Below are 54,363 nucleotides of genomic sequence, written 5' to 3' on the forward strand. Positions count from 1 at the left end.
CCGGAAGCAGGAGGCCGGAAGCAGGAGGCCGGAAGCAGGAGGCCGGAAGCAGGAGGCCGGAAGCAGGAGGCCGGAAGCAGGAGGCCGGAAGCAGGAGGCCGGAAGCAGGGCGCCCCTTGCCGACCGGGGTGGCAAGGGGCGCCCGGCAGGTCAGGCCGTGACGATTGTGCCGTCGGGCTTGCGGGTGCAGGTGACCGCGCGGGCGGTGGCCGTGGCGGCGCCGGTGAGGCACTTGCCGAGGACGGCGTGGCCGGCGGCGCTGGGGTGCCACGACTCCTGGCAGGTCTGGAAGTACGAGACGCAGGTGTTCGCGATCCGCTGAATGGCGATCTTGTCCTTGCCGGCGAGGCTGGTCACGAAGACGCCCGAAGCGCCGTCCTGCAGGCGGATCGGGGTGGCCAGGGCGTTGGCGGGGCTGCCGGAGTGCTCGCAGAGCCGCGCGCCGTCGAAGGCGTGCTGCACGTTGAGGTAGACCAGGTCGTCGCCGGGGAACTCGGCGGCGAGGGTGTCCCGGGTCGTGCGCACGATCGTGCCGAGGCTCTGCGAGAAGCCGTGCCCGGGCGCGAGGCTGGCCCGGTGGATCGGGCAGCCGGCGGCGTACCGCTCGGCGCCGAGGTCGCGGAACTTGTCCCGGTCGTCCTGCCGGCCGTCCTCCTCCCAGTAGGTCTGGTCGAGGTCCAGCGGCAGCGGGTTCGTGTAGTCCTGGAAGACCACCCGGTGCTGCCCGTCGGCGTCGATCTGGTCGAGGGTGGCGATGATCTGCCGGGCGGCGGCGATCGTCTCGGCGGTCGCCGCCTGGACCTGCGCCGCGGTCGCCAGGTCGGCGGCCGTGCACGGCTCCTGCTCGACCGGGCCGTTCAGGTAGGCCCAGAACTCCCACCAGCCGGTCCACGCGTCGGCGATGAACCGGTTCGCGCACTTCTCGGCCACGTCGCCGAACGTGAACGAGCTGTTGTTGGAGCCGAGCCCGATCAGCACCAGGTCGATGTCGTGGGTCTGCGCGACGGCCCGGAGCTGGTCGAGCTGCGCGGCGACGGAGCGGCCCTTGTCGCGGGCGCCGGACGGGTTGGCGATGTCGTGCGGCCGGCCGCCGGAGCACGCCAGGTTGAAGCGGGCCTGGATGCCGGGCAGCGTCGCCTGGTTGAGCGACGCGTTGGCGGAGCGGTGGCAGAAGAAGGCGTTGGTGTTGGGCGCCGACCAGCCCGGGAACGGCTGCGCGACACCGTTGACATCGACGACCGGCTGGTAGCTGCCGGCGCCCTCCCCGCTGATGAAGCTGTCGCCGAGGGCGACGGCGGCGGTCGGCAGGGCGGCCGCGGCGGGCAGCGCGGGCACGACCGCCGCGCCGGCGGAGACCAGCACGCCCGCCACGACGAGCGCGGTACGACGGAACACGGACACGGCGGTTTCCTCGATCCCATCGAACGTGAGAAATCCTCTGGGTCGGGATCAGATCACGACGCCCGCATACCCGTCAATGTTTCGATGCGATTTCCCTACAAAACCAGTCGGATAAGTCACGCAGACCGGGTCACCGTGAACATGAAGCAGCCGTAGGCGACGTTGCGGGAGTCGACCCGCACCACCGCCGCATCCGACAACACGTCGGCGATGACGCCTTCCGGGTCCGTGCCGTCGTGGACCCGGGTCGCGGGATGGATCCAGCCGCGCGCGTCATAGGCCCGCAGCACCTGCGACCGGCCGCGCCAGCCCTCCGGATAGCCGGCCCCGGCGGGCCCGTCGCACCGCCGCGCGTGCGCGAAGACGGCGCCGATCTCGCGGTACGGGCTCGCCGGCAGCACCGGCTCGAACCCGAACAGCATCAGCCGCTCCCCGGCCACCGCGTCGCGCAGGCAGCACCGCAGCGGCTCGCCCCCGCCCGCCTCCTGCACCACGACAGGGTTGCCGGAGACGTCGATTCCCTTGCCCCGCACCGATTCCAGGATCGCGGGGTCGATCGCATGCACCGTGAACATGCCCCGATCCTGTCCCACGCAAGGGTTCCGTGGCTGGCGGGAATCGGTCGTCGCGCTCGCCGTGCGGACCCGCACCGGCGGCCTTACCGTTGCAGGAGTGGAACGCGTACCAATGGACGAGAACGCCGCCGCGCGGCAACGCCTGACCGCCCTCATCGACTCCCTCGGCGACGACGGCCTCACCCGGCCGGTGACCCCCAGCTGGACCGTCGCCACCGTGCTCGCCCAGCTCGCGTTCTGGGACCGCTGGGCGCAGACCCTGGTGCGGCGCTGGCGCTCCGGCGAGCTCCCGCCGCCGAGCGTGCCGCCGTGGTACGACGACGCGCTCAACCACACCCTCCTGCCGACGTGGCAGGCGCTCCCCGGCCGCGAGGCGGCACGGATCGCCCGCGCCGCCGCCGAGGAGGCCGACCACGAGATCGAGAAGGCGGAGACCCCGGTCGTCGCCGGCATCCTCGCCTCCGGCCAGTCCAACCTCCTGGACCGCGCCACCCCCCGCAACGACGCCCTGGACCGGATCGAGCGCGCGCTGCGCTGAAACCGGCACAGGCCGGATCGAGAGAGCGCGCGCTGCGCTGAACCCTACGACGGGTACGGCGTGGACCGCAGCAGCCGCGCCAGGTGGGCGGCGTTGGCGGCGAGGGTGCGTGTGGCGGACGCCGTGGTGCCGGGCTTCGGGCCGGCGTCCTTGTAGTCGACCTTGCCCATCGCCTCACCGACCCAGTACGTGGAGGCGGCCGCCGGGACGGTGCAGCCGACGTCGTTGAGGGCCTGCAGGACCTCGGCGGTGACGTGGTGGGCGCCGTCCTCGTTGCCGACGACGGCGACGGCCGCCACCTTGCCCGTCATGGTGCCGGTGGTCAGCTCGGCGTCGAGGCGTTCGAGGACCATCTTGCAGACCGACGCGGGCTGGCCCATCCAGATCGGGGTGGCGACGACCAGGATCTGCGCGTCCAGGAGCTGAGCGCGGATCGCGGGCCAGCCGTCGACGGAGCCCTCGTCGGCGGAGACGCCGAAGTGGACGTCGTGGTCGGCGACGCGGACGACGGTGCCGTCGACGTCGTGGTCGGCCAGGGCGGCGAGGACCTCCCGGCCGAGCAGCTCGGAGCTGGACGGGGACGGGGACCTGCGGAGCGAGCAGCACAGCACCAGGGCGCGCAGCGTCATGGGACCTCCAGACAGCGGAAGGGGGCGCCGCGAAGAAGCGGCGCCCCCGGATATCAGCTACGAGATGGACTACAGACCCGGACGCGGAATGTCTTCCCGCCACTGGCCGGACTCGGCGCCGCGCTCCTCGATGTACTTCTTGAAGCGCTTCGTGTCGGCCTTCACCTGGAGGTCGTCGGCGCCGACGGCGGCACCGGCCTTCTCCACGACACCCTCGGGCTGCCAGTCGAGCTGGACGGTCACGCGGGTGTCCCGGTCGCCGAGGCGGTGGAAGGTGACGACGCCGGCGTGCTTGGTGTCGCCGCCGACGCTCCTCCACGCGATCCGCTCGTCCGGGTGCTGCTCGATGATCTCGGCGTCGAACTCGCGCCGGACGCCGCCGACCTTCGTCACCCAGTGGGTGTGCCGGTCGTCGAGCTGGCGAATCGACTCGACGCCGCTCATGAACTGCGGGAAGGACTCGAACTGTGTCCACTGGTTGTACGCGGTGTGCACGGGCAGGTGGACGTCGATGGTTTCGGTCACGCCACTCATTCGTTCCTCCGAAGAACTCGTGATTGTCGCGTTCGCCCATCTCGTGCCCGCCGACGAGGCGTACAAACTGGATTCAGGCCTGTTGTTGCGTAGGTCGCACCAGCAGCTCGTTGACCGCGACGTGCCGGGGCCGGGTGACGATGTAGGTGATCGTGTCGGCGATGTCCTCGGCCTCGAGGCGCTGCATGTCGGCGAAGCGCTGGTTGATGCCTTCCAGGATCTCGGGGCGGTTGTGGCCGGCGAGCTCCGTGGCGACGGCGCCCGGCTCGACCAGTGACACGCGGACGAAGCGGCCGGTGACCTCCTGGCGGAGTGCCTCGCTGAAGGCGCCGACGGCGTGCTTGGTGGCGTTGTAGACGCCGCTGCCGTTGCGCGCGACCCGCCCCGCGACGGAGCTGACGTTCACCATGTCGGCGACCTGGCGCGGACCGTCGGCCGCCGCGGCGAGCAGGTGCGGGAGCGCGGCGTGGGCGCAGTACATGAGCCCCATGACGTTGACGGAGACCATGCGCTGCCACTCCTCGACGGGCGCGTCGACCACGGGCCCGAGCAGCATCACACCGGCGTTGTTCACGAGGGTGTCCAGGCGGCCGAGCTCGTTCACCGTCTGGTGTACCGCGGCGACGGCGGCCGACTGCTCGGTGACGTCCGCCTCGACGACCAGGGCGGTGCCACCGTCGGCGCGGATGCGCTCCGCGAGGGCGGCGAGCCGGTCGGCCCGGCGGGCGGCGAGCGCGACGGCCGCGCCGCGGGAGGCCAGCGAGAGGGCGGCCGCCTCACCGATCCCGCTGGAGGCACCGGTGACGAGCGCGACGGTTCCTGACAAAGATCCCATAGGACCCGACGCTACGCCTCCGCTATGCCTCCGCTATGCCTCGAGGTCGCGCCGGATCTCCTCGAGCACCTTCTGCGTCTCCGTCGGCGGGCGGGCCTCGACGCACAGCCGCTCCATCGCCTCGGCGTACAGGTCGACGTCGTCGCGCTTGTCGAGGTAGAGGGCGCTGGTGAGCTGCTCGATGTAGACGACGTCGGGCAGGTCCTGGTCGGGGAAGCGCAGGATGGTGAACGCGCCGCCGGCCGCGGCGTGGCCGCCCGCGTTGAACGGGATGACCTGCAGCCGCACGTTGGGCAGCGTGTTGGCCTCCAGGAGCGCGTCGACCTGGCCGCGCATGATGTGGACGCCGCCGATCGGGCGGCGCAGCGCGGCCTCGTCGACGACGACCCACAGCTTGGGCGCGTCGGCACGGGTGAGGACCTGCTGGCGGGCCATCCGCAGCTCGACCCGGCGGTCGATCTCGTCGGACTTGGCGCGGCCGTGGCCGAGCAGGACGACGGCCCGCGCGTACTCCTTGGTCTGCAGCAGGCCCGGCACGAACTGGACCTCGTATGTGCGGATGAGGGCCGCGGCGGCCTCGAGGCCGAGGTAGGACTGGAACCAGTTGGGCAGCACGTCGCCGAAGCGGTGCCACCAGCCCGGGTTGTTGGCGTCGCGGGCGAGGGCGAGCAGCCGGGTGCGCTCCTCCTCGTCGTCGAGCCCGTAGAGGGTGAGCAGGTCGGCGACGTCGCGCTCCTTGAAGCCGACGCGGCCGAGCTCCATCCGGCTGATCTTCGACTCCGACGAGCGGATCTCCCAGCCGGCGTCCTCACGGGTCACGCCCTGCGCCTCACGGAGCCGGCGCAGATGGGCGCCCAGCAGCATCCGGAGGACCGTGGGGCCTCCGGCCGCGCCGCCTTCCGGTGTTCCGGTCGTCACCTACTGCCTCCGAGTCCTGGCCGCTGCCCTGTCACCCACTGTCCCCGTGCGATCCGTCCTGAGCGATCCGTCTGAGCGGTCCGTCCTGGCGAACCGTCCCATGGTGGAGCCGTCCCGTGGGCGAGCCGGAGTAAGCATGCCATGACCCGACAGTAAGCGGGAGTGGGCTCGCGTCGATCGGCGGTATCTCCGTCGAGCCCGTCCCGGCCGTCACATCAGCGGTCCAGCAGGTTGTCGAAGTCGCCGTCGCGGGCGCCGGCGATGAAGGCGGCGATCTCGTCGTAGGTGTAGATGAGCGCGGGCCCCTGGGGGTCGCGCGAGTTGCGCATCGCGAATCCGGTCCCGTCGGGCAGCGGGGCCAGCTCGACGCAGTTGCCGCTGGGGTTGCTGCGGCGGCTCTTCTGCCAGGTGACACCCGGCAGGTCACCGGCCGGCATCCCGTTGTACGTCTGCTCCATGGACATCTCTCTGCAACATGTAGTTGAAAGTTTGCCGAGAATCGGCGTCTGCACGTGCATCGGCTCTTGCGTATGCAGCCGATAACGCGCATGCTAGCGCATGTGCGAATGTGCGGGGACGCTCACAATTTGTGACCAGAACCGGACGTTCGCTCCCAAATGATCGGGTGGCTTCCCCAGCTACGATCTTGGAGGACGCGCGCATGGACCCTCTCGCCTTCCTGGCCGGTGCGGCCGTGGCGGCCGGAGCGTGCGCGGCGTGGGTGTCCCAGCGCCGGGTAGCACAGCTGCGACGGCAGCTCATCGCCGAGCGCCACGCCGCCAGCCATGACCCGCTGACCGGCCTGCCCAACCGCCGGGCCTTCTACTCCCGCGGCGCCGAGCTCGTCGCGGACCCGGACGCGCACCCCCTGGTCGCGGTCGTGCTCGACGTCGACGGGTTCAAGCAGATCAACGACGTCTACGGGCACTCCGCCGGCGACGCGGTCCTGGTCGCCATCGGGCACCGCTTCGCCTCGTGCGCCGGCGAGGGTCCGCGGCGGGGCATCGTGGCCCGGCTCGGTGGCGACGAGTTCGCCGGCCTCATCCCCGAACGCGACGGGGAGCCCGACGAGCAGGCGGCCCGGCTCGCCGACATGCTCGCCGCGCCGATGCGGCTCGGCAGCCAGGTCGTGTCGGTCAGCACGTCGGTCGGGCTGGTCCCGGTCGAGCCCAGCGCACACCTCGCCGATGCGGTGCACCGGGCCGACGCCGCCATGTACCGCGCCAAACGTCACACCCAGCGCCGCCGGACCTCCCTGGTGACGCACCAGCACGTCCTGCACACCTCGCTCCGCTGTGAGCTCCCCACCCACCCCACATCGGCGACCTGACAAGGACCCCCGCGATGGACCTCAAAGAGCTCGTCCGCCAGCGCCGCCGCCACCAGCCCCGTCCGAAGAGCTGGCTGGCCGCCAAACTCCACCGAGCGGAGCAGTGCCGCGACTGCCACCAGCCCTGGCCGTGCGACCAGTACGTCGCCGCCCGCAACTCGGTCCTCGTCTACGCGCTGCGACGCCTCGAGCTCGCCCGGCCCGGGAGTCTGGGGTGACAATCGCGCACATCCCGGCCCGGCCGACCTGGCTGTGCACGGGATGTCGCGAGCCGTGGCCGTGCCAGGCGAAGCGCGACCAGCTCGTCGCGGAGCACGGCGACAGCCCCGCCGCGCTGCGCACGATGATGGCGCTGCGGGTCGCCGACGCCGCCGAGGACCTGCGCCAGCTGGGCGCCGACCAGCTGTGGACGCGCTTCCTGGGCTGGCTGCCCGCACCCGGCCAGGGGCCCGTGATCCGCTGGGTCGCGAACCCGCCGCTCGGCGGGCACCGCAGACCGATGCCGGTCAAGGAGCAGATCGACCCGCGGGGTCCGTCGCGCACGTCGCCAGCAGCGGAAAGTGGTCCGACGCGGACGCAGTCCCGCCGCCGGTCAGCACGCGGCACGTCGTGAAGGCGCCGGCGACCGCCGGCGACGCCAGCACGTAGTCCAGCCGCGACCGCGGGAACTCCTCGCCGCCGAGCGCCGTCGGCACCGTCCAGCCCGGCCCCTCGCCGACCGCCTGGAACACGTCGGCCAGGCCGCGGCGGGCCAGCAGCGCCATCGCCCGCGTGTCCACCCGCCCCCACCCGAACCAGGTGCGGTGCCGCCGCCCCACGTCGCCCGGCGGATCGGACGACGGGGACAGCGAGTTGAAGTCGCCCATCACGACGACCCGCTCCCGCCGCCTGGCGAAGGCCGCGAGCCGCCGGGCCTCGTACAGGCGGATCCGGCCCCAATAGGGGAACAGGTGCGTGCTGACCACGGTCAGCGGTCCGGCCGCCGTCTCCACCTCCACCCACGCCGCCCCGTGATGGAACACACCGGGCACCCTGCCGCGGCGCAGGATCCGCAGGTGCGGCGCGACCAGCAGCCCGACCGGCTGCCCGGTCCCCGGCGGCGCCACGTGCGGGCGCATCCCGGTGCGCTCCGCGAGCGGAGGGTCGCCGCGCAGCTCCTGCACCGCGGCGACGTCGGGCGCCGCGGCATCGATGACCTCGCACACCGCGTCCAGCCGGCCCCCGCTCGCGCCGGTCCGGATGTTGTACGACAGCAGCGTCAACGACATACATTGCCCGGATGGACGTCCACAACGCTCTCCTCAGCTCCCGCGACGAGACCATCCGCACGCTCGTCGACCTGATCCGCGTACCCAGTGTGGGTGGCACGCAAGCGGAAGGGGAGATCGTGCGCCACGTCGCCGGCCTGCTGGCGGCGGAGGGGGTGGAGACCGACCTGTGGCAGATCCCCGTCGCCGACCTCGCCGCCCGCCCCGACTTCCCCGGCATGGAGGTCGAGCGGTCCGAGGCGTGGGGACTCGTCGCCCGGCTGCCCGGCACCGGCGGCGGCCGCACGCTCATGTTCAACGGGCACCTCGACGTGGTGCCGCCCGGTGACCTGGCGACCTGGTCCGACGACCCGTTCTCCGGTCGGGTCGCCGACGGCCACGTGTACGGCCGCGGCGCCTGCGACATGAAAGGCGGCTTCGCCGCCGCCCTCGCGGCCCTGCTCGCCCTGCACCGCAGCGGCACCCGGCTGCCCGGCGACGTCCTGCTCGCGGCGGTCGTCGGCGAGGAGGACGGGGGGCTGGGCACGTACGCGACCCTCGACCGCGGCTGGCGCGCCGACGCGTGCGTCATCACCGAGCCGACCGCGCTGGACGTCCTGGCCGCCAACGGCGGCGCGCTCACCTTCCGGCTGCGGGTGCCGGGCCTCGCCGCGCACGCCTGCGCCCGCACCAGCGGGGTCAGCGCGGTCGAGAAGTTCCAGCTCATCTTCCCCGTGCTGCGGGCCCTGGAGGCGTCCCGGAACCGGTCGGTCGACCCGATGATGCGGCGGTGGGACATCGCGTACCCCCTGGAGATCGGCACCGTGCGGGCCGGCGACTGGGCGTCGACCGTGCCGGACCTGCTGGTCGCCGAGGGGCGCTTCGGGGTCGCGCTCGACGAGCCGGTCGACGAGGCGCGCGCCGCGTTCGAGCGGACCGTCGCGGAGGCGTGCGCCGCCGACCCGTGGCTGAAGGAGCACCCGGTGACGGTCGAGTGGTGGGGCGGGCAGTTCGCGTCCGGCCGCTGCCCCACCGGCACCGACCTGGTCCGGCGGGTGCTCGACGCGCACACCACCACCCACGCCGGCTCCGAGTTCGCCGCCGAGCCGGCCGTGGTCGGCGCGCCGTACGGCTCCGACCTGCGCCTGCTGACGAACATCGGGGGCATCCCGGCGGTGCAGTACGGGCCGGGCGTCGGCTACGGGCACTGCCCCGACGAGAAGGTGTCGATCGCGCAGGTCCACGCGTGCTCGGCCACCCTCGTCAACCTTGCCCTGGCGTTCTGACCATTCGCGCTCATGGCGCTACATTTCGTGTTGATAGCGCTCCCGTACCGGAGAGGCATTGACCAAGAGTTGTAAAGACTGTTAACTGTCAAGCCGGACGGACGCCGCGACGCGGAACGAGGCTGGTCAATGCGGATCTCTCGCACGGTGCTCCCGGCCCTAGCGGCCGGCGCAGCGGTCCTGCTGGTCGCGCCGCTCACCGCGGCCGCCGCGGCGGCGTCACTGACGGCGACGTTCGCGCAGACGTCGGTGTGGGGCAGCGGGTACGGCGCGGAGTTCGCCGTCACCAACCGCGGCGACGCGGCGGCGGGCAGCTGGGTGGTCGAGTTCGACCTGCCGGCCGGCTCGACGGTCAGCAGCTCGTGGGACTCGACCCGCACCAGCACCGGGCAGCACCACCGCTTCGCGAACGCCTCGTGGAACGGCTCCGTCGCCGCCGGCGCGACGGTCCGCTTCGGGTTCAACGTCAGCGGCACGGGGGCGCCGGTCAACTGCACCGTCAACGGCTCGCCGTGTGCGGGCGGTCCGGCACCGTCGCCGTCCTCGCCCGCTTCACCCTCGCCCTCCTCGCCGTCGCCCTCGCCCTCCTCGCCGTCCTCGCCGTCGCCCTCGCCGTCCTCGCCGGGTGGGTCCACTGTGGAAGTTTCCACGGCCGCACAGCTCGAGGCGGCCCTGGCGGGTGCGCGGCCCGGCCAGACGATCCGGCTCGCGCCCGGGGTGTACGACGGGTCGTTCATCGGCACGACACCCGGCACCGCGGCCGCGCCGATCACCGTCACCGGCCCGCGGACCGCCGTCCTGACCAACCCGGCGGGCGCCGGCAGCGGCCCGTCGTGCCCCGTGCCGACGCCCGGCTGGGACCCCGGCTACGGCTTCTGGCTCGCCGGCGCGCCCTACTGGCGGCTGAGCGGGTTCACCGTCGCGAACGCGAAGAAGGGCGTCGTCGTCGACGACTCGCCGCGCGTCACGCTCGACGGCCTGTACGTGCACCACATCGGCGACGAGGGCGTCCACTTCAGACGGTCCTCTTCGGACGGTGTGCTCCGCGGCTCGACGATCGAGTACACCGGCACCGCGCAGCCCGCGTACGGCGAGGGCGTCTACCTCGGCTCCGCGAACTCGAACTGGGCCTGCCACGGCACCAGCGGCGGCGTGGACCGCTCCGACCGGGTGCAGGTGCTCGACAACCACATCGGCCCGTACGTGGCCGCGGAGCACATCGACGTCAAGGAAGGCACCGTCGACGGGGTGATCCGGGGCAACACGTTCGACGGGCGCGGCATCGCGGGGCAGAACTCCGCCGACTCGTGGGTCGACGTGAAGGGCACCGGCTACCTGATCCAGGGCAACACCGGCACGTTCGCGCCGCCCGGCACGTTCGCCAACGGGTACGAGACGCACAACCCGGTCGCCGGCTCCGGCTGCGGCAACGTGTGGCGGGACAACCGGTCCGACCTCGGCGGTGTCGGCCGCTACGCGATCAACGTGACGTCGACGTCGAAATGCGCGGGCAACCTCAACGTGGTCTACTCCTCCAACAGCGTCACGAACGCCACCGGTGGATTGACGAACATCACCGCCACGAGCGGGTGACCGATCGGTCGATGGCATATATCGATGAGCTGAATATAGTGATGGGCATGACTGGCGTACCGTTACGTGAACCGACGTTCCTCGTGCTGACCGCGCTCGCGGCCGAGCCGCAGCACGGCTACAGCGTCCTGGAGGACGTGCGGCGCATCTCCGACGACCGCGTCCGCCTCCAGGCCGGCACGCTCTACGGCATCCTCGACCGGCTGCGGGTCGACGGCCTCATCGAGGTGGATCGCGAGGAGGTCGTCGCGTCCCGGCTGCGCCGCTACTACCGGCTCACCGTCCCCGGCCGCGACCTGCTCAGCGCCGAGACCGACCGGCTGCACCGCAACGCCGCCGCCGCCGACCGGCGCCTCCGCCAGCTCCGCCTGGCCACCGACGCGGCCTGACTCACCCCGGCCTGACCGGACGCGACCGGCGCCGCCGCATGCGGGGCCGTTCGCGGGCGGCGGGGCTCAGGTGGCACTGATCCGCAGGAGCGACTCGCGGAGGCGGGCCAGCTCGTCCGCGCCCAGCAGGGCCGCGAAGTCACCGTCGACCGCCGCCATCGCCGCCGGCGCGTCGGCGAGGAACGCCGTGCCACGGCCGGTCAGCGCCACGATCACCGCCCGCTGGTCGTTCGGATCCGGACGGCTCGACACGTAGCCGCTCGCCTCGAGCTCCTTCACCAGGCGGCCCGCCATCTGCCGGGTCATGCCCGCCTTCGCCGCCAGGTCCGTGATCCTGATGCCGGCCGGGTCCAGGTTCGTGATCACCGGCAGGTGCCCGAGGCGGATCTCGCCGTGCCCGCCGGCCTGCAGCTTGGCCAGGGACGCCGCCTGGGCCCGCCGGTGCGCGTGCAGCAGCAGCCGGCCGAGCGGCAGCGCGCGCAGTTCCTCGGGTGTGAGTTCAGACATGCGAAACCCCGTTTACAAAGTACGAAACCTAGTTTAGCTTTTGAGGGCGGCCTTCAAGGAGACCTTGGAGGCGACTCTCAAGGGGGACAGGTATGAGTATCGTCCGTGCGGCCGACGCGCCGCGATTCGAGCTCGACGGATCCAGGTTCACGGTGTTCTCGGGGCCCAGCAACGGGTCCCACCAGGTGTGCGCGTGGCGGCTGACCGTCGCCGCGGGCCACGAGTCGATGCCGCACAGCATCGACCGCGACGAGGTGTTCACGGTGCTGTCGGGGCAGCTGCGGGTCACGCCCGGCGGCGAGGTGCTCGGCGCCGGCGACTCGGTCGTCGTGCCGGCCGGCTCGCCGATCGCCGCCCACAACCCGGGCAGCGAGCCCGCCGAGGTGTACGTCTCGGTCGCCGCGGGCTTCACCGCCTACCGTGCCGACGGCAGCGTCTTCGGCACCCCGCCGTGGGCCGCGTAGCGGGAAGGGGTGACCCCGACGTGCCGGACGAAGTGCCGGTGCAGGTGTGACTGGTCGTGAAACCCGACCTCCGCGGCCACGTCCGCGGGGCGGCGGCCACTGAGCAGCAGCCGGCGGGCCTGCTCGACCCGGCGGCCCACCAGGTACCGGTGCGGCGGCAGGCCGAAGGTCGCGGTGAACGACCGGACCAGGTGCCCCGGATGGCACCGCAGCAGCGCGGCCGCCTCGACGAGGGTGATCCCCTCCCGGGTCCGCGCGTCGAGCAGCTCCCGCAGCCCGCCCGCGACGCCCCGCGCGGGCGGGCCCTGCGTCGCGTGCCGGCCGAGATGCCCTCGCAGGCGGTCGCGGATCAAGGTCAGCCGGCTCTCCGCCTCCAGCTCCTCACCCGGCGCGTCCAGGGCCAGGTGGAGCTGGTGGATGCGCTGCCGCAGCAGCGGGTCGTCCACGCCGGGGCGGTCCACGGCGGCGCCGGCGAGGCCCGCGTCGAGGACGGTCGTGTCCAGGTACAGCACCCGCTTGCGGAACCCGTCGCCGGTCGCGGCCCGCCCGTCGTGCGGCACGTCCGGCGGCAGCAGCGTCACCGACGCACCGGCCGCGCCGCGGTGGTGCCGGTCCAGGTCGAAGCGGATCGCGCCCTCGTCGACGATGAGCAGCGTCCACGCGTCGTGCACGTGCGGCGGGTACGCGTGGTCCACGAAGTGCGCGTGGAACACCTCGGCGATCCCGGGCACGCTGGGCCGCCACGCGGTGACGAGCTCCATGTGCACAACGTACAAGACCGCCCGGGCCCGGACCGGGCACGCTGGCGCCATGACGTTCCCCACGAAGATCGCCGTGCTGCTGCGGGACGACCTGGCGGTCTGGCAGCGCCTCAACATCACCGCGTTCGTCGTCAGCGGCATCGCCGGCACCGCGCCGCAGCTGCTCGGCGAGGACTACGCCGACGCTGACGGCAACCGGTACCTGCCGATGTTCGGCCAGCCCGTCATGGTCTTCGAGGGCGACGCGACCACACTCGCCGGCGCGCACCGCAGGGCGGTGGAACGGTCGGTCGCGTGTGCAACGTTCACGGAGGAGCTGTTCAAGACCGGCAACGACGAGGACAACCGGGCCGCCGTCCGGGCCGTGCACCAGGCAGATCTCCGGCTCGCCGGGATCGCCGTCCACGGGCCGCGCAACGCCGTCGACAGGATACTGAAAGGTGCGCGCCTGCATCGTTAGGCTCCGCCGCCATGAACCACGCGCCTGTTGAGACCCCTGTCCCGGCGACCGTCGCCGCTCACATCCCGGTGGTTTTCGAAGGGCCGGGTGCCGGGATCGGGCCGCTGTCCTGGGGGCAGATCGAGAGCTGGAACGCGGTCACGACCCTCGGCCACTGGATGCCGATCGGCGGCGCGCTGCCGGTGCGGCCCGGCACGACCGTCGAGGACCTCGCCGGCGAGCTGCGGCACCACCTGAGCCGGCACCCGTCGCTGCGGACGCTGCTGCGGATCCCGGCCGGCGGCGGCACTCCGACGCAGGAGGTCCACGCCTCCGGTTCGGCTGTGCTGCAGGTGTACGAGACGGGCGGCGCCGACCCGTCCGCCGTGGCCGATCTGGTGGCCGGGCGGTTCCGCGACACGCCGCTCGACTTCACGGCCGAGTACCCGATCCGGATGGCGGCGGTGCTGCACGACGGCGTGCCGAGTCACGTCGTCGCGCTCATCTCGCACTTCGCGGCCGACGGCGCCGGCGCGCAGGCGATGCTCCGCGACGTCGCCGCACGACCCGCCGGCCCGGTCGACGGCCGGCAGCCCCTCGACCAGGCGCAGTGGCAGCGGTCCCCGGCCGGCCGCCGCCAGAACGAGGCCGCGCAGCGGCACTTCGAGTCCATCCTGCGGACGATGCCGCCGGCGCGGTTCCGCAAGCCTCTTGCGGCGCGGCGGCCGCGGTACTGGCGCGGCGTCCTCGACTCGGCGGCGCTGCCCCTGGCGTTGCGGGCGCTGACCGCGCGGACCGGGGCGGACCCGTCGGCGGTGCTGCTCGCCGTGTTCGCCCTCGCCGTGCACGCGACGTGCGGCGTCGATCCCGTCGTCGTCCGCCCCCTGGTGAGCAACCGCTTCCGCCCCGGCCTCGCCGACGTCGTCTGCACCGCCGTGCAGGCCGGCCTCTGCCAGGTGCCGGTCGGTTCCGCCTCCGGCGCCGTTGCTGACGCCGGCTCTCTTCCCGGCGGCGGCGGTGCCGGATCCGTTGCCGGGGGCGGTGCCGGATCCGTTGCCGGTGGCGGGGGTTTCGAGGAGGTGCTGGCGCATGCGAAGCGGGCGACGATGAGTGCCTACAAGCACGCGTACTTCGACCAGCGGGACCTGTTCGCGCTCGTCGACCGGGTCGGGGCCGAGCGGGGCGAGCGGCTGGAGATCGGCTGCTTCCTCAACGACCGCCGCGACCCTTCGACCGGCGTAGGCAGCCCCACCCCGACGGCGGCGGAGATCGCGGCGGCGCTGCCGCGGACGGTGTTCGACTGGACGGTCCGCCGGGACGCGCCGGGCTTCGAGCCGATGATCCTCGACGTCGAGGACACCCCGGGCGGCCTGCGCTGCACCGCGCACACCGACACGGCGCACATCTCCCCCGCCGACACGTCGGCGCTGCTGCACCACCTGGAGCGGATCGCGGTCACAGCGTCAGGCTCTCGACCCGCGTGAGCCTCAGCAGCGCGGCGTCGTCCAGCGGCGGGATGACCCGCGTCGGGTCCCCGGTGCCGCCGAACGCGACGTTGTCGGCGGACAGGTGCACGTGGACCCCGTCCGGGCGGTACACGTCCGCGTCGTACCAGACGACACCGCCGCCGTGGTCCGCCCTGGACCGGAAGGTGACGGTCCCGTCGGGCAGGGTCGCCCACTCGCAGGTGGTCGTCTCGGTGCCGGCGTTGCAGTCGCGACCGGCCGGGGCGGCCTCCCGGGCGACCCGCACGTCGACACGCCCGGAGCCGGCCGCGTCGACGACGACGATCCCGAGGTCGAAGCGCTCGCCGGCGCCGCGGAACGTGAGCTCGGGCCGGCAGGTGGCGGCGTCGAGGAGGATCGCCCCCGGTAGCGCCTGCCGCAGCGGGCCGTCCAGCACCATGCTGAGCCGGGTCGCCGTCGCGAAGTGCAGGCGCTCGGCGGCCGCCTCCCGCTCGGTGCCCGGCCGCGGGCCGCTGGTCTCGCCGGTCGGCACGCAGGTCACCGTCGGCTGCGCGGCGGCGCCGCCGTCGCGGTGCCGGTCCACGACCAGCGGCAGGGCCGCCCCCGCGACGACCGCCGCCGCCGCGACGGCGACGAGCAGCCGGGTCCTGGCCCGGTGGCGGTGCGCGCGGCGCACGATGGCGTCGAGGTCGACGCGCGACGGCGGGGGTGGGGGGTCGAGGCGGCGCAGTTCGTCGGTCAGCTGGTCCACGGTGACTCCTCCTGGACGGTCAGACGCTCCCGCAGCGTGTCGAGGGCCCGCGCCGCCTGGCTCTTCACGGTGCCGGTGCTGCACCCGAGCTCCCGGGCGGTCTCCTCGACGGAGAGGTCGCAGCAGTACCGCAGCACGACCACGGCACGGCGGCGCGGCGGCAGTTCGTCGAGCAGCGCCAGCAGCGACACCCGCTCGTCGACGGCGTCGCTGCTGGTCCCGCCGCCCACCGCCGGCGGCTCGGGCACGACGCCCAGCAGCCGCTCGCGGTGCCAGGGGCGGCGGCGCTCGTTCAGCATGGTGCGCACCAGCACCCGCCGGACGTACCCGTCGACGTTCTCCGCCGCCGCCACCTTGGGCCAGTGCAGCAGCAGCCGGACCAGCGCCGCGGACAACACGTCGTCCGCGGTGTGCCAGTCGCCGCACAGCAGGTACGCGACCCGGCGCAGCGCCGGCAGCCGCGCCGTCACGTACGCGCGATAACCCTCGACATCCCTTGCCACAACCACCTGACACCGAACGCGGCGTCCAGGGTTGCTCAGGATCCGCTACTGCTCCTGTGCGCGGAGCAGCTCGGCGAACTCCGGGTAGGACAGATCCGACTTGGGGAGGATGCCGGCGGCGACCATCGCGGGACCGAGTTCCCGGCGCACGTCCGGGTCGCCGCACTCCAGGCCGAACTGGATGACCTCGGCGACGACCTCGGTCGTGCCGGCGCGGAAGATGGTGCCGCTGTCCACCTGGTACAGCCACGCGTCGAACCTCGGCTCGTCGCCGTCGACCACCCGCCACAGCGAGCAGAACCCGCGGAAGCTGGACTCGTCGTCCTCGTCGTCGACCAGCCGGGCCTCCGCGTCGAGGTCCTCGCCGTCGTACAGCCTGCCGGCCGCACGCAGCTGCTCACGCTCGACGGGACTCAACCCTCCGGCGTCGATGATCTCCCGCTCGTCCACGAATCGGCTCGCCACGCCGCACAGCCAAGCGCACGCGACTTCCCGCGTCAACCACCCCCGCCAGCCGGCCCGGATCAGCAGCCCTCCTCGCCTCGACCGCCACGCGTGTGCGGCGGCGAGTACGCCGTCGCGTTCTCGATCAGCACCAGCCACCCACCTCAACCGCCCTAGCCCAACCCTCCGCACCCAAACCCCGCCGACGCCGACCACCTTCCCCCGACCCACCACACCATCCACCCGCCTCATTCGCCCATGCCCGAGCCTCCGCACCGGCCATCCGGTGCCGGCCGGCCGCACTCCACCGCCGCGGCCACACGCGTCGTCACCGTTCGCAACAGCCGGGCGCGGCAGCCGGGGCGCGTCCTACCCCGGGCGTACGCCGCAGGTCCTGGGTGCGGCGGTGGGGCTGCAAGTGGCTTGCGGGTCAGACGGTACCCAGGGTGTAGGCGACCTCGTCGAGGAGCTCGCGGGCCAGGAAGCCGGTCCTGCCGTGGCGGGGTGCGAGGCGCTGGCCGCTGACCGCGTGCGCCCACGTGCCCCAGCACGCGGCCTGTTCGGGGTCGGCGCCGCGGGCCAGGAGGCCGGCGACCACTCCGGCGAGGACGTCGCCGCTGCCCGAGGTGCCGAGGCCGGCGTCGCCGCTTTCCTCGCTCCAGATGTCGCCGCCGGGCGTGGCGACCGTGCCGTACAACGTGACCACCGCCGAGCAGCGTCGCGCCACCTCCACGGCGATGGTCGTGAGGTCGTCGCCGCCGATGGAGCCGGGCCGGCCGAGGAGGTAGCCGGCCTCGGTGACGTTCGGCGTGAGCACGACGCGCAGCCGGCGGCCGTCGAGGAGCCGCGGGTCGTGGCTGAGCGCGCCCAGTGCGTACGCGTCGAGGACCACGCCGGCGTCGGGGCGCACCGCGTCGAGGACCGCGCCGAGCAGGGTGATGGTCTCGTCGATGTCGTCGAGTCCCGGGCCGATCGCGACGGCGTCGGCCTCGCCGGCGAGGTCGAGCAGCCGCTTCGGCACGTTCCCGGCCACGCTGCCGGACTTCGTCTCCGGCAACCCGATGACGGCTGCCTCGGGCACCGCGATGCTCAGCGCCGTCGCGGTACTTTCGGTGACCGCGAGCTGCAAGCGTCCTGCACCGGCCCGCAGCGACGCGACCCCCGCGAGGAGGACGGCGCCCGGTGTGGAGCGGGAGCCGCCGATGACGAGCACCGTGCCGCGGTCCTTCTTGCCGGCCGTCCCCGCTTTCGCGCCCCGCGGCAACGGCCAGTCGCGCAGCAGGCCCGGCGTGATGGTGCGTGGTTCAGACCTCGGCATTGACGTCCTCCTGCCGCGTCGCCGGGGTGCCCTCGCGGTGCAGGTGCTCCACGGCGTTGAACCGTTCGGGGCGCAGCCGCTCGCCGTCGGAGCGCCAGCTGCTGATCGAGCAGTTGCCGAGCGCGGTGGCCCTGGCGAGCTGGATCAGGGTCGGCTCGTCGAGGCCTTCGACGAGGTACCGCACGAGCATGACGATCGCTTCGTGGCCGAACAGGATGACCCGGCCGCCCGGGTACGCGCCCCGCACGTCGCCGAGCAGCGACCGCAGCCGCAGCAGCACGTCGGCCCAGGACTCGCCGCCCGGCGGACGGTAGTAGAACTTGCCGAGCCGGCGGCGCCTGGCGGCCTCCAGCGGCAGCCGCGCCTCGACGCCGCGGGCGGTGAGCAGGTCGAGGATGCCGAGCTCGCGGTCGCGGAGCCGCTCGTCGAGCACGGCCGGGACGTCCAGCCCGGCCAGCGCCAGCTCGGCGGTCTGCCTCGTCCGCAGGTACGGCGAGACGACCGCCACCTGGGGACGCTCGTGCACGGGGAGATCGGCGATCCACTGCCCGACGGCCTGCGCCTGCTCGCGGCCGAGCTCGGACAGCGGGACGTCGGCGTCACGTTCCGGGATGGCGATCTCCTCGAGTCCACCCACCTCCGCCTGTTGTGCAAGCACGTTGCCGGTCGACTGGCCGTGCCGGACGACGCCGAGCCACTGGAGATCCGCCATGTCTTCCCTGTTGCCCGCCTGGATTCCGTTCACACAACGACTCTGACAAGGTCCGAGCTTCGGTCCCCCGGGGTTGGGCGACGATGCCGGCGAATGCGGTGTTCACGGCCGGCGTGGTCCTGGTGGTGGCGGGTGTCGCCGGCTGGATCGCCGCGGGGATCCTCAACCGGGGCGCCGTCCCGCGGCCCGGCGAGATCTGGTGGGCCACCGTCCCGTACCGCGACGGCGAGGGCGAGCAGCGCCGTCCAGCGCTGGTGCTGGCGGGCGACGGCCGCGCCGCTCGACGTCGACGTCACCGCCGCCCGCACGCTGACCCTGTCCGCCCTGCGCACGAAGGGCACCTGCGGCGACGCGACCCGCCCGTACGGCGCCGTCGGCGACGCGCTGCCGCACCAGCCCTGACGTCCGGCGGCCGCGCCGCGGGCCCGACGGCGCGACGGTCGTCGCTTCGCCGGCCGGGCGGGCTCCGCACTGCCGGTCCCCCGGGTCGAGGCCGTCGCCGTGTCGTCGTCCACGCCGATTTGTCGTACCCCTCGGGCAGGATGCGGGCATGCACCTCGTCACCCACGGCACCGGCACCCCGGTGCTCTCCCTGCACGGCTGGACCGTCGACCACCGCATCATGTCCGGCTGCCTGGAGCCCCTCTTCACCCGTCGCCCCGGCTACCGCCGCCTCTATCCCGACCTACCCGGCATGGGCCGCACCCCCGCCGGCACCGCCACCAGCTCCGACGACATCCTCGCCGCCGTCCTGACCCTCATCGGCACCGCCCTGGGCGGCACCCCGTTCCTCCTTGTCGGCGAGTCGTACGGCGGCTACCTGTCCCGCGCCGTCGCCCGCGCCCTGCCCGGCCAGGTCCTCGGCCTGGCCCTCATCTGCCCTGTCGGCCAGACCCTCGACCGCGACCTTCGGGTCCGCCCGCCGCACCATGTGCTGCGCTCCACCCCCGGTCTGCTCGACGACCTCGACCCCGCCACCCTGGCCGAATACGCCGACACGGCCGTCGTCCAGACCCCGCAGACGCTGCGCCGCTTCCGCGACGACATCGCGCCCGCCCTCCAGCTCACCGACCAGGCGGCGATCGCCCGCTTCGAGCAGCGCTGGCACCTGACCGAAGGACCGGAGGGCGCGGCCCCATTCGCACGGCCGACGCTGTTCCTGTGCGGCCGGCAGGACTCGTCCGTCGGCTACGCCGACCAGTACGCACTGCTCCCCCACTACCCGCGGGCCACGTTCGCCGTCCTCGACGTCGCCGGCCACAATCTCCAGTTCGACCAGCCCACGCTGTTCGAGGCCCTGATGGACGAGTGGCTGGACCGTTGCGCCGCCGAGCCGCCCATGTGACCACACTCCGCCGCCTTCCGGCAGATCCCCCGAAAGCAGCGCGGCCCGGCCACGCCCCGCCTCGCGATCCGCCGCTGCAAGCTCACTGTCTTCGACTGGGAGACGGTGTTACGGGTGTTGTAGGCGGCAGACGGCCGGCAGACGGCAGACGGGCCAAGCTGACCGCGGTCCCGACCGGCGCTCGTCGTCGGCGCCGGCGGGGCGGGCAACAAGTGCTGCCGCCGGCACTGGCCGATGGCCGGTCGCGTCAGGAATGACGGGCGGAGCGCCTGCGGATGGCGTGGTGTCGGCGGTGCAGCAGGTGGCGGGCGTCGGGTCGGTCGACGGCACCGTGGACGGTATGCCGGGGGGACGGTGTGCGGGGGACGGTGCGCGGGGGACGGTGGCGAGATGGTGCTGACCGGGTTCGGGTGCCGGCAGCCGGTGTCGGCGCTGCGACGGCGCGACGACAGCTGCACAAAGCGTGCAGGCTCGGATGCATGCGCCCAGCCCGGGGACACCGCCAGTGATCCCGTGCCGCTTGGTGGTCAGGGCTACCGGCACCGCACGGGATCATGAGAAGACCATCGTCGGGCCGACCCGGCAGTGGGGCCGCGCAGCACGGATCGGCCGAACGCAGCCACCACTGCAGCCGGCGGAATTCTCATGATCCGGAAGACTTTGTCCGCCTATGACGACACAAAAGTCTTCCGGATCATGGAAGGAACGCGGAGGGGAACCACCGGATGCGGCGCGCATGCGCCGCTTGCCCTGCCTCGCGCCATAGCGCGGGCAGTGCGGCGCGCAGCGGCGCATTGGGGTGCGGGTGAGCATCCCCGCCGGGCCCCGCCGCGACAGCGGTGGGGGGAATTACAGCATTGCAGTGGGCGGGTGGCGGCCGGACGCCTGGTCGCCACCCGCCCTGGGCCCTGACCGTCGGCGTCGGTCAGGGGGGTTCGGGTCAGCCTGTGTAGACGCGGAACTCCGAGACCTGGCCGGCGGGCCAGCCGGTGTTGGCGGTGAAGGTCAGGCGCAGGTAGCGCACGCTGGTGGTGTTCGGCAGCGTGATGGTGACGGTGTTGCCGGTCGACTGGTTGAACGTGTAGGTGGCGGAGCCGACGATCGTCGCGCCCGTGGCGCCGTCGGTGACGGACAGCGTCTGGTTGCGGGTGCCCCAGTTCGACGGCAGGGTGAGCACGACGCGGCGGGCGGCGGTGGCGGCGCCGAGGTCGACCTGAAGCCACTGCGGCCAGGCGTTGTTGGCGCTCTCCCAGTAGGTGCCGGTGTTGCCGTCGACGGCGTTGCCGCTGCCGTACACCTGGGTGTGGCTGCTCTCCGACGTGGGGCGGCCCTGCGCCAGGTTGGTGTTCGTGTTCGGCGGCGGCGCCGTGGTGACGGTGACGGCATTGGAGGCGCCCGACGTGTTGCCGGCGGCGTCGTAGGCGGCGACGGTGAAGGTGTACGAGGTCGACGCGGTCAGGCCGGTGGCGGTGAAGGCGAGCGTGCCGGTGGTGCCGATCGCGGTCGAGCCGGAGCCGCTGACCCGGGACACGCGGTAGCCGGCGACGCCGACGTTGTCGGTCGAGGCGTTCCAGGCGAGCGCGACGGTGGTGTCGGTGCTGCCGGTGACGCGCAGGTTGCCGGGGACGCTCGGCGCGGTCTGGTCCGGGCCGGTCGGGAACGGCACCGTGAACCTGGTCGCGGTCAGGGCGACCTGCCCCTTCAGCATCCGGCCGCCGTCGTTGGTGAGGCGCAGGTAGTAGTCCGACGAGCAGGGGGTGCCGTCCTCGTCGAGGGCGCGCATCCCGGAGTTCGTCGGCTGCCACGCGGCGCTCTCGGCGGTCTTCGCGATCTGGTTGCCCTCGTTGAACTCGTCGAACATGGAGATGTAGACGCTCTGCACGCCGGCGCGGGTGTGGTTGTAGAACTGGCGCCACATCAGCTCGCCGTGGCGGCGGTGGCCGGCGGCGAGGTCGCCGGGGATGACGCACGGCTGGTAGTCGATGCCACGGGCGTTGAGATCGGCGAGGTCGGGCAGGACACGGTTGGTGTAGAACCAGTCGGCGCCGTTGTTGTCGCTGATCCGGCCGACCATCCACGGCGAGATCATGTTGAACGCGTGGTACACGTCGATGAACCCGGCGCGGGAGTCGTCGGTGCCGAGGCGCCAGTGGGTCGGGACGCCGCCGATCACGTAGCAGCCCTGGCCCTTGAACCAGTTGATGACGTCGAGGCACTGCGCGGGCGTGAACGGCCGGCCGTCGTCGTTGAAACCGAAGCCCCAGATGCACACGACCGGCTTGCCGTTCTGCCGGGCGTAGGCGGGGGACGCGGTGTAGGCCGACATCTTCGTCGTCCAGTCGGTCTTGATCTCCGACTGCATGGTCAGCCACCAGGTGACGTCGTACATGATGTAGAACTTGCGGCTGGTCGCCTCCGCGGCGGAGCGGACCTTCGCCGCCATCGCGTCGCGGGTCGGTCCTTCGCCACCGAACGGGTTGAAGCGCTGCAGCGCCGCGACGTCGCAGCCGTTCTGCTGCATCCAGCGGAAGTGGGTGTCCACGGTCTGCTGGTCGTAGGAGGAGAAGAGATTGGCCGGCTGGCCGTTGCCCAGGTTGGCGAAGTTGCTGCGGTACCCGCGGGTGAAGTCGCGCATGTCGGGCCAGCAGGTGATCGAGCAGGCGCCGGGGGCGGGCGGCTGCGACCAGTTGGGGCTGTAGTGCCACCAGCCGTTGATCGGGGCGCCGTCGCCCGGGGCGGCGAACCAGCCCTGGTAGCCGACGGTGACCTTGCCGACGACGTCGCCGGGCGGGCTCGCGGCCTCGGCCGCGTGCGTGGCGGCCGCGATCGGCAGGGCGGTGGCGGCCGTCCCGGCGAGCGCGGTGGTGATGACGGAGCGGCGGGAAACTCCCATGTGGACTCCTCGGGTGTGCCCGTCGCGGCGTCCGGGGTCCCGCGGGCACGGTCGGCGGCGCCGGCCCGATGGCGGTCGGGCCCGCGAACGGCACCGCGGCCGGTGACCCAGGAGTGCTGCGGCCAGCGGTGCGGCTGGTGCTGACGACGGTGCGGCGGGACGGCGGACTGGCGACGGGGCGGGCGGGGGCTTGGAACGGCGGGGCAGCGGGCAGGCGGACCCGCGGACCGGCACTGAGCAGCCCACGCGGTGTCACGGCGCGGTTGGCGGTGCTGTCGATGTCGGCTTCTGGGCTGGAATCCTGCCAGCAACCCGCAGCTTCACGCAATACTTCGATGCGATGCCCGCAAGATTTCGACTATCGTGCGACGATCCAAGGGGGTCGTTCGACACGAACGTAAATGTCCAGCCCAGAGGCGTATTGAGAAGGTTCTTCGCCTGTTGGGTAAGATCTTCGATGTGGCAGCCACAGCAGCGCAGCGCTTCGCGGAGATCAACACGCCGCACCCGCCGGCCGAGACGAAGATCCTCATGCGCCGGGCGGTCGTCCTCGGCGGCAGCATGGCCGGCCTGATGGCCGCCCGGGTCCTCGCCGACCACGCCGACGAGGTCGTCATCGTCGAGCGCGACGACACCGACGTCAACGCCGGCCCGCGCCCGGGCGTGCCGCAGGGCAGCCAGGTCCACGCGCTGCTGCCCGCGGGGCAGGTGCAGCTCGACCGCTGGTGGCCCGACTTCACCGAGCGCGCGGTCGCGGCCGGCGCCCCCGACGAGGGCCGCACCGACGCGAAGATCTTCATCAACGACGAGCTGCGCGTGACCACCGAGCCGCCGCCGGAGAAGCCGATCCTCATCACCACCCGCCCGTTCCTGGAGGCCCAGGTCCGCCGCCGGGTCCTGGAGAACCCGAAGATCCGGATGGTGTACGGGCGGGCCGAGGGCCTGCTGTTCGCCCCCGGTGAGGGTGGCGGAGTGGTCGGGGCCCGTTACGTCCCGGTGGCTACGGGCACCCCGGCCACCGGGGCCGACGACGGCGGCCGGGAGGGCGCCGCTCGTACCGACGAGGTAAACGCCGACGGAGGACAGGACGCGGCCGTCGAGCTCGCCGCGGACCTCGTCGTCGACGCGATGGGGCGCGCGAGCTCGCTCAACGACTGGCTCGAGGCGCACGGCTGGCCCCGCGCGCCGATGCAGCGCATGCCGATCAAGCTCAACTACGCGTCGGCCCTGTTCGAGCGCGACCCGGCGGTCAGCGACACGTGGGTCGCGATCTCGCAGACCACGCCGGCGAAGGACCGGATCGCCCGCATCGGCGGCATCAACTCCGTCGAGGGCAACCGCTGGATCATGCTGGTCGCCGGCTACGACGCCGACCGGCCCAGCCGCGACGTCGACGACTTCACGAAGCGCTGCCGGCAGTACTTCCCGGCGATGTTCGGCGACATCGCCGAGCGCGGGAAGATGATCGGCAACGTCATCACGTACCACCAGGCCGACAGCCGCCGGCGCGACTTCGACCAGGTCGATCGGCTGCCGACGGGGATCGTCGCGGCGGGTGACGCGGTCGCCTCGTTCAACCCCGTGTACGGCCAGGGTATGACGTCCGCGACGCTGCACGCGTCGTGCCTCTCGGAGTGGCTGCGCACCGGGCCCGACCTCGCCACCGAGCCGGCCCGCGGCTACTTCGAGCGGGTCCGCGTGGTGGTCGACGCGGCCTGGCAGGTGTCGACGTTCGCCGATCTCGGACTGCCGCACATCACCAGCGGCCGGCCGCGCGGCTACAAGGTCATCAAGTGGGCCAGCGAGGCCATCCTCAAGGCGTCCATGACGGACAACGTCACGAGCCAGAAGCTCAACCGGGTGACCACGATGCTGGACCACCCGAACGCGCTCGCCAGCCCGGGGCTGCTGCTGCGGGCGCTGCGGCTGAAGTGGTTCGGCGGCGCCCGCGCCTGACTCCAGCGGCGTGTCAGCTCATCCAGATGACGACGCTGTCGCCGTCGGCCGCGGCGGCGTGGAAGAACGTGACCAGGGTCTCGTAGGACGACCGCAGGTAGTCCAGGGACCCTGGCTCGTGCCAGATCATCGGGTACACGTCGTCGGCGGTCAGCGCCGACGGCTCGTAGTGCGCGGCGAGGTCGGCGAACGGGGTGACGTCGAGGAACGCGGCGGCGGTCGCGACCTCCTCGGGGGTGAGCACCCGCGGCGAGTCGTAGCCCCACTGCTCGTCGGTGATCGGCACGCCGCCGCTGATCACGTCGACGGGCGCGTCGACCTGCGCGAGCAAGAACTCCAGCCCGCCCCACGCCTTGTCGACGTCGGCGTGCGGCCGGTCGGTGATCTGGTCGTTCGCGGCGAAATGATCGGTGCGCAGCAGGACGCGCAGGTCGGCCAGGTCGCCGTCGCGCAGCCGCGCGTACTGCGTGATCATGCTCATGACGCGCGATCGTAGCCGAGCGTGCGGCGGGCCTCACCGACCTGGCGTGCGACGCCGGCGGCGCCGTGCTCCGCGGCGAGCCGCTCGGCCCGCTCCAGCAGCGGCGGCACCTCGTCGTGCCGCTGCGCCACCGCCTCCACCTGCGCCAGGGTCAGCAGGCTCGCCGCGGCGCCCGCGTGGTGACCCGCCCGCTCCCGCAGCCCGGTCGCGTCGAGCAGGTGCTCCCGTGCCTCGTCGAGCCGCCCCGCCAGGTGCGCGGCGATCCCGAGGTGATGTAGCACGGACGACAGGGTGAGCGCGTCGTCCTCGGCCTTCGCGAGCATTCTCGCCCGTAGCAGCGCGGGGACCGCCGCGTCGTCGTCCTGGCGGACCACCTGATGGAAGCAGCCGATCCAGAACAGCGCCTCGCCCTCGCCGCGCGCGTCGCCGAGCTGCTGGTAGAGCTGCGCCGCGCGGGAGAACAGCGGCAGCTCCGCGGGGTCCTCGACCCTGTCCCGCAGGAACCGGGCGTGCACGACCCTCCCGCGGGCCAGGGCGAGGTCCGCCTCGACCGCGTCGAGCTCGCGGTCGGCGGCCGGCAGCGCGTCGTGGTCGTCGCCGAGGACGCTCCGCTCGTACAGCTCCCGGGCCCTCGCCAGGCGGTGCTCCGCGCTCATCCGGCAAGCATAGGACCCGGTGGATCGGTTCCGCGTTGCTCAGATCCGGGCCAGTCGCCGGGCCCGCAGATGCCCGATCGCGAGCAGGGCCACGGCGATCGCCGCGAGGACGGCGATCGTCGGTCCGAGCCGCCACGTCAACGTGTCCGCCGCCCGGTAGGTGTCCAGCGGTGCCGGCAGGTGTACGGAGTTGTCGAGGATCACCACGACGGTCAGGACCGCGGCGGCGATCGGCAGGCGCGGGTCGGCCACGACACCGACGGTGATCGCGGCCAGCAGCGCGAGCGGGTAGAAGATGCCGTACGCCGGGGAGTGGTAGAAGCCGGTGACCAGGAGGTAGCCCAGCCACATCAGCAGGCCCACCGGCGCGGCGACCAGCCAGACCGCGGAGATCCTGCGCTGTTCGGGAGTCCGGTCGGCGACGCTGAGACCCACGAGGACGACGAACGCGGTGAGCAGCAGGTGCGACACACCGTCGGACGCGAACGGCACGGCGGCCCACAGCCCCGTCAGCACGGTCGCGGCGATCGTCCGCCCGGTGATCAGGGCGAGGATGGCGCCGATGCCCAGCGCGACCGTGGGGACGGCCCAGGCGGCCACGCGCGGCGACAGGGCGTCGAGGCGGATGTCGTACAGGAAGTACAGCAGCGCGAGCAGCGACTGCGCCTGCAGGACCAGGGCGCCGATGCGCAGCCCCTCGGACCAGACCGCGCCGGCGGTGCGGCGGCGCCGCAGGCCGGCCCGCTCCTTCGTGCCCTGCACCAGGATGCTCGCCGCCTCCCGCGGGCTCGGCGTCCGGCGGCCCGGCTCGGCGGCGTCGAGCAGGGTGCCGAGCATCTCGTCCCCGCGTGCTGCCCGCCATGCCTTCGGGTACGCCCGCAGCAGTGCCCCGTAGCGGCGGGCGAGGACGGCCTCGGTCCCGGTGCTCAGGCTCGTCCCGCCGTCGCGGTCATGGGAGGCGTTCAGGTCAGGCTCGCCGCCCCCGTGGCGGCGTGCGCTGATGCCGGGCTCACCGTCGCGGTGGTGGGAGGCGCCCGTGCCGGGCTCGTCGTCGGCGTGGTGGGTGCTCATGCCGGGCTCACCGCCGTGTTGATGGCGCGGCGCCGGGCCGTCGCGTTGGTCACGACCTTCGCGGCGGCCGCGAGCCGCGCCGCCTCCTCCTGCAGGGCGGTGCCGCCGTCGGCGGTGAGCGCGTAGTAGCGCCGGGCCCGCCCGTTGACGATCTCCTCGCTGACCACCTCGACCAGGCCCGCCTCGGCGAGCCGGTCCAGCACCGCATACAGCGAGCCGGCCGCGAGCCGCACCGACCCGTCCGACAGCGCCTCGACCCGCTTGATGATGACGTATCCGTGCAGCTCCCCGTCCAACAACGCGGCGAGCACGAAGTAGCTTGCCGATCGTAGTTGTATACTCATGTAAGAAGACTATCCGTGTCGCATGTCCATCGCAAGGAGCGTGTTCACGCAACTCGATGTCAGACACTGGGCGCCCCGGCCGGCGCGCCGTCGTGCCCGCTCCACTGTGGACGGCTCTCGGAACCGGTGCGGGGACTCGGCTTGACGCCCGGCACGGGCAGTCCCTCGAAGTCCGCCACCGCCGCCCGCCGACGCATCCGGTGAACCCGATGCCGGGCATGTCCGGAATGTTTGGGCAATGGCGACGGGCGGCGGGGCGGAATTCATCGCGCGCCGGCATGCAGGATTCGCTCCGGCGCAGCTGTCTCGCTCCCGGCGCAGGAGTTTCGCTCCCGTGCGGCGGCCTCGCTCCGGTGCGGCAGGCTTCGCTGCCGCGGGCCGGCGGCCTCACCGGGCTCAGCCGATGATGCGGCGCCCGGCGTAGAACGCGTAGACCTTGGCGATCCGTACGTGGTCGCCGGGGTGCGGTGCGTGGATCATCATGCCGTCACCCAGATAGATGCCGACATGGCCGGAACTGGGGAACACCAGGTCTCCGGGCTGCAGTTGGGCCCGGGACACCGACCGTCCACGGCCGATCAGGCCGCCGGTCTGGTGCGGAAGATTGATGCCGGCCCGGGCGTAGCTGGCCACGACCAGCCCCGAGCAGTCGAACCCGTTCGGCCCGGCCGCCGCCCACACGTAGGGCTTGCCGAGCTGTGCCTGGGCGTATGCCAGAACGGCACTCACGGACCCGGTGACGACCGGCGTCCGCACCTGCGACACCGCGGGCTTCTTGGGCTTCGGCTTGGATTGTGCCTGGTTGGTGGCCTTGACCTTCGGGGTCTTCACCACGGCCTGGACCGGCCGTGCGGCCTGTTGGACCGGCTGTGCGGCCTGTTGGACCGGCTGTGCGGCCTGGATGACCGGCCGGACCGGCGGGTTGCGCCGCTCGAAGAACCGGTCCGCGCGCAGCACCGGCGTGCGTGCGGCGAGTTGTTGCGGGATCTCGGCGGCGGCCGGTTGACGACTGGCGGCGGCCGAGGTGGGTGCGGGTAGGACGACGGCGGACAGGACTATGGAAACCGCCACGAGGCGGAGAACTGAGGACAGAACGTGCTCCCACGCTAGGTCCAGGACTCAGCTGTGCATCCTGCGGTCGCCAGCGCGACCCGCCCTGCGACTGAGGCAAGGGCTTCCAGGAACCTGGACATGACCGAACTGTTGTCAACAGCGGAAAATGAACCGCGGTGTAGTTCGGAACCTATGCGCAGAACAGAGATCATCGACCGCTCATCATCGATCTCACACCCGATGTCACCCCGTCCTTCGGCGCGTCCGGGCGATGCCGGCGGCAGCGACGGCGGGCGATGGGCGAGGCCACCGGCGGTGACCTCGCCCAGGTTTCAGGCCGCCTTGAGGTAGCGACCCATGTGGTACAGCAGCGGCAGGCCCTCCTGGTGCTCGCCGAGAACCGGTTCGGCGAGGACGATGGCGTGGTCGCCGGCGTGGACCCGGTCGACGACCCGGCAGACCAGGACGGCGAGGGTGCCGTCGAGGACCGGGACGTCGTGCGGGCCGGGGTGCCAGCGGGTGGGGGCGGCGAAGCGGTCGACGCCGCTGGTGGCGAACCGGCGGGCCAGGTGCTCCTGGGCGTCGGCGAGGACGTGGACCCCGACGTGACCGGCGGCCTCGACCGTCGGCCAGCTGGACGAGCGACGGTCCAGGCAGAACGACACCAGCGGCGGGTGCAGCGACACGGACGTGAACGAGGTGGCGGTGAAGCCCGCGGGGCCGGACGGGCCGGCCGCGGTCACCACCACGACGCCGGCGGCATGGCGGCGCAGCAGCTGGCGGAACAGGTCGGGTTCGATGGCGGTGACGGTCATCGGGGTCCTCCCTCAGTGCTTGTGGACGGTGAGGATCGGTGTCGCCCCGCTGTCGGCGCGGAGGCGTTCGAGCCACTGCACGACGTGCGCGGCGACGGTGCGGTGGGTGGCGTCGTTGAGGACGTCGTGCCGGCCGTCGCGGACGGTGGCGAGCTCGGCCTTCGGCAGGCCCGCGGCGATCCGCCGGGCGGCGGCGACGGGGCTGACGGTGTCGGCCTCGCCGTGCAGGACGAGGACCGGCACGGTGACCGGCGCGGGGGCCAGCAGGTTCGCCGCCACCGGCAGGGACAGGGCGCCGCGCCGGAAGCCGGTGTCGCCGGTGAGCCGCGCCTGGTGGGTCGGGCAGGCGGTGCGCGCCTCCAGCTCGGCGTCCCAGCCGAGGTCGGCGGCGTCCCCGGTGGCGACCCCGGCGGCGATGACGCCGGCGAACAGCGACGGGTGCGCGGCGGCGACGGCGAGGGCGTGCAGTGCCCCGGTGTCGGAGCCGGCGAGCACCACGGGCCCGGCCGCGTCCGCGGCGAGGGACGGCACCGTCTCGGGGGTCGCCGAGCGCACCGCGTAGCCGTCGGCGGCGATGCGGCGGCCGAAGCGGTCGTAGACGCCGGCGTGCTCGCCGCGGCCCGGGAGGACGAGCACGGTGCCGCGGACCGCGATGGCGGCCGGTGGGTCCCAGCGGGCGCCGGCCACGACGGGCGCCCCGATCGTCGCGGTCACCGGGCACCCGCCGCGACCGGCTCGTCCTGCGAGACCGAGACCGAGGCTGAGGCTGAGGCTGAGACCGAGGCCGCGGCAGAAGCGGCGGACGAAGCCGCGGCGGCGCGGCCGGCGAGCTCCTGGCGGACCAGGGGCAGCAGGTGGCGGCCGTAGTCGATCGCGTCGTCGAGGGGGTCGTAGCCGCGGATCAGGATCGTGGTGACGCCGATGTCGACGTAGTCGAGCAGCGCCTGCGCGACGGTCTCCGGCGTGCCGACGAGCGCGGTCGAGTTGCCGCCCGCACCGGTCGCCTTCGCCGGAGCCGTCCACAGTGCACGGTCGTGCAGGTCGCCCTTGGCGGCCGCGGCGAGCAGCCGCTGGGATCCGACGTTCTGCGGTGCGCCGTCGGTGCGCCAGGCCCGCTGCGGCCACTTCGCCGTGCCGCTGGTGATCGTGTCGAGGATGGCGTGCGCGCGCTCCCAGGCGAGGTCCTCGGTCGGCGCGAGGATGGGGCGGAACGAGACGCTGATGCCGGGCACGTCGGTGCGGCCGGCGGCGGCCGCCGCGGCCCGCACGGACGCGATCTGCTCCGCGGTCTCCTTCAGCGGCTCGCCCCACAGCGCGAACGTGTCCGCGTGCTTGCCGCCGACGCGGTACGCCGCCTCCGACGACCCCCCGAAGAACAGCGGGATCCGGTGCGCGGGCTGGACGTGCGCGGCGAAGTCGGCGAAGCGGTAGTAGCGGCCGTCGTAGTCGAACGGCTCCGGCGACGACCACGCCCGGCGCAGGATCTCCAGGTACTCGTCGGTGCGGGCGTACCGCTCGTCCTTGCCGAGGTAGTCGCCGTCGCGCTGCTGCTCGGCGTCGTTGCCGCCGGTGATCGTGTGCACGGCGACCCGGCCGCCGCTGAACTGGTCGAGGGTCGCGAACTGCCGCGCGGCGAGGGTCGGCGCGACGAACCCGGGCCGGTGCGCGATGAGCAGGCCGATCCGCTCGGTGTGGGCGGCGATGTGCGCGGCGACCTGGCCGCCCTCGGGCCAGCCGGAGCCGTAGCCGATGAGGATCCGGTCGAAGCCGGCGTCCTCGTGGGCGCGGGCGAACCGGCGCGTGTACGCCGGGTCGATGACGGGCCCGGCCGGTGCGTGGATCTCCGAGGCGTGCTGGGTGCCGATCATGCCGACGAACTCGACCGTCATGGCGTCTGCTCCTTCAACTGCGAGTGCTGGGAAAGCGCGGCCTGGCCGGCCGCGGCGAGGATGGTGTCGTCCTGCGGGGTGTGGATGCGGGCGCACAGCACGTCCCGCAGGTGCCGCTCCAGTGGGTTGCGGCGGGTCAGGGCGTTGTTGCCGACGAGCGCGACCGCCTGCTCGACCGCACTGATCGCGGCGCGCGTGCCGATCAGCTTGCCGATGCCCGCGTCGACGGCCAGCCCGGCGTCGTGGGCTGCGGCCTGCGCCCGTACCAGCGCGGACGCCGAGACGAGCAGAGCCTCGATCTCGCCGACGGCGGCCTGGAACCGGGGCAGCGTCGCGAGGGGCCTGCCCAGCGCGGCCGGGGTGCGCTCGTGCAGGAAGGCGATGAGCCAGTCCCGGGCCGACCGCGCCACACCCAGGTAGAGGGCGGTGAGGCCGAGCGCGTTCCAGGCTCTGAGGTCGGCGCTGCCACCGGTCACGAAGGAGGACAGGGGCACCCGCACACCGTCGAGGTGGACGTCGTCGCTGCGGCTGGCGCGCAGCCCGAGGTGGTCCCAGGTCGGCTCGATCCGTACGCCGGGGCTGCCGCCGCGGATGAGGAACGACCCGACCCGGGCCGGGTCCTCGTCCGTTCGCCCCCACACGGCCAGCCACGACAACGCGAGCGCGCCGGTCGAGAAGATCTTGTGGCCGCTGACGAGCCACGAGTCGCCGTCGCGGCGGCCGATCGTCGCCGGGAGGCCGCCGCGCACCGGGCTGCCGAGCTCGGGCTCGACGCGCAGCGCGTTGACGAGCGCCGGGCCGGTCCGTGACTCGGCGAGCAGCTCGTCGTAGAGCTCCGCGGGCCAGGACGGCTCGCGAGCCTGCGCGGCATGGGTGAACAGCGTCATCGCGGTGACGAGCGCGACCGCGGGGTCGCCCGCGCCCAGTGCTTCGAGGATGTCGGCGGTACGGGCGAGCCCGGCGCCCTCGCCGCCGTAGCGGGTCGCGACGGTGGCCGTGAGCAGCCCGTGCTTGTGCACGACCGCGATCCCGTCGTGCGGGAAGGAGGCGTCCCGGTCGTGCTCGGCCGCGTGCTCGGCGAGCGCGGCCGTGACGACGTCGAGGCTCATGATGCCCTCCGCTCGATCGCTGGTGGGTGGTGGACCGTCACCGGTGGCGGCTGGCCGGCGAAGCGAGCGACCTCGACGAGGGCGTGCTGGCCGGTGCAGCCCTGCGACAGCCGCGAGCTGGGCACGTCGCCGGTGAGGACGTTCGGGTTGCCGTGGACGCACAGCAGGCGGCCGCCGGGCTCCTCGACGGGGTCGAACCAGGCGCCGGTCGGCAGCCGCACGACGCCGCGGCGCAGGCCGTCGTCGAGGACCGCGCCGGCGAGGCACGCGCCCCGGTCGTTGTGGACCCGCACGACGTCGCCGTCGGCGATGCCGCGGTCGGCCGCGTCCAGGGGGTGCAGGCGCAGCGCCTCCCGGCCGGCGCGCTTGCCGGCGAGGCTGGTCGCGCCGACGTCGAGCTGGCTGTGCAGGCGGGTGTCGGGCTGGTTGGCGATGAGCAGCAGCGGGAACCGTGCGGCGCCGGGCCCGCCGAGCCACTCGTCGGGCTCCAGCCACGCCGGGTGGCCGGGGCAGTCGGCGTACCCGAAGCCGGCGACGGTCTCGGAGTACAGCTCGATCCGCCCGCTCGGCGTGCGCAGCCGCGCCCGGCCGGCGCGGAAGTCCTCGAACAGCGTGAAGTGGGACGGGCCGGCCGGCAGCTCGTACTCGCCGGCGGCCCAGAACGCGTCGAAGTCCGGCACGGCGTGGCCCTCGGCCACCAGGTCGGCGCGCCAGCCCTCGTACAGGTGCCGCAGCCACTGTGCCGGGGTGCGCCCCTCGGTGAACGCGTCGCCGAAGCCGAGGCGCGCCGCGAGCGCGGCGAGGATCGCGTGGTCGTCGCGGGCCTCGCCGACGGGGTCGACGGCGCGGTGCATCGCGATGAGGTGGGTGTCGCGGCGGCCGCCGCCGAGGTCGTCGCGCTCGAGGCCGGTGGTGACCGGCAGGACGATGTCGGCGTGCCGGGCCGTGGACGTCCAGTGCGGCTCGTGCACCACGACGGTGTCGGGCCGGCCGAACGCCTGCCTGAGGCGGGTGAGGTCCTGGTGGTGGTGGAAGGGGTTTCCGCCGGCCCAGTACACGAGCCGGATGTCGGGATAGGTGCGGCGTCCGCCGTCGTAGTCGTAGGTCTCCCCCGGCCGCAACAACATGTCGGCGATGCGGGCGACGGGGATGAACTGGCGGACCGGGTTGATCCCCTGCGACAGCCACGGCAGCCGCCGGTTGGGGCCGTGGTCGCCGACGTCGCCCATGGAGCCGTAGCCGTGGCCGAAGCCGCCGCCGGGCAGCCCGATCTGGCCGAGCAGCGCGGCGAGGGCGATCCCGGCCCACACCGGCTGCTCGCCGTGCTGCGCGCGCTGCAGCGACCAGGTGACGGTGACCAGCGTGCGGGCGGCCGCCATCCGCCGCGCGAGGGCCCGGATGTCGGCGGCGTCCAGACCGCAGATCGCGGCGGCCCACTCGGCGTCCTTGGGTGTGCCGCCGGACAGATAGGCTTCCAGGCGCTCGAAGCCGGTGGTGTACGAGTCGAGGAATGCCCGGTCGTGCAGCCCTTCCGTGACGAGGGTGTGCGCGAGGGCCAGCATGAGCGCGGTGTCGGTGCCGGGCACGATCGGCAGCCACGTCGCGGCGACGCCGGCGGGCAGGTCGGCGCGCAGCGGGCTGACGAGCACCACCGGGACGCCACGTTCGGCGAGCCGGGCGAGGTGGCCGGGCGTGGTGTGGCGGGTGACGCCGCCTGGCGTGACGAAGACGTTCTTCGCCGGGATGCCGCCGAACGCGACGAGCAGCTCCGTGTGCTCCGTGACGGTCGGCCACGACGACGCGTTGCGCAGCACCTCCTCGGCGTCGCCGACGACGTGCGGCAGCAGGACCAGCGACGTGCCGAGGCTGTAGGAGTTGCGGGAGCCGGTGTAGCCGCCGAACTGGTTGAGGAACCGGTGGAGCTGGCTCTGCGCGTGGTGGAACCGGCCGGCGCTGGCCCACCCGTACGAGCCGCCGAAGACGGCCTCGTTGCCGTGCTCGGCGCGGACCCTGGTGAGCTCCGCGGCGAGGAGGTCGAGGGCGTCGTCCCAGCCGACCTCGACGTAGTCGTCGCGTCCGCGCCGGTCGGTGGGGCCGGGCCCGCCGGAGAGCCAGCCGCGGCGGATCGCGGGCCGGGCGACGCGGGTGCGGTGCCGCAGCCCGCCGGCGACGTTGCCCAGCAGCGGTGACGGCGCCGGGTCGGCGGGGTGCGCCTCGACGGTGACGTCGCCGCCGGCGCCGGCCCGGACCCGGAACGCGCCCCAGTGCGACGTGGTCGGGGTGCTCACCGCGCCGCCACCGGCAGCCGCGACCGCCACTCGTCCGCGTGGTGGCACGCGACGGCGCGCTCCACTGTGGACAGCACGGTGGACTCGATTGCGGGCGCGGTGGTGCACGCCGCCGTCGCGAACGGGCAGCGCGAGGCGTAGGAGCACGCGTCCGGGCCGAACGCGGCCATCGGCGTGTGGTCCCGCGCGGGCCGCAGCGCCCGGGCCGGAAGAGGGTGTTCGCGGCGGACGCTGGGCGCGGACGCGGTGAGCAGCGCCGTGTACGGGTGCCGCGGGTCGCTCAGCACCTCGCCGATCGGCCCCTGCTCGACGAGCCGCCCGCCGTAGAGGACGGCGACCCGGTCGGCGATCCCGGCGAGGGAGCTCAGGTCGTGCGAGATGACGACGACCGTGACGCCGGACGTGTCGCGCAGGTCGGCGAGGAGCCGCAGCACGTGGTTGCGGTTGGACGCGTCGAGGGCACTGACGGGCTCGTCGCACAGCAGCAGCCGCGGGCCGAGCGCGATCGCCCGGGCGAGGAGGACGCGCTGCCGCTGGCCGCCGGAGATCTGCCCGGGGCGCCGGTCGGCGAGCGACGGGTCCAGGCCGACCTGGGTGAGCGCGGCGGTGACCCGGGACCTGATGGCATTGTGGTCGAGGTCGCCGGCGATCGCGAGGCCTTCGGCGACGATCCGGGCGATGGAGTGCTGCGGGTCGAGGGCGCGCAGCGGGTCCTGGAAGACGTACTGGACCTGGCCGGTGCGCCGCCACGCCCGGCGGGCCCTGCCGCGCAGCGCGGTGAGGTCGGTGCCGTCGAACGTGATGCGGCCGGAGCGCACGGGTGCGAGCCCGACGACCGCCCGCGCGAGGGTGGTCTTGCCGGACCCGGTCTCGCCGATGACGCCGAGGATCTCCCCCGCCTGCACCTGCAGCGACAGGTCGGCCAGGACCCGGTGCCGGTCGAACGTCACGTCGAGCCGGTCCACCGACAGCAGCGTCGTCATGCGCCCACCAGCTCCAGGGTCGCGGCCCGGTGGCACCGGACCTGACGGTCGTCCACGGTGGACAGGCCGACGGGGGTCGCGCACGCCTCCACCGCGTGGGCGCAGCGGGCCGCGAAGCGGCAGCCGGCCGGCATCGCGCCCGGCTCCGGCGGCCGGCCGGGGATGACCTCGAGGTCGCGGCGGCGCCAGTCACCGAGGGACGCGACCCGCAGCAGCGCCTCCGTGTACGGGTGCCGCGGGTTCGCGATGACCTGCGCGGCCGGCCCCTGCTCGACGATCTCGCCGGCGTAGAAGACGGCGATCCGGTCACAGACCTCGGCGACGACGGCGAGGTCGTGGCTGACGAGCAGCAGCGCCAGCCCGCGCTCCTCCCGCAGGTGCCGCAGCAGCTCGAGGACCTCGGCCTGCACGGCGGTGTCGAGGGCGGTGGTCGCCTCGTCGGCGACGAGCAGCTCGGGCTCGCCGGCGACGGCGATCGCGATGAGGGCGCGCTGCAGCATGCCGCCGGACAGTTCGTGCGGGTACTGGTCGTACACGACGGACGGCCGCCGCAGGCCCATCGCGGCGAGCAGGTCGACGGCCGCGGTCCTGGCCTGCGCCCTGGAGAGTCTGGGCAGGCCGCCCTTGAGGCGCAGCTGCTCGGCGAGCTGCCGGCCGACGGTCAGCGACGGGTTCAGGTAGGAGGCGGGGTCCTGGAACACCGCGGCGATCCGGTTGCCGCGCACCGAGTCCCATCCGCGCCGGTCGAGGCGGGTGAGGTCGAGGTCGGCACCGAGGTGGATGCCGCCGCCGGTGACCGTGACACCGGGTGGGAGGACGCCGAGGACGGCCCGGCAGGTGAGGGTCTTGCCGGACCCTGACTCGCCGACCAGACCGACGGACTCGCCCCGTTCGATGGCGAACGACACGTCGCGGACCGCCTCGTGCCCGGCGCCACCGCGACCGGAGCCGGCCGTACCGGCGCCGCCGACGGCGACATGAAGACCCTCGACGGTCAGGACGGGGCTCATCGGGCACCGCCGGGGCGGATCGCGTCGGCGAGGGCGTTGAGGGCGGCGACCGCGACCATGATCAGGGCGGCGGGGATCACCGGCGCCCACGGCTGCTGCGCCAGGAACCCGAGGTCGCTGGCGAGTACGCCGCCCCACGTGGGCGCGGGCGGCTGGACGCCGATGCCGAGGAACGTCAGCGACGACACCGCCAGGAGCGCGCCGCCGGTGGCCTGCGCGGCGGTGACGGCGACGGTCGGCACGACCTTGCCCCACACGTGGGTGCGGAGGATCCGCCATCGTGAGGCCCCGAACAGCTCGGCGGCCTCGACGTACTGGGCCCGGGTGAGGCTGAGGCCGGCGGCGCGGGTGACGCGGAAGAACAGCGGCGCGAACAGCACGCCGATCGCGACCATCGCCTGGGTGAGGCCGTTGCCGAGGATGCCGGTGACCGCGATCGCGAACACGATGAACGGCAGCGTCATGACGGCGTCGACGGCCCTCAGCAGGACCCATTCGACGGCACGGCCGAGCCACAGCGACGCGAGCCCCGGCAGGACACCGAGGGCGAGCCCGACGCCGACGCTCTCCACGGCGGCGAGGACGGTGGTGCCGGTGCCCGCGAGGAGCCGGCTGAACACGTCCCGGCCGAGGTAGTCGGTGCCGAACAGGTGGGTGAGGCTGGGCCCGTGCAGCGCCAGGTCCGGGTTCTGCAGCAGCGGGTCGTGCGGGGCGACGGCACCGCCGGCGACGGCGAGGGCGGCGATCACGACGAGGACCGCGATCGGCAGGCGGTGTGTCAACGGCCGAGCGGCCGTGAGCGTGCTCATCGCTTGCCCTGCGGGGTGAGGCGCAGCACGGCCAGGTTGACGAGCGTGTTGCAGATCAGGACGACCGTGACCGTGACGAGCAGGGTGCCCTGGATGAGCGGCACGTCGTGCTGGCCGGACGCCTGCAGCGCGAGCTGCGCGACGCCGGGCAGGTTGAAGATCTTCTCGGTGACGACGGCGCCGCCGAGGATCATCGGCACGCCGATGCCGAGCACGGTGAGGGCGGGCCCGATCGCGTTGCGCAGGGCGTGGCCGAACAGGACCCGGCGGGTGCCGAGGCCGCGGACGACGGCGCCGGTGACGTAGTTCTCGCCGAGCTGCCCGACCAGTGACGTGCGCAGCTGCCGGGCGATCGACGCGGCGATGTCGAGACTGAGCGCGAGCGACGGCAGGATCGCGAACCGCAGCCACTGCACCGGATCCTGGTCGAGGGCGACGTACCCGCCGGCCGGCAACGCCTTCAGCAGCACCGAGAAGACGACGATGAGGCCGATGCCGAGCACGAACGGCGGGAGCGTGCCGAGCGCGGCGGCGACGGCGGTGACGGCCCGGTCCAGCCGGCCGCCCTGCCGCAGCGCGGCCGCGATCCCGGCGGTGCCGCCGATGAGCACGGCGAGCAGGATCGCCAGCCCGGCGATGGCGAGGTCGACCGGCAGCGCCGCGAAGATGCTGTCCGAGACCGGGATCGTCGTGAAGTAGGACCTGCCGAGGTCGCCCCGCAGCGCCGAGAGCAGCCAGTCGGCGTACTGGACGGGCAGCGGGCGGTCGAGACCGAACTCGTGATTCATGCGGGCGATGTCGTCGGGGGTCGCGGTCTCGCCGAGGACGGCGGCAGCCGGGTTGCTCGGTGACAGCGCGCCGAGCCCGAACGTCAGCATCGACGAGAAGAGGAACACGACCAGGGGTGTCGCGACGGCGCCGATCCAGCGCCTGGACTTCGCCGGGCGTGCCGTGGCGGTCGTCGCGGCAGGGCGGCCGATCAGCTCCGGCGGCCGGGAGAGCAGCGTGGTCATGACACGGTCACCCCTTCGAAGCGCTGGACGACGGTGAACCCCGGGATCGCCGATACGTTCGCGCGGCGGGCCAGGATCCTCGGCACGCTGTACAGGAAGACGTTCGGCATGGACTTGACCGCGACGGCCGTGGCCGCCTGCAGGACGCTCGGGTACGACGGGTCGTCGAGCGGGGTGCGGCTGACCTTCGCGAGGGCTTCGGTGAGCTCCGGCGGCGTCTGACGGCCGGGGTTCATGAGGCCTTCCTTGCCGAACAGCACCTGGAACGCCTGGACCGCGGAGTCCCGGCCGGCGAACTGGTCGACGAACAGCGCCTTGCTGTGCTGGACGTACACCAGCTGTGTCGCCTGCGCCTGCGGGATGACCTCGATCGTGGCCTTGAACCCGGCAGCGTTGAGCTGGGACTGCAGCTGCTCGGGGACGCCCTCGGCCTTGGCGGTGGTGATGACGACGTCGACCGGCGAGGCGCCGTAGCTCGACTGGGAGAGGAGCTGCCTGGCCTTGTCCGGGTCGTACCGGTAGATGTCCTCCAGGCTGTTGCTGTAGCCGGCGTACCCCTTCGGGAACGGCTGGTAGGCGACCTCACCGTGGCCGAACTGGGCGGTCTTCAGCAGCGCGGCCCGGTCGACGGCGTAGCGCAGCGCCTCGGTGACCTTCGGGTCGTCGAACGGCTTCTTGGTGATGTTGACGTCGAGCACCGCGACGACCAGCGACGGGATCACCTGCACCTGCAGGCCCGCGGCCTTCGCCGCCTCGACCTGGCTGCCGGGGATCTGGGCGACGTCGTACTGCCCGGACTGCAGCGCGGCGACGACGGTCGCGGCCTCGGGCAGCGGGTACGCCTCGAAGTTGCCGAGCTTGATGCTGGCGGCGTCCCAGTAGCCGGGGTTGCGGGTGAACGTGGCCTTCGCGTTCTGCACGTAGGAGGTGAGCGTGAACGGCCCGGCGCCGACGGGCTTCGTGGCGAGCGCCGCGGCGTCGCCCTCGAACGCGGCCGGGCTGACGATCATGCCGGTCTTGCCCGCCAGGAGGTTCGGGATCTGGTAGTCGGGCTGGGCCAGGCCGAGCACGACCGTGGTCGCGTCGGGCGCGGTGACCGACTTGACGTTGGCCAGCTGCGCGGCGACGAGCGACTTGGGGAGGTCACGGCCGCGTTCGAGGCTCTTCTTCACCGCGGTGGCGTCCAGGGCGGTGCCGTCGCTGAACTTCAGGCCCGGTCGCAGCGTGAACGTCAGCGTGGTGCCTGCGCTGTCGTACTTCCAGCCGGTGGCGAGGGCGGGGACGGCGTTGCCCTGCTCGTCGAGCTTGGTGAGGCCGGCGTAGATGAGTGACAGCAGGTGGACGTCCCAGCCCGCCGACGACGTGACCGGGTCCCAGCTGGTGACGCTGGACCAGCCCCACTTGAGGGTGCCGCCGGCGCCGCCGCCGGGTCCTGAGACCGTCCCGTCACCGCAGGCGGCGAGCAGGGTGGCGGTGCCGGCGGCGGCACCGAGTCCGAGGAACGACCTGCGGGTCAGCGATGAGCTCATGGGGACTCCAGGTATGCGGAAGGTGCGCGCCGTCATCCGGGCGCGCTGCAGGGTTTGCCGCTCATGGCTTGCTGGTGCTGATGATTGGCTTGCTGGTGCTGGTGATCCGCGGCCGCCGGGCGGGGCCCGCGAACCGCCGGACGCGGTGACTTATCGACAGAGGGCGCTTGCCGTGCGCCGGAGGTCGACGTAGCGACGAACTACGCCGGGGTGGGTCGATGTCATGTCCCCATCATGGGGAGGCCGCAGAACTGTCGTCAATAGCCATCGGGAAGTGTCCTATTGTTCGAGACAAATCCGATGGTTTTTATAGGAGTTGTCAGGCCGGGGCCACGCGCTCGATCGCGTCGACGTAGTGCCGCAAGGGGCGCCACCCCGGCACGATCGCCCTGCCCAGCGGGCCTTCGAAGAGGAGGGTCGGCAGCGCGTACCGCAGACCGCCGTCGATCGGCTTGGCGGCGCCGCAGTGTGGACCTGGCGCGGTGAGACCGATCACCTCGGGCGCCGGGCGCCGCGTCTCCAGCCAGTCAGCGCGGACGGCGGCATCGATCCGCGGCGAGCCGAGGTCGCGGGCGAGCGCGTCCAGATCCAGCCCCGGGACCGCACTCGCGGCGGCCAGCACCCGCTCCGGCGTGTCCGCCGGGTCGCCCGCCAGGAACATGGTCTCGCGGAGGCTGCGCAGTACCGCATCCTCCAAACCCTGCAGAGCGGCGGCCTTCGCGCCCAGCGACGCGGGCCACGAGCTCGCCGCGACCCGCTCCAGCCTGGCCGGGCAGGGCGCGCCGGTGTGGCTGGACACGTCCTGCACGAAGCGGTGATACCAGGCGGCCTCCGCGGCAGGGTCCGGGGGCGGGTCGTCGTCGAGGTCGAACAGGATGCCGTAGACCCGGCGCCAGCGGGACCGGCCGGCGGTCAGCTCCCGCAGCCGCTGGAACGTCGGCTCCGAACCCCACGCCCACGGGCACATCGGGTCGGTGAACTCGACGACATCGAGCACGGTCAGCCCGCTTCGCCGGCGAACAGGCTGGGGAGGTTGACGACGATGCCCTCCTGGCTGCTGCGGGCGATCACGACGACGGCCTCCTCCGCGCCCGGGTTCTCCTCGCGGTGCGGCACGAACGGCGGCACGAAGATGTAGTCGCCCGGCTCGGTCTCGATCCTGACCTCGTGACCACCCTCGGCGAACACGAAGACCGGGTGGCCGGACACGACGTAGATGGCGGTCTCGGCCTCGCCGTGGTGGTGGTCGCCGGAGTTGGTGGCAGGGGCGACGTGGGTCTGGCCCATCCAGACCTTCTCCGAGCCGACGGTCTTGCCGGAGACCGCTTCCAGGCGGGTCATGCCGGTGGTCTGCCGGGTGTCACCGCTGAGCTCCTTACCCTTGATGTGCCGCAGCGGCGCGTGCCAGTGGTCTTCCATGTCGCCCTTCTCCTCCGGTGGTGTCCAACAGGGTCGCGGCAGGTTCGGCGGGGGTCGCGGTCAGCAGGTCGGCGATGGTCACGCCGACGAGGATCTCCTCCGTGCGGGCCTGGATGGCGCGCCAGACCGCGGTCACGCCGGGCGCCGTGGTCGCGTCGCCGGGGCGCTCGCCGTGCACCGTCATCAGCTCACCGTCGACGGCGGCGACCACGTCCGCGAGGGTGATCGTGGCGGCGGCGCGGCCGAGCCAGTAGCCGCCCTCGCAGCCGCGCTGGCTGCGGACCAGGCCGGTGCGGCGCAGGTCGCGCATGACGGACTTGAGGAAGCGGTACGGGATGTGCTGGGCCGCCGCGATCCCCTCGCAGACCAGCGGGCGCTGCGCGTCGGCCGCCAGCTCCACCAGTGCGCGGATCGCGTAGTCCGCCTTGGCCGAAATCCGCATCGCATCCTCGCTGGTCGCTTCGCCGCGCCCTCGCTGCGCCCTCGCTGCGCCCTCGCCGCGTTCCCGCCGCGTTTCGCCGCGCCTCGCCTCACCTCGCTGAAACCCTACCAAACGACTTCGGTATGTATCCATTGCGTCTTCTCCTTCTTCATATTTGAGTCTTTTAGTCCGTTTTGTCGTTAAGGTCACCAGTGGCTGGGCACGACGCCCGGCCGGACGGGAGCGACGAAAGCATGAACCGCAGGAGTCTGCTGCTGGGCGCGGGCGCGGTCGGCCTCACGGCCGCCGTCGGCGGCGCCGCGATCGCGGTGGCCGCACCGGAGGACACCGAGGCTGCCCGGCGGCCGCAGCCGCTGCTCACCTGGGAACTGACCGGCGGGTTCGTGCCCGCCGGCTGGACCGCGCTGCGCCCCGCGCGCCTCGCCGCCTACGAGGACGGCACGCTCATCGCCGACGCCACCCGCCGGCTGAAGATCGGCCAGGGCACGCTGCGCTCGCTGCGCAACCACGCCCTGCTGGTCCTGCGCGACCCCGCGAACTCCCGCCGCCGCCCCGGCGCGCCGATGATCGCCGACGTACCGTCGACGGTCTTCACCGTCCGCGGCAACGGCCGGCGCTTCCGCGCCCAGTACGAGGGCCTCGAGGAGACCCGGTCGGATCGGGCGTACCCGCAGGCGTCGTACTCGCTGCTGGATCACCTGGCCCAGCTCCGCGACCGCACCCTGCGGACGGGTTCGTCCTATCGCCCCGACGCGGTGCGGCTCATCGCCGTCAAGCTCGACCCGGCCCAGCAGCCGTCGACCCCGCCGCCGTCGACGCGCCCGTCCCCCGTGGCCCAGTGGCCCGCGGACGTGCCGCTGCCCCGCCTGGGCAAGGACGAGTTCGTCGCCCAGCTCGACCTCCGCGGCCGCCAGGCCCGCGCCCTCCTGCGCGCCGTGCCCCACCCCGACCCGTCGAGCTGGCCCGTCTTCGCCACCCCTGACGGCACCCGCTTCCAGGTCAACCACCGCTTCCTGCTCCCCCACGAGTGAGCCGCACCGCCAGCCTGTACGGCACCGGGGCGTGGAGTAATGTGATGGTTACGCAGTTGAAGATCAATTAGGTGGGTGTTGGTACGGTGCTTAGGTAAGCAGGTGCCGCACCCGCCGGGGTCGCGTGATGGGGTCGCGGTCGTCGCGCCCTGCCCGGTCGCCACTCGTGGGCGACGAACGGCCGGTCCGCCGCCGGCCCGCGTCCAGGCCCGCGCCCGGGAAAGCCGGGTGCCGGCCGGCCCACAGCGGGCATCGTCGGGCCGGGCCGCGTCGCGTCGCGGGGGGTTCAGCGCGGCGCTGCGGTGGTGACGCCGTGGACCACGGTGGCGATCAGGCGGTCGAGGGTGGCATCGACGGGCTGCGGCAGGCCGAACCCGCCGGTGGTGTGCAGGACCGCGAAGCCGTGCATGGCGGCGCGGGCGATCCGCGTGGCGTGGACGATCTCGTCGTCGTCCAGGCCGCAGCCGCGCAGCACGGCGAAGCACACCTCGACGAACCCGGCCGCGGCGGCCGTGACCGCCGGGTCGGGGTCCGGGGCCTGCGGCAGCAGCGCGTAGCGGTGCGGGTGGGTCACCGCGTAGCGGTGGTAGGCGCGCATGAGGGCCTCCAGGGCGGTGTCGCCGCTGAGGCCCAGCACGGCGGTGGTCAGGGCGGCGGTGAACTCGTCGAAGAGGCGCACCGCCAGGAGGTTGCGCAGGTCGGTGAGGCTGCCGACGTGCTTGTACAGCGACGGCGTGGCCACCCCCGTCCGGGCCGCGACCGCCGCGAGGGTCAGCGCCGCCGGACCTTCGGCGTCCACGAGGGCCAGCCCGGCGTCGACGACCGCGTCCCGGCTCAGACCCGCCCTAGGCATGGGTGGCGGGCTGGTTGAGGAACGCGAGCACGGCCGCCGCGGTCTCGGCGGGGAACTCCGAGTGCGGGTAGTGGCCGGCGCCGTCGATCATCGCGACGGTGGCGCCGATGCGGGACGCGACCAGGGCGGCCTCGGTCGCGGGGTCGGGGAAGTCGGGGTCCCTGGTGCCCATGAGCACCAGGGCGGGCGTGCTGACCTCGCCCATGCGGGCCTCGCACACGGACACGTCGGCGGCGAACATCGCCCGCAATGCTGCCATGCGGCCGGGTTCGGCGAGGTTCGCCGAGAGGGCGGCGCGCTCCGCCGTGAAGTTCGCGGGCTTGCGGGTCTTGAACAGGCTCGACCAGTACATCATCCACAGTGGACGGTGGCGGCCGACGGCGGCGATCGCCAGGCGCATCAACAGGTTCGGCTTGGGCATGACCCTGGCGAACGGGGCGCAGAGCACGATCGCGCGGAAGAGCGAAGGGGCCTCGGCGGCGGCCCAGACCGCGCTGGCGCCGGTGTAGGAGTTGGTGAAGAGCACGGCCGGGCCGGCGTCGAGGTGGCGCAGGAGCGCGACGGCGTCGCGGGCTGTCGCCTCCGGCGAGTAGTCGGACCAGACGGCGTCGGAGGTCCCCGCGCCGCGCAGGTCCATCGCGACGACGCGGTGGCCGGCGGCGACGAACAGCGGCCGGATCAGCTCGTACGTCATCCGCGTGACACCCATCCCGGGCAGGCACAGCAGGAGCGGGCCGTCATTGCCGCTGTCGTCGTACCCGAGGCGGCCACCTTCGACAGCAAAGCTAAGTTCCATAGCCTTAAAGCTAACGCCATTAGCCAACCAGCGCAAGACCCCGCGCTCAGGCGATCCCCGCCGCCTTGCACGCCTCCGCGTAGGCGCCCGCGCACAGCGCCGAAGGCGTGACGAAGCCGTCCTTCACCACCGTGGCGGCGATCGTGTCCTTGGTGACGGTCACCGGGTCGAGCAGGATCGACGGGACCTGGCCGGCGCCGTTGTCGACGGTCGCCGGTGCGGCCGGCCGCTTGCCGCGCACCAGGTCGTTCGCGAGGGTCGCCGCGGTCTCGGCCTCGGTGCGGATCGCCTTGTAGACGGTCATGTACTGGTCGCCGACGAGGATCCGCTGCAGCGCCGCCGTCTCCGCGTCCTGGCCGGTCACCGGCACCTGCGGCAGGCCCGCCGCCTTCATCGCGGCGATCGCGGCGCCCGCGGTGCCGTCGTTCGCGGCGTACACGCCGACGATCGTGCGGCCCCGCAGCGTCGGCAGGGTGCGGGCCGTCCACGCCTTCGCGTTGTCGGGGTTCCACTCGGCGGTGTCGGACTCGGCGGCGACGCGGACCTTGCCGTCGAGACCGGCGTGGGCGCCCTGCTTGAACAGTGTGGCGTTGTTGTCGGTGGGTGAGCCGTTGATCCACAGGATCTCCCCCGCCGCCGCCTTCGGGCCGAGGGCCTGCAGCAGCGCCGCCGCCTGCAGCGAGCCGACCTTCGCGTTGTCGAAGGAGATGTAGTAGTCGACCGCGGTCTTGAGCACCAGGCGGTCGTACGAGATGACCGGCACGCCCTTCGCGGACGCCGCGGAGACGATCTGGCCGGCGGCGACGCTGTCGACCGGGGTGAGCACGAGGACCTGGGCGCCCTTGGCGAGCGCGTCCTGCGCCTGCCGCAACTGGGCGGCGGCATCCTGCTCGGCGTTGCGGTAGTCGACCACGCACGCCGGGCACAGCTCCGACAGCTTCTGCGCGAAGTAGGGCTGGTCGCCCGCCTCGTACCGGCTGGCCTTGCGCTCCGGCAGCAGCAGCGCCACCCGCGCCGACGGGCCGCTGTCGTCGGTCTTCAGCGCCTCGGTACAGCCTGACAACAAAGCGATGAGAACAGCGAGAAGCACGAAACGCCGCATCGAAACCTCAGTACTTGAAGCGGGACACGAGGCCGCGCATGTCGGAGGCCATCCGGGCCAGCTGGTCGATGGCCTCGCCGGTGCTGGTGACGCCCTCGTTGGTGGACCTGGCGGCGGCGGCGACGCCGGAGATGTTGGTGGCGATGTCGACGGACCCGCCGGCGGCCTCGTCGACGCTGTGGCCCATGGTGCGGGCGGTGACCGCCTGCTCCTCGACCGCGGCGGCGATCGAGTGCTGATACTCGCTCATCTGCGCGATGACCTCGCCGATCTGGCCGATCGCGTTGACGGCGTCCTCGGTGTCGAGCTGGATCGCCTGGACGCGCCTGCCGATGTCGTCGGTGGCCCGGGCGGTCTCCCGGGCGAGGTCCTTGACCTCCTGGGCGACGACGGCGAAGCCCTTGCCGAAGTCGCCGGCGCGGGCCGCCTCGATCGTCGCGTTCAGCGCGAGGAGGTTCGTCTGCCCGGCGATCGACGTGATGACCTTGATGACCTCGCCGATCTCGCCGGAGGAGGCGCCGAGCTTGCCGATGGTCTCGTTGGTGGTGGCGGCGATCGACACGGCGGTGGCGGTGACGGTCGCGGCGTGCGCGGTGCTGCGGGAGATCTCCTCGATCGCGCTGCTCATCTCCATGGCGCCGTTGGCGACGGCGGCGACGTGCTCGCTGACCTCGCCGGCGGCGCGGGCGACCAGTGAAGCGCGGGAGTCGGCGTCGGTGGCGCTGGTGTCGATCTGCCGGCTGATCGCGGCGAGTTCCTCCGCGGCCGCGGACAGCGTCGCGGAGTTGTCGCCGAGGCTGCCGACCGCCTCTCGGGTGCTGGCGGTCGCCGCGTTCAGCGCGCGGGCCATGTCGCCGACCTCGTCGCGCTGCGGGATGTCGGCCTCGGCGGTCAGGTCGCCGGCGGCGACGGCGGTCAGCACGGCGTGGACGCGGCGGATCGGCCGGACGATGAGCCCGGTCAGGTACCGGCTGAGCAGCATCGCCGCGGCGAGCCCGGCGAGCAGCGCCACGATCATGGCGATCCGCGCCCGGCTGTAGGCGTCGGCGGCGTGGTCGGCGCCGGAGCGTCCGCCGGCCTGCTCGTAGGCGAGCAGATCGGTGAGGGCCGCCATCGCGTTCGCGGTGACGGTGGCGCCGTCGCCGAGGTACGCGGCCTGGAAACCGGGGATGTCACCGGCGGCGACGAGCGGCAGCAGGCGGTGGTCGCGGATGTTGCGGAACGCGCCCCACCAGATCTCGAAGCGGGCGAGCAGCTGCCGCTGCTTCGTCGTCGTGACCGTCGACCGGTAGGCGGCGAGCTCCTTGTCCACGGCGGCGTCGGAGGCGGCGATGCCGTCCTGGAACGCCTTGCTGGCGACGGGCCCGTTGGACAGGGCGAGGTTCGCGAGGTCGTTCTGGACCTTCATCGCCGACTGGTTCATCGCCGCGAGGTGCGACGAGGGCACGAGGTTGTTCCGGTACAGCTCGCCGGCCTTGGCGTTGACCTCGCTCAGACTGCCGACCCCGACGCCGAGGACGACGGCACCGACGGCGCAGCACACCAGCACCAGCAGCAGGAGTTTCCGCGCCACCGGCTGGTCGGCCAGCCAGTGCCGCTTCGAACGCTGGGACTTCGCACGCTCCACGAGTACACCGATCGGCGGTGATATGTCCGACCTTAGCGAAACCCGTCATAGCGAGGTCCCCGAGCGGAGCCCGTCACAACGCGCGGCGCAGCCACTCCTCGACGCCCGCGACGTGGATCGTCGCCCAGGACCGGGCGAGCTCGGGCTGGCGGGCGCCGATCGCGTCCACGATCGCCTGGTGCTGCTCGCGGGTCCGTTCGGCGGCGCCCTCCTGGGTGAGGCCGCGCCAGATCCTGGCCCGGGTCGTGGGGCCGGACAGCCCGTCGATGAGGGAGCACAGCACGGCGTTGCCGGACCCGGCCGCGATCTGCCGGTGAAACTCCAGGTCGTTGGCGACGAGCGCCTCGATCGTCGGGTCGTCGCCGAGCTGGTCGAGCACCGTCTGCAGCTTCGCGACGTCGGCGGGGGTCATCCGCTCGGTGGCGAGGGCGGTCGCGGCGGGCTCCAGGATCCGGCGGACCTCGAGGAACTGCAGGACGGTGTCGTCGCGGTGGAAGTCGACGACGAAGCTCAGCGCGTCGAGGAGCAGGTCCGGGGCGAGGCTGGTGACGTAGGTGCCGTCGCCCTGCCGGACGTCCAGGACGCGGATCATCGACAGCGCTTTGACCGCCTCGCGCAGCGAGTTGCGGGACAGGCCGAGCCGTTCGGCGAGGTCCGCCTCCTTCGGCAGCCGGTCGCCGGGGCCGAGCTCACCGGAGGTGATCATGCCCTTGATCTTGTCGATCGCCTCGTCGGTCAGTGCCATGCGTTCCTCATGGATTCCTCCGAGGCGACTCTACGCCCGCCGTGCCGGTGTCCAGTCGGTAGACCGCCGCGGCGGTCCCGGCGAAGATGGCCGCGCGGCCCGCGTCGTCCGCGTCCAGCAGGTCCCGCAGCAGGTCCAGCATGGTGTCGAGGACGCGTCGGTACGAGGCGGCGAGCAGGCAGACGGGCCAGTCCGACCCGTACATGAGCCGTGCGGGGCCGAACAGCTCGACGGCGGCCCGCACGTACGGGGCCAGGTCCGCCGCGGTCCAGGTGGTCCGGTCGGCCTCGGTGACCAGCCCCGACAGCTTCGCCGTGACGTTCGGGCACTCGGCCAGGAGCGCCAGGTCGCGCCGCCATGGGTCGAGCCCGCCGGAGCGGATCGCGGGCTTCCCGAGGTGGTCCAGGACGAACCGGACATCGGTCAGGTCCCGGGCGAGACGCGCCGCCTCCGCGAGCTGGTCGTGCCGGACGACCAGGTCGAAGGCGAGGCCGGCGGCGCCGATCGCCAGCAGCCCGTCCCGGACGTCCGGCCGGTCCAGGTAGCCGGCCGGCTCGGCCTGCACCTGGGCCCGCAGCCCGACCAGGTACTGCGCGCCCGGCAGCGCCCGGTACCGCGACAGGGGCAGGTCCACGGGGTCGGCCCACGCGACCACGCCCGCGATCGAAGGCGTGTCGAGGGCGTGGCCGAGCAGTACCGCGGCCTCGTCGGCATCGCAGCGGCCGCCCTCGACCAGGACGGTGTGCGACACCCCCGCCGCGGACAGCTCGGCCCGCAGGTCCGCGGGGGTGAACGTGCGGCGGATCGGGGCGAGCGAGGGGTCGTCGAGCCAGGTGTACCCGCCGTCCACGGCCCACAGGTGGTGATGCGCGTCGATGATCGTCACAGCAGCCCGGCCTCGCGCAGCGCCGGCCACAGGGACGCCGGCGGCGGGGTGCCGGCGAGCGCGGCGTTGCGGCGCACCTGCTCCGGGGAGTCGGCGCCGACGACGACCGCGGTGACGGCCGGGTCCGTGGCGGCGAACGCGAGCGCCGCCGCCGGCAGCGTCGTGCCGTGCCGGTCGCAGGCGGCGGCGAGCTCGCGGGCCTTCGCGACGAGCGCGGCGGGTGCGGCGGCGTACTCGTAGGGCAGGTCGGCGTGCGGGTCGGGCAGCGCCAGGAGCCCGCTGTTGAACACGCCCGCGTTGTACACCTGGACCCCCGCCGCCGTGCACGCCGGCAGCAGCCGCTCCCCGGCGGTCTGGTCGAGCAGCGTGTGTCGGCCGGCGACGAGGACGACGTCGGGGGTGCACTCGGCGACGACGCGGGCCAGGATCCCCGCGTCCTTCGACCCGGCGCCGACCGCGCCGACGACGCCTTCCGCGCGCAGCTCGGCGAGGGCCGGGAAGCCGGCGCGCAGCGCGACCTCCGGATGTTGCTCGGGGTCGTGCAGCAGCGCCACGTCGACCCGGTCGAGGCCGAGCCGGGCCAGGCTGGCCTCCAGGGAGCGGCGGATCCCGTCGCGGCTGAAGTCCCAGACCCGCCGATGGGTGGCGGGCACCACGAACCCTTCGGTGTCCAGGCCGCCGGCGTAGGACGGGTCGCCGACGAGGAGCCTGCCGACCTTGGTGCTGACGGTGTACTGATCGCGGCGGCGCCCCCGCAGCGCTTCGCCGAGCCGCCGCTCCGACAGGCCGAGCCCGTAGTGCGGCGCGGTGTCGAAGAGCCGCACCCCGGCGTCCCAGGCGGCGTCGACGGTCGCGTGCGCCCGCTCGTCGTCGATCTCGTGGTACAGATTGCCCAGCTGGGCGCAGCCGAGCCCGAGCTTCACGGCAGGGGTCGCAGCCGCAGGGCGTGCATGCCGCCGTCGACGGACAGCACGGTGCCGGTGGTCGCCCCGGCGAGAGGGCTGGCCAGGTACGCGATGGCGTGCGCGACCTCCTCGGCGCGGACGAGGCGGCCGGTCGGCTGGCGGGCCTCGAGCGCCGCGAGCTCCGCGGCGGGGTCGGCGGCCTGGTCGAGGAGCCGGCGCACCCAGGGCGTGTCGGCGGTGCCGGGATTGACGCAGCAGACCCGGATGCCTTCGCGCACGTGGTCGGCGGCCATCGCCGCGGTCAGCGCCTGCACCGCGCCCTTGCTGGCGCTGTAGAGGGCCCGGTCGGGCAGGCCGGCGTGGGCGACGATCGAGCAGGTGTTGACGATCGCCGGGTGCGCGGAGCGGCGCAGGTGCGGCAGCGCGGCACGGCTCACCCGCACCAGGCCGACGACGTTGACGTCGAGGACCCGGTGCCACTCGTCGTCGGGGTTGCTCTCCACGGTGCCGACGGCCCCGATGCCCGCGTTGTTGACCAGGATGTCGATGCCGCCGAGCCGTTCGGCGGCGGTGGCGATCCCGGCCCGCACGGTGGCGTCGTCGGACACGTCGGCGGTGATGCCGATCAGTGGCTCAGGCAGGCCACCGGGCCGCAGGTCGAGGCAGGCGACGCGGGCGCCCCGCTCGGCCAGGTGCAGCGCCGTGGCCAGCCCGATCCCGGACGCGCCCCCGGTGACGACCGCGGCGAGCCCGTCGAATTCTCCTCGCACAAGACCCCCAATACATCGGAGGTTTGATGTGTATCAGGCGTACGCCACGAAACACAAGGGTGGGTGTTTCGCGATTCATCCGATGACATCGTTCGCGAGGGTCGGGGCGTCGAGCGCGTCGGCCAGCGGGCGCGGGCGGTGCGTCAGGACCGGCGGGACGTGGACCGGCACGTCGACGGCGGCGGCCAGGATCAGCGCGAGGGCGACCGCCGTCGGCCGGCACTCGGGGACCTTCGACAGGCACGACGCGCACAGTTCGGCGATCTCCGGGGGCAGGCCCGGGATCGGCGGCAGCGCCTCCGGCGGGGTGAAGCGGTGGGCGCGCAAGACCTGCTCGTCGGTGTCGACCGGCCACGGGATGCGGCCGGTCAGGCACTGGTAGAGCAGCACGCCGAGGGCGTAGACGTCGGTGGCGGGGCCGGCGGGCCCGTTGTCGAGGCGCTCCGGGGCCAGGTACGCGGGGGTGCCGAACACGATCCGCTCCGACGGGTGGCCGACTGGGACGGCGACCCCGAAGTCGAGGATCTTCGCGCCGGCGGGGGTCAGCACGACGTTCGCCGGCTTCACGTCGCGGTGGACGATGCCGTTGCCGTGCGCGGCGGCGAGGCCCGCGCCGACCTCGGCACAGATCCGGACCGCGACCTGCCAGTCCAGGGGGCCGGCGCGCATCGCGTCGACGAGCAGCGGGCCCTCGACGAGCTCCATCACCAGGTACGCGGTGCCCCGGCCGCCGCGGCGGGACGTGCCGAAGTCGTAGACCGCCACGACGTTGGGGTGGGCGAAGCGGGCACCGGAGCGGGCCTCGTTGCGGGCGCGGTCGAACGCGTCGGGGTCGGCGGCGTGCTCGGGGGTGAGCAGCTTGACCGCGACGTCCCGGTCGAGGACGTCGTCGTGCGCCCGCCAGACACTCGCCATCCCACCCTCGCCGAGTTTCGCGCCGAGGCGGTACCGCCCACTCAGACACCGCATGGCTATTTGATGCCCGCTCGGCAGGGGAACCACACGGCAACGCGCCGGGCAACCGCGCCGCAACCACCCGCCGGTGCACTCGGAGTAACCCGATCACCGAGCGGAGGCGCGTATGCACACAAGGAGATGGGTGCTGCTCATTTCCGGTGCCGCCGGGATCACCGCGTCGGCGGTGACCGACGGCCGGCTCGGGCGGGTGATCTGGCTGCTCACCGCGCTCGTGTGCGCGTCGCCCCTGGTCGCGCGCCTGTGGCGGGAGCGGCGCCGGGCCGGCGGGCCGTGGCGGCTGGTCGCGGCCGGGTTCGCGGTCCGGCTCGGCGCCGACCAGGTGTGGGGCGCCGAAGGGCTGGGCCACGGCGGCTCGGTGCCGTTCCCGTCCTGGAACGACATCGGCTTCCTGGCGTCCTACGGCCTGCTGATCACCGGCCTGATCCGCGCGGCCGGCGGGCGCGCCCGCACCGCCCTGCTGGACGCGTCGATCATCGCGGCCGGGCTGGCCCTCGTCGACTGGATGATGCTGCTGCACCCGTACCTGCACCACGCCGAGCCGGGCGGACCCGCGGCGACGGCGCTGGCGCTGCTGTACCCGGTGTGCGACCTGGTGCTGTTCGCGGCCGGGGTGCGGGTGCTGTTCGCCGGCGCGATGCGCGACCCGGCGAACCGGCTCGTGCTGCTGGGCCTGGGCCTGCTGCTGGCGGCGAACTTCATCTTCTTCGCGCACGCCGCGACCGGCGCGACCCGGTCGGTGGCGGTGGTGGACAACGTGCTGTGGCTGCTGTCGTACCTGGCGCTGGGCCTCGTCGGCCTGCAGCGGCAGCGGCCGGAGCAGCAGCCGCAGGTGGACGCCGAGGTGGCCTCCCGCGCCCGGATCCTCATGTTCGCCGGCGCCGCGGTGATCGGGCCGGTCGCGTTCGTCGTGCAGCGGGGGACCGCCGGCAACGACCACCTGTACGTGCCGGCGCTGCTGTCCGCGGCCCTGTCCCTGCTGCTGGTGCTGCGCCTCGGCGGCCTGGCCAGGGTCGCGCAGCGGCGCTCCGGCGAGCTCGACGCGCACGCCGGCGAGCTGGAGCGGCGCGGGCGGGAGCTCGCCGACACGCTCCTGGAGCGCGAGGCGCTGGAGCACCAGCTGCGGCACGGCGCCCTGCACGACCCGACGACCGGCCTGGCCAACCGGGCGCTGCTGACCCAGCGGATGGAGTGGGCGCTGACCCGGGCCGAGCAGGGCCGGCACGCGCTGATCCTGCTGGACCTGGACCGGTTCACCGACGTCAACGACGCGCACGGGCACGCCTTCGGCGACGAGGTCCTCGTCGCGGTCACCGACCTGCTGCGGCAGCTCGCCGCGCCCTCGGACACCCTCGCCCGGCTCGGCGGCGACGAGTTCGCGCTGTTCGTCGAGGACGTCGAGCAGCTGCGGGCCGCGCACCTCGCCGAGCACCTGCGGGCGGAGCTCAAGGCGCCGCTCACCGTCGGCGGCCGGACCGTGCACCTGACGGCGAGCGCCGGGCTGGTGCACCTGGCGGCGAAGGCCGCGCCCCGTGACGCGATCGCCGACGCCGAGCTGGCGCTGCGGGCGGCGAAGCGCTCCGGGCGGGACCGGGTCAGCGTGTACCGGCCGGAGCTGCGCACGGCCCGCGAGACGTTCACCCGCATCAGCGCCGGGCTGCGGCACGCGATCGACCGCGGCGAGCTGGCGGTGCACTACCAGCCGGTGGTGGAGCTGCCGTCGGCGCGGATCGTGGCGGTCGAGGCGCTGCTGCGCTGGGCGCCGCCGAGCGGGCCGGTGCCGCCGCTGGACTTCATCCCCGTCGCCGAGGAGACCGGGATGATCGTGCCGATCGGCGCGTGGGTCCTGGAGCAGGCGTGCCGCGACGCGAAGGCGTGGCACGACCGGCACGGCACGTCGCTGACGGTGAACGTGTCGGTGCGGCAGCTCGCCGAGCCCGGCTTCGCCGAGCAGGTGCTGCGGACCCTGGCCCGGACCGGGCTGCCCGCGTCCGCGCTCGTCCTGGAGATCACCGAGTCGGTGTTCGTCGGGGTCGCCGACGACGCGGCGCCGCTGCTCGCCGCCCTCGACGGGCTGCGCGGGCACGGGATCCGGATCGCGATCGACGACTTCGGCACCGGGTACTCGTCGCTGTCCTACCTCACCCAGCTGCCCGTCGACATCCTGAAGATCGACCGGTCGTTCGTGCCGGCGGACCCCGCCGACGCCGCGGGCGGCGACCACGCGTTCACCCGCGCGGTGCTGCAGCTGGGCACCAGCCGGCAGCTGCCCGCGATCGCGGAGGGCATCGAGACCCAGGAGCAGGCGCAGCTGCTGCACGACCTCGGCTGCCGGCTGGCGCAGGGCTACCACTTCGCCAAGCCGGGGCCGGTCGCGCAGGTCGACGCCGCGTTCCTGCGCCTCAACCCGGCGCTGACCCCGTGATCGAGCGGCTGCGGCGCGACCGTGCCCTGCTCGCGACCGCCGCCGTCGCCGCGGTGGTCGTCGGCTGCCTGCTGACCGGCGTCGGCGGGGTCCGGCTGTTCTGGACCGTGCTGCCGCTGTCCGACCTGCTGATCTGGGTGTTCGCGCGGCGGGTCGCGGCGATGCCGCAGCTGCCGCCGGACGCGCGCCGGTTCTGGCGGCAGGGGGCGCACGCCGCGGTGTTCTTCGTCGTCGGCGACCTCAGCCAGGTCGTCGTCGCCTGGACCCACCCCGGGCCCGCGGCCGCGGTGCCGAACTCGTTCCAGGCCGCGGCGGTGCTCGCCGGTGCCGGCTGGCTCATCTGGGTCGTGCTCAGCCAGCCGGCGCCGCTGACGACGCCGCGGTTCTGGCTGGACGCCGGGTCGGTGATGGTCGGCGCCGTGGTCCTCATCTGGCTGCTGCTCCTGCCGCAGGCCGGCGGCTCCCCCGTCGCGCTGCCGCTCGGCACCGTGATCATCGCGTTC

The 54,363-nt window shown here is 73.3% G+C and carries 60 protein-coding genes (1 of these 60 only partly in view); 16 read left to right on the forward strand and 44 right to left on the reverse strand.

Annotated features, from left to right (window positions below; translation table 11 throughout):
• Positions 1-150 precede the first annotated feature (150 nt).
• Positions 151-1,401, reverse strand: coding sequence for a hypothetical protein (locus ACFY3L_RS33075; RefSeq protein WP_389332984.1), 1,251 nt, complete (start codon positions 1,399-1,401; stop codon positions 151-153).
• 116 nt (positions 1,402-1,517) lie between these two features.
• Positions 1,518-1,976 (reverse strand): DUF1203 domain-containing protein, encoded by a 459-nt coding sequence (locus tag ACFY3L_RS33080; RefSeq protein WP_389332987.1) that lies wholly within the window; start codon positions 1,974-1,976, stop codon positions 1,518-1,520.
• Between the two features lie 97 nt (positions 1,977-2,073).
• On the opposite strand from ACFY3L_RS33080, the gene ACFY3L_RS33085 reads away from it, so the two are divergent.
• Positions 2,074-2,514 (forward strand): hypothetical protein, encoded by a 441-nt coding sequence (locus ACFY3L_RS33085; RefSeq protein ID WP_389332990.1) that lies wholly within the window; start codon positions 2,074-2,076, stop codon positions 2,512-2,514.
• A gap of 44 nt (positions 2,515-2,558) precedes the next feature.
• On the opposite strand, the gene ACFY3L_RS33090 is transcribed toward ACFY3L_RS33085, so the two are convergent.
• The 5 genes from ACFY3L_RS33090 to ACFY3L_RS33110 form a co-directional block, all read right to left on the reverse strand.
• Positions 2,559-3,143 (reverse strand): flavodoxin family protein, encoded by a 585-nt coding sequence (locus ACFY3L_RS33090; RefSeq protein WP_389332993.1) that lies wholly within the window; start codon positions 3,141-3,143, stop codon positions 2,559-2,561.
• 69 nt (positions 3,144-3,212) lie between these two features.
• Positions 3,213-3,677 (reverse strand): SRPBCC family protein, encoded by a 465-nt coding sequence (locus ACFY3L_RS33095; protein ID WP_389332996.1) that lies wholly within the window; start codon positions 3,675-3,677, stop codon positions 3,213-3,215.
• A gap of 73 nt (positions 3,678-3,750) precedes the next feature.
• Positions 3,751-4,512, reverse strand: a complete 762-nt coding sequence (locus ACFY3L_RS33100) for an SDR family NAD(P)-dependent oxidoreductase (protein WP_389332999.1) — start codon at positions 4,510-4,512, stop codon at positions 3,751-3,753.
• Positions 4,513-4,545: 33 nt separating this feature from the next.
• Positions 4,546-5,376, reverse strand: coding sequence for a helix-turn-helix domain-containing protein (locus ACFY3L_RS33105; protein WP_389333513.1), 831 nt, complete (start codon positions 5,374-5,376; stop codon positions 4,546-4,548).
• A 269-nt stretch (positions 5,377-5,645) separates the two neighbouring features.
• A complete protein-coding gene (locus ACFY3L_RS33110) occupies positions 5,646-5,888 on the reverse strand; it encodes a DUF397 domain-containing protein (protein ID WP_389333516.1) in 243 nt (80 codons plus the stop codon).
• A gap of 203 nt (positions 5,889-6,091) precedes the next feature.
• On the opposite strand from ACFY3L_RS33110, the gene ACFY3L_RS33115 reads away from it, so the two are divergent.
• Genes ACFY3L_RS33115 through ACFY3L_RS33125 form a run of 3 tightly spaced genes read left to right on the forward strand, consistent with a single transcriptional unit; the run spans position 6,092 to position 7,373 of the window.
• The gene (locus tag ACFY3L_RS33115; protein WP_389333002.1) at positions 6,092-6,760 is read left to right on the forward strand and encodes a GGDEF domain-containing protein; all 669 of its coding nucleotides are present in this window, start codon (positions 6,092-6,094) and stop codon (positions 6,758-6,760) included.
• A gap of 14 nt (positions 6,761-6,774) precedes the next feature.
• The gene (locus ACFY3L_RS33120) at positions 6,775-6,978 is read left to right on the forward strand and encodes a hypothetical protein (RefSeq protein ID WP_344502625.1); all 204 of its coding nucleotides are present in this window, start codon (positions 6,775-6,777) and stop codon (positions 6,976-6,978) included.
• Positions 6,975-7,373 (forward strand): hypothetical protein, encoded by a 399-nt coding sequence (locus ACFY3L_RS33125; protein ID WP_389333005.1) that lies wholly within the window; start codon positions 6,975-6,977, stop codon positions 7,371-7,373. The genes ACFY3L_RS33120 and ACFY3L_RS33125 overlap by 4 nt, the downstream gene beginning before the upstream one ends.
• On the opposite strand, the gene ACFY3L_RS33130 is transcribed toward ACFY3L_RS33125, so the two are convergent.
• On the reverse strand, positions 7,267-8,022 hold the full coding sequence (locus tag ACFY3L_RS33130) for an endonuclease/exonuclease/phosphatase family protein (protein WP_389333008.1): 756 nt from the start codon (positions 8,020-8,022) through the stop codon (positions 7,267-7,269). The two genes, ACFY3L_RS33125 and ACFY3L_RS33130, sit on opposite strands and share 107 nt — an antisense overlap.
• Before the next feature lie 17 nt (positions 8,023-8,039).
• Here ACFY3L_RS33130 and ACFY3L_RS33135 point away from each other — a divergent pair, with 17 nt between their 5' ends.
• The 3 genes from ACFY3L_RS33135 (at position 8,040) to ACFY3L_RS33145 (ending at position 11,275) form a co-directional block, all read left to right on the forward strand.
• A complete protein-coding gene (locus ACFY3L_RS33135) occupies positions 8,040-9,293 on the forward strand; it encodes an ArgE/DapE family deacylase (RefSeq protein ID WP_389333011.1) in 1,254 nt (417 codons plus the stop codon).
• 129 nt (positions 9,294-9,422) lie between these two features.
• Complete coding sequence (locus ACFY3L_RS33140) at positions 9,423-10,886, forward strand: cellulose binding domain-containing protein (RefSeq protein WP_389333014.1); 1,464 nt, start codon at positions 9,423-9,425, stop codon at positions 10,884-10,886.
• A 47-nt stretch (positions 10,887-10,933) separates the two neighbouring features.
• On the forward strand, positions 10,934-11,275 hold the full coding sequence (locus ACFY3L_RS33145) for a PadR family transcriptional regulator (RefSeq protein ID WP_344502630.1): 342 nt from the start codon (positions 10,934-10,936) through the stop codon (positions 11,273-11,275).
• Positions 11,276-11,341: 66 nt separating this feature from the next.
• Here ACFY3L_RS33145 and ACFY3L_RS33150 read toward each other — a convergent pair whose 3' ends face one another.
• A complete protein-coding gene (locus ACFY3L_RS33150) occupies positions 11,342-11,782 on the reverse strand; it encodes a MarR family winged helix-turn-helix transcriptional regulator (RefSeq protein WP_389333018.1) in 441 nt (146 codons plus the stop codon).
• Positions 11,783-11,874: 92 nt separating this feature from the next.
• Here ACFY3L_RS33150 and ACFY3L_RS33155 point away from each other — a divergent pair, with 92 nt between their 5' ends.
• Positions 11,875-12,246 carry a cupin domain-containing protein gene (locus ACFY3L_RS33155; RefSeq protein WP_389333021.1) on the forward strand — a complete coding sequence of 124 codons (372 nt, stop codon included), beginning with the start codon at positions 11,875-11,877 and terminating at the stop codon, positions 12,244-12,246.
• On the opposite strand, the gene ACFY3L_RS33160 is transcribed toward ACFY3L_RS33155, so the two are convergent.
• Positions 12,198-13,007 (reverse strand): AraC family transcriptional regulator, encoded by an 810-nt coding sequence (locus tag ACFY3L_RS33160; protein ID WP_389333024.1) that lies wholly within the window; start codon positions 13,005-13,007, stop codon positions 12,198-12,200. The genes ACFY3L_RS33155 and ACFY3L_RS33160 overlap by 49 nt on opposite strands.
• A 49-nt stretch (positions 13,008-13,056) precedes the next feature.
• Here ACFY3L_RS33160 and ACFY3L_RS33165 point away from each other — a divergent pair, with 49 nt between their 5' ends.
• Both ACFY3L_RS33165 and ACFY3L_RS33170 read left to right on the forward strand, forming a co-directional pair.
• On the forward strand, positions 13,057-13,467 hold the full coding sequence (locus tag ACFY3L_RS33165) for a DUF2000 family protein (RefSeq protein ID WP_389333027.1): 411 nt from the start codon (positions 13,057-13,059) through the stop codon (positions 13,465-13,467).
• An 11-nt stretch (positions 13,468-13,478) separates the two neighbouring features.
• Positions 13,479-14,930: a condensation domain-containing protein gene (locus ACFY3L_RS33170; protein ID WP_389333030.1), complete on the forward strand. Its 1,452-nt coding sequence runs from the start codon at positions 13,479-13,481 to the stop codon at positions 14,928-14,930.
• On the opposite strand, the gene ACFY3L_RS33175 is transcribed toward ACFY3L_RS33170, so the two are convergent.
• From ACFY3L_RS33175 to ACFY3L_RS33195, 5 genes are all read right to left on the reverse strand, one after another.
• Positions 14,902-15,663 carry a hypothetical protein gene (locus ACFY3L_RS33175; protein WP_389333033.1) on the reverse strand — a complete coding sequence of 254 codons (762 nt, stop codon included), beginning with the start codon at positions 15,661-15,663 and terminating at the stop codon, positions 14,902-14,904. The genes ACFY3L_RS33170 and ACFY3L_RS33175 overlap by 29 nt on opposite strands.
• Positions 15,651-16,133 carry a SigE family RNA polymerase sigma factor gene (locus tag ACFY3L_RS33180; protein ID WP_389333036.1) on the reverse strand — a complete coding sequence of 161 codons (483 nt, stop codon included), beginning with the start codon at positions 16,131-16,133 and terminating at the stop codon, positions 15,651-15,653. Before ACFY3L_RS33180 ends, ACFY3L_RS33175 begins: the two co-directional genes overlap by 13 nt.
• 78 nt (positions 16,134-16,211) lie before the next feature.
• Complete coding sequence (locus ACFY3L_RS33185) at positions 16,212-16,631, reverse strand: hypothetical protein (RefSeq protein ID WP_389333039.1); 420 nt, start codon at positions 16,629-16,631, stop codon at positions 16,212-16,214.
• Between the two features lie 409 nt (positions 16,632-17,040).
• A complete protein-coding gene (locus ACFY3L_RS33190) occupies positions 17,041-17,928 on the reverse strand; it encodes an NAD(P)H-hydrate dehydratase (RefSeq protein ID WP_389333041.1) in 888 nt (295 codons plus the stop codon).
• The gene (locus ACFY3L_RS33195) at positions 17,915-18,673 is read right to left on the reverse strand and encodes a histidine phosphatase family protein (RefSeq protein ID WP_389333044.1); all 759 of its coding nucleotides are present in this window, start codon (positions 18,671-18,673) and stop codon (positions 17,915-17,917) included. The genes ACFY3L_RS33190 and ACFY3L_RS33195 overlap by 14 nt, the downstream gene beginning before the upstream one ends.
• Before the next feature lie 60 nt (positions 18,674-18,733).
• Here ACFY3L_RS33195 and ACFY3L_RS33200 point away from each other — a divergent pair, with 60 nt between their 5' ends.
• On the forward strand, positions 18,734-19,042 hold the full coding sequence (locus ACFY3L_RS33200) for a hypothetical protein (RefSeq protein WP_389333047.1): 309 nt from the start codon (positions 18,734-18,736) through the stop codon (positions 19,040-19,042).
• Positions 19,043-19,190: 148 nt separating this feature from the next.
• Positions 19,191-19,985 (forward strand): alpha/beta fold hydrolase, encoded by a 795-nt coding sequence (locus ACFY3L_RS33205; protein WP_389333049.1) that lies wholly within the window; start codon positions 19,191-19,193, stop codon positions 19,983-19,985.
• 940 nt (positions 19,986-20,925) lie between these two features.
• On the opposite strand, the gene ACFY3L_RS33210 is transcribed toward ACFY3L_RS33205, so the two are convergent.
• Positions 20,926-22,878, reverse strand: coding sequence for a discoidin domain-containing protein (locus ACFY3L_RS33210; RefSeq protein ID WP_389333052.1), 1,953 nt, complete (start codon positions 22,876-22,878; stop codon positions 20,926-20,928).
• Positions 22,879-23,337: 459 nt separating this feature from the next.
• On the opposite strand from ACFY3L_RS33210, the gene ACFY3L_RS33215 reads away from it, so the two are divergent.
• Positions 23,338-24,834, forward strand: a complete 1,497-nt coding sequence (locus ACFY3L_RS33215; protein WP_389333055.1) for an FAD-dependent oxidoreductase — start codon at positions 23,338-23,340, stop codon at positions 24,832-24,834.
• 13 nt (positions 24,835-24,847) lie between these two features.
• Here ACFY3L_RS33215 and ACFY3L_RS33220 read toward each other — a convergent pair whose 3' ends face one another.
• The 19 genes from ACFY3L_RS33220 to ACFY3L_RS33310 form a co-directional block, all read right to left on the reverse strand.
• On the reverse strand, positions 24,848-25,315 hold the full coding sequence (locus ACFY3L_RS33220) for a YfbM family protein (protein WP_389333058.1): 468 nt from the start codon (positions 25,313-25,315) through the stop codon (positions 24,848-24,850).
• The gene (locus tag ACFY3L_RS33225) at positions 25,312-25,971 is read right to left on the reverse strand and encodes a tetratricopeptide repeat protein (RefSeq protein ID WP_389333060.1); all 660 of its coding nucleotides are present in this window, start codon (positions 25,969-25,971) and stop codon (positions 25,312-25,314) included. Before ACFY3L_RS33225 ends, ACFY3L_RS33220 begins: the two co-directional genes overlap by 4 nt.
• Before the next feature lie 39 nt (positions 25,972-26,010).
• Positions 26,011-27,042: a hypothetical protein gene (locus tag ACFY3L_RS33230; protein ID WP_389333062.1), complete on the reverse strand. Its 1,032-nt coding sequence runs from the start codon at positions 27,040-27,042 to the stop codon at positions 26,011-26,013.
• A complete protein-coding gene (locus ACFY3L_RS33235; protein WP_389333064.1) occupies positions 27,039-27,386 on the reverse strand; it encodes a PadR family transcriptional regulator in 348 nt (115 codons plus the stop codon). Before ACFY3L_RS33235 ends, ACFY3L_RS33230 begins: the two co-directional genes overlap by 4 nt.
• A gap of 396 nt (positions 27,387-27,782) precedes the next feature.
• On the reverse strand, positions 27,783-28,457 hold the full coding sequence (locus tag ACFY3L_RS33240) for a C40 family peptidase (RefSeq protein WP_389333066.1): 675 nt from the start codon (positions 28,455-28,457) through the stop codon (positions 27,783-27,785).
• A 314-nt stretch (positions 28,458-28,771) separates the two neighbouring features.
• A complete protein-coding gene (locus tag ACFY3L_RS33245) occupies positions 28,772-29,254 on the reverse strand; it encodes a flavin reductase family protein (protein WP_389333068.1) in 483 nt (160 codons plus the stop codon).
• Positions 29,255-29,266: 12 nt separating this feature from the next.
• Positions 29,267-29,968, reverse strand: a complete 702-nt coding sequence (locus ACFY3L_RS33250; RefSeq protein WP_389333071.1) for an alpha/beta hydrolase — start codon at positions 29,966-29,968, stop codon at positions 29,267-29,269.
• A complete protein-coding gene (locus ACFY3L_RS33255; protein ID WP_389333074.1) occupies positions 29,965-31,143 on the reverse strand; it encodes an LLM class flavin-dependent oxidoreductase in 1,179 nt (392 codons plus the stop codon). The genes ACFY3L_RS33250 and ACFY3L_RS33255 overlap by 4 nt, the downstream gene beginning before the upstream one ends.
• A complete protein-coding gene (locus ACFY3L_RS33260) occupies positions 31,140-32,252 on the reverse strand; it encodes an acyl-CoA dehydrogenase family protein (RefSeq protein WP_389333077.1) in 1,113 nt (370 codons plus the stop codon). The genes ACFY3L_RS33255 and ACFY3L_RS33260 overlap by 4 nt, the downstream gene beginning before the upstream one ends.
• Complete coding sequence (locus ACFY3L_RS33265; RefSeq protein WP_389333080.1) at positions 32,249-34,540, reverse strand: molybdopterin-dependent oxidoreductase; 2,292 nt, start codon at positions 34,538-34,540, stop codon at positions 32,249-32,251. Before ACFY3L_RS33265 ends, ACFY3L_RS33260 begins: the two co-directional genes overlap by 4 nt.
• Positions 34,537-35,523 (reverse strand): ABC transporter ATP-binding protein, encoded by a 987-nt coding sequence (locus ACFY3L_RS33270; protein WP_389333083.1) that lies wholly within the window; start codon positions 35,521-35,523, stop codon positions 34,537-34,539. Before ACFY3L_RS33270 ends, ACFY3L_RS33265 begins: the two co-directional genes overlap by 4 nt.
• On the reverse strand, positions 35,520-36,533 hold the full coding sequence (locus ACFY3L_RS33275; RefSeq protein WP_389333086.1) for an ABC transporter ATP-binding protein: 1,014 nt from the start codon (positions 36,531-36,533) through the stop codon (positions 35,520-35,522). The genes ACFY3L_RS33270 and ACFY3L_RS33275 overlap by 4 nt, the downstream gene beginning before the upstream one ends.
• Positions 36,530-37,342: an ABC transporter permease gene (locus tag ACFY3L_RS33280; RefSeq protein WP_389333089.1), complete on the reverse strand. Its 813-nt coding sequence runs from the start codon at positions 37,340-37,342 to the stop codon at positions 36,530-36,532. The genes ACFY3L_RS33275 and ACFY3L_RS33280 overlap by 4 nt, the downstream gene beginning before the upstream one ends.
• Positions 37,339-38,355, reverse strand: coding sequence for an ABC transporter permease (locus ACFY3L_RS33285; RefSeq protein WP_389333092.1), 1,017 nt, complete (start codon positions 38,353-38,355; stop codon positions 37,339-37,341). Before ACFY3L_RS33285 ends, ACFY3L_RS33280 begins: the two co-directional genes overlap by 4 nt.
• Positions 38,352-39,884, reverse strand: a complete 1,533-nt coding sequence (locus ACFY3L_RS33290) for an ABC transporter substrate-binding protein (RefSeq protein ID WP_389333095.1) — start codon at positions 39,882-39,884, stop codon at positions 38,352-38,354. Before ACFY3L_RS33290 ends, ACFY3L_RS33285 begins: the two co-directional genes overlap by 4 nt.
• Before the next feature lie 150 nt (positions 39,885-40,034).
• Entirely contained in the window at positions 40,035-40,109 is a 75-nt protein-coding gene (locus ACFY3L_RS33295; protein ID WP_360094311.1) for a putative leader peptide, read from the reverse strand.
• A gap of 94 nt (positions 40,110-40,203) precedes the next feature.
• Positions 40,204-40,881, reverse strand: coding sequence for a DsbA family protein (locus tag ACFY3L_RS33300; RefSeq protein ID WP_389333098.1), 678 nt, complete (start codon positions 40,879-40,881; stop codon positions 40,204-40,206).
• 2 nt (positions 40,882-40,883) lie between these two features.
• Positions 40,884-41,303, reverse strand: a complete 420-nt coding sequence (locus ACFY3L_RS33305; protein WP_389333101.1) for a cupin domain-containing protein — start codon at positions 41,301-41,303, stop codon at positions 40,884-40,886.
• Positions 41,260-41,745: an RrF2 family transcriptional regulator gene (locus ACFY3L_RS33310; RefSeq protein WP_389333104.1), complete on the reverse strand. Its 486-nt coding sequence runs from the start codon at positions 41,743-41,745 to the stop codon at positions 41,260-41,262. Before ACFY3L_RS33310 ends, ACFY3L_RS33305 begins: the two co-directional genes overlap by 44 nt.
• 233 nt (positions 41,746-41,978) lie before the next feature.
• On the opposite strand from ACFY3L_RS33310, the gene ACFY3L_RS33315 reads away from it, so the two are divergent.
• Positions 41,979-42,776 carry a hypothetical protein gene (locus ACFY3L_RS33315; protein WP_389333107.1) on the forward strand — a complete coding sequence of 266 codons (798 nt, stop codon included), beginning with the start codon at positions 41,979-41,981 and terminating at the stop codon, positions 42,774-42,776.
• A 286-nt stretch (positions 42,777-43,062) separates the two neighbouring features.
• Here ACFY3L_RS33315 and ACFY3L_RS33320 read toward each other — a convergent pair whose 3' ends face one another.
• The 9 genes from ACFY3L_RS33320 to ACFY3L_RS33360 form a co-directional block, all read right to left on the reverse strand.
• Positions 43,063-43,629 (reverse strand): TetR/AcrR family transcriptional regulator, encoded by a 567-nt coding sequence (locus tag ACFY3L_RS33320; protein WP_389333110.1) that lies wholly within the window; start codon positions 43,627-43,629, stop codon positions 43,063-43,065.
• Complete coding sequence (locus ACFY3L_RS33325; RefSeq protein WP_389333113.1) at positions 43,622-44,425, reverse strand: alpha/beta fold hydrolase; 804 nt, start codon at positions 44,423-44,425, stop codon at positions 43,622-43,624. Before ACFY3L_RS33325 ends, ACFY3L_RS33320 begins: the two co-directional genes overlap by 8 nt.
• A gap of 46 nt (positions 44,426-44,471) precedes the next feature.
• Entirely contained in the window at positions 44,472-45,488 is a 1,017-nt protein-coding gene (locus ACFY3L_RS33330; protein WP_389333116.1) for a sugar ABC transporter substrate-binding protein, read from the reverse strand.
• A 46-nt stretch (positions 45,489-45,534) separates the two neighbouring features.
• Positions 45,535-47,154 carry a methyl-accepting chemotaxis protein gene (locus tag ACFY3L_RS33335; protein ID WP_389333119.1) on the reverse strand — a complete coding sequence of 540 codons (1,620 nt, stop codon included), beginning with the start codon at positions 47,152-47,154 and terminating at the stop codon, positions 45,535-45,537.
• Between the two features lie 73 nt (positions 47,155-47,227).
• Entirely contained in the window at positions 47,228-47,899 is a 672-nt protein-coding gene (locus ACFY3L_RS33340) for a FadR/GntR family transcriptional regulator (RefSeq protein WP_344502654.1), read from the reverse strand.
• 7 nt (positions 47,900-47,906) lie between these two features.
• Entirely contained in the window at positions 47,907-48,785 is an 879-nt protein-coding gene (locus tag ACFY3L_RS33345; protein WP_389333122.1) for an amidohydrolase family protein, read from the reverse strand.
• Complete coding sequence (locus ACFY3L_RS33350; protein WP_389333125.1) at positions 48,782-49,708, reverse strand: aldo/keto reductase; 927 nt, start codon at positions 49,706-49,708, stop codon at positions 48,782-48,784. Before ACFY3L_RS33350 ends, ACFY3L_RS33345 begins: the two co-directional genes overlap by 4 nt.
• Complete coding sequence (locus ACFY3L_RS33355) at positions 49,705-50,460, reverse strand: SDR family NAD(P)-dependent oxidoreductase (RefSeq protein ID WP_389333128.1); 756 nt, start codon at positions 50,458-50,460, stop codon at positions 49,705-49,707. Before ACFY3L_RS33355 ends, ACFY3L_RS33350 begins: the two co-directional genes overlap by 4 nt.
• A 75-nt stretch (positions 50,461-50,535) precedes the next feature.
• Positions 50,536-51,429 (reverse strand): serine/threonine-protein kinase, encoded by an 894-nt coding sequence (locus tag ACFY3L_RS33360; RefSeq protein ID WP_389333130.1) that lies wholly within the window; start codon positions 51,427-51,429, stop codon positions 50,536-50,538.
• Positions 51,430-51,559: 130 nt separating this feature from the next.
• Here ACFY3L_RS33360 and ACFY3L_RS33365 point away from each other — a divergent pair, with 130 nt between their 5' ends.
• Positions 51,560-53,860 (forward strand): putative bifunctional diguanylate cyclase/phosphodiesterase, encoded by a 2,301-nt coding sequence (locus ACFY3L_RS33365; protein ID WP_389333133.1) that lies wholly within the window; start codon positions 51,560-51,562, stop codon positions 53,858-53,860.
• Positions 53,857-54,363: the 5' end (the start) of a diguanylate cyclase domain-containing protein gene (locus tag ACFY3L_RS33370; RefSeq protein ID WP_389333136.1), read on the forward strand. Its footprint extends 1,311 nt past the window's final position; only the first 507 of its 1,818 coding nucleotides appear in the window; its start codon is at positions 53,857-53,859; the stop codon falls past the right edge of the window. The genes ACFY3L_RS33365 and ACFY3L_RS33370 overlap by 4 nt, the downstream gene beginning before the upstream one ends.

The organism is Dactylosporangium sp. NPDC000521 (genome assembly GCF_042898305.1).
Classification (GTDB): domain Bacteria; phylum Actinomycetota; class Actinomycetes; order Mycobacteriales; family Micromonosporaceae; genus Dactylosporangium.

Coding starts and splice junctions, on each gene's coding strand:
- ACFY3L_RS33080 (WP_389332987.1), bottom strand. CDS start 1,976: ATGTTCACGGTGCATGCGATCGACCCCGCGATCCTGGAATCGGTGCGG.
- ACFY3L_RS33090 (WP_389332993.1), bottom strand. CDS start 3,143: ATGACGCTGCGCGCCCTGGTGCTGTGCTGCTCGCTCCGCAGGTCCCCG.
- ACFY3L_RS33095 (WP_389332996.1), bottom strand. CDS start 3,677: ATGAGTGGCGTGACCGAAACCATCGACGTCCACCTGCCCGTGCACACC.
- ACFY3L_RS33100 (WP_389332999.1), bottom strand. CDS start 4,512: ATGGGATCTTTGTCAGGAACCGTCGCGCTCGTCACCGGTGCCTCCAGC.
- ACFY3L_RS33105 (WP_389333513.1), bottom strand. CDS start 5,376: ATGCTGCTGGGCGCCCATCTGCGCCGGCTCCGTGAGGCGCAGGGCGTG.
- ACFY3L_RS33110 (WP_389333516.1), bottom strand. CDS start 5,888: ATGGAGCAGACGTACAACGGGATGCCGGCCGGTGACCTGCCGGGTGTC.
- ACFY3L_RS33115 (WP_389333002.1), top strand. CDS start 6,092: ATGGACCCTCTCGCCTTCCTGGCCGGTGCGGCCGTGGCGGCCGGAGCG.
- ACFY3L_RS33120 (WP_344502625.1), top strand. CDS start 6,775: ATGGACCTCAAAGAGCTCGTCCGCCAGCGCCGCCGCCACCAGCCCCGT.
- ACFY3L_RS33135 (WP_389333011.1), top strand. CDS start 8,040: ATGGACGTCCACAACGCTCTCCTCAGCTCCCGCGACGAGACCATCCGC.
- ACFY3L_RS33140 (WP_389333014.1), top strand. CDS start 9,423: ATGCGGATCTCTCGCACGGTGCTCCCGGCCCTAGCGGCCGGCGCAGCG.
- ACFY3L_RS33145 (WP_344502630.1), top strand. CDS start 10,934: ATGACTGGCGTACCGTTACGTGAACCGACGTTCCTCGTGCTGACCGCG.
- ACFY3L_RS33150 (WP_389333018.1), bottom strand. CDS start 11,782: ATGTCTGAACTCACACCCGAGGAACTGCGCGCGCTGCCGCTCGGCCGG.
- ACFY3L_RS33155 (WP_389333021.1), top strand. CDS start 11,875: ATGAGTATCGTCCGTGCGGCCGACGCGCCGCGATTCGAGCTCGACGGA.
- ACFY3L_RS33160 (WP_389333024.1), bottom strand. CDS start 13,007: ATGGAGCTCGTCACCGCGTGGCGGCCCAGCGTGCCCGGGATCGCCGAG.
- ACFY3L_RS33165 (WP_389333027.1), top strand. CDS start 13,057: ATGACGTTCCCCACGAAGATCGCCGTGCTGCTGCGGGACGACCTGGCG.
- ACFY3L_RS33170 (WP_389333030.1), top strand. CDS start 13,479: ATGAACCACGCGCCTGTTGAGACCCCTGTCCCGGCGACCGTCGCCGCT.
- ACFY3L_RS33190 (WP_389333041.1), bottom strand. CDS start 17,928: ATGCCGAGGTCTGAACCACGCACCATCACGCCGGGCCTGCTGCGCGAC.
- ACFY3L_RS33200 (WP_389333047.1), top strand. CDS start 18,734: ATGCGGTGTTCACGGCCGGCGTGGTCCTGGTGGTGGCGGGTGTCGCCG.
- ACFY3L_RS33205 (WP_389333049.1), top strand. CDS start 19,191: ATGCACCTCGTCACCCACGGCACCGGCACCCCGGTGCTCTCCCTGCAC.
- ACFY3L_RS33210 (WP_389333052.1), bottom strand. CDS start 22,878: ATGGGAGTTTCCCGCCGCTCCGTCATCACCACCGCGCTCGCCGGGACG.
- ACFY3L_RS33220 (WP_389333058.1), bottom strand. CDS start 25,315: ATGAGCATGATCACGCAGTACGCGCGGCTGCGCGACGGCGACCTGGCC.
- ACFY3L_RS33225 (WP_389333060.1), bottom strand. CDS start 25,971: ATGAGCGCGGAGCACCGCCTGGCGAGGGCCCGGGAGCTGTACGAGCGG.
- ACFY3L_RS33230 (WP_389333062.1), bottom strand. CDS start 27,042: ATGAGCACCCACCACGCCGACGACGAGCCCGGCACGGGCGCCTCCCAC.
- ACFY3L_RS33235 (WP_389333064.1), bottom strand. CDS start 27,386: ATGAGTATACAACTACGATCGGCAAGCTACTTCGTGCTCGCCGCGTTG.
- ACFY3L_RS33245 (WP_389333068.1), bottom strand. CDS start 29,254: ATGACCGTCACCGCCATCGAACCCGACCTGTTCCGCCAGCTGCTGCGC.
- ACFY3L_RS33255 (WP_389333074.1), bottom strand. CDS start 31,143: ATGACGGTCGAGTTCGTCGGCATGATCGGCACCCAGCACGCCTCGGAG.
- ACFY3L_RS33260 (WP_389333077.1), bottom strand. CDS start 32,252: ATGAGCCTCGACGTCGTCACGGCCGCGCTCGCCGAGCACGCGGCCGAG.
- ACFY3L_RS33270 (WP_389333083.1), bottom strand. CDS start 35,523: ATGACGACGCTGCTGTCGGTGGACCGGCTCGACGTGACGTTCGACCGG.
- ACFY3L_RS33275 (WP_389333086.1), bottom strand. CDS start 36,533: ATGAGCCCCGTCCTGACCGTCGAGGGTCTTCATGTCGCCGTCGGCGGC.
- ACFY3L_RS33280 (WP_389333089.1), bottom strand. CDS start 37,342: ATGAGCACGCTCACGGCCGCTCGGCCGTTGACACACCGCCTGCCGATC.
- ACFY3L_RS33285 (WP_389333092.1), bottom strand. CDS start 38,355: ATGACCACGCTGCTCTCCCGGCCGCCGGAGCTGATCGGCCGCCCTGCC.
- ACFY3L_RS33290 (WP_389333095.1), bottom strand. CDS start 39,884: ATGAGCTCATCGCTGACCCGCAGGTCGTTCCTCGGACTCGGTGCCGCC.
- ACFY3L_RS33305 (WP_389333101.1), bottom strand. CDS start 41,303: ATGGAAGACCACTGGCACGCGCCGCTGCGGCACATCAAGGGTAAGGAG.
- ACFY3L_RS33310 (WP_389333104.1), bottom strand. CDS start 41,745: ATGCGGATTTCGGCCAAGGCGGACTACGCGATCCGCGCACTGGTGGAG.
- ACFY3L_RS33315 (WP_389333107.1), top strand. CDS start 41,979: ATGAACCGCAGGAGTCTGCTGCTGGGCGCGGGCGCGGTCGGCCTCACG.
- ACFY3L_RS33320 (WP_389333110.1), bottom strand. CDS start 43,629: ATGCCTAGGGCGGGTCTGAGCCGGGACGCGGTCGTCGACGCCGGGCTG.
- ACFY3L_RS33325 (WP_389333113.1), bottom strand. CDS start 44,425: ATGGAACTTAGCTTTGCTGTCGAAGGTGGCCGCCTCGGGTACGACGAC.
- ACFY3L_RS33340 (WP_344502654.1), bottom strand. CDS start 47,899: ATGGCACTGACCGACGAGGCGATCGACAAGATCAAGGGCATGATCACC.
- ACFY3L_RS33360 (WP_389333130.1), bottom strand. CDS start 51,429: ATGCGGTGTCTGAGTGGGCGGTACCGCCTCGGCGCGAAACTCGGCGAG.